At 55.4% G+C, this 41,082-nt stretch carries 61 protein-coding genes (1 of these 61 cut by a window edge); 14 read left to right on the forward strand and 47 right to left on the reverse strand.

From position 1 onward, the window contains the following. From AC2D8P_RS11815 to AC2D8P_RS11855, 9 genes are all read left to right on the forward strand, one after another. A protein-coding gene (locus AC2D8P_RS11815) for a putative bifunctional diguanylate cyclase/phosphodiesterase (RefSeq protein ID WP_484702935.1) crosses the window boundary here: on the forward strand, positions 1-671 show its 3' portion. It extends 868 nt beyond the left edge of the window; only the last 671 of its 1,539 coding nucleotides appear in the window; its start codon lies off the left edge, out of view; the stop codon is at positions 669-671. 111 nt (positions 672-782) lie between these two features. Then, complete coding sequence (gene yidC / locus AC2D8P_RS11820; protein WP_484702936.1) at positions 783-2,612, forward strand: membrane protein insertase YidC; 1,830 nt, start codon at positions 783-785, stop codon at positions 2,610-2,612. After that, the gene (locus AC2D8P_RS11825; RefSeq protein WP_484702938.1) at positions 2,612-3,376 is read left to right on the forward strand and encodes an MOSC domain-containing protein; all 765 of its coding nucleotides are present in this window, start codon (positions 2,612-2,614) and stop codon (positions 3,374-3,376) included. Before yidC ends, AC2D8P_RS11825 begins: the two co-directional genes overlap by 1 nt. Next, a complete protein-coding gene (yihA, locus tag AC2D8P_RS11830) occupies positions 3,373-4,026 on the forward strand; it encodes a ribosome biogenesis GTP-binding protein YihA/YsxC (protein WP_484702939.1) in 654 nt (217 codons plus the stop codon). The genes AC2D8P_RS11825 and yihA overlap by 4 nt, the downstream gene beginning before the upstream one ends. Positions 4,027-4,087: 61 nt before the next feature. Next, on the forward strand, positions 4,088-4,951 hold the full coding sequence (argB, locus tag AC2D8P_RS11835) for an acetylglutamate kinase (RefSeq protein ID WP_484702940.1): 864 nt from the start codon (positions 4,088-4,090) through the stop codon (positions 4,949-4,951). Positions 4,952-5,037: 86 nt separating this feature from the next. Further along, positions 5,038-5,349 carry a hypothetical protein gene (locus AC2D8P_RS11840; protein WP_484702942.1) on the forward strand — a complete coding sequence of 104 codons (312 nt, stop codon included), beginning with the start codon at positions 5,038-5,040 and terminating at the stop codon, positions 5,347-5,349. Positions 5,350-5,393: 44 nt separating this feature from the next. Beyond that, positions 5,394-6,188, forward strand: coding sequence for a sterol desaturase family protein (locus AC2D8P_RS11845; protein WP_484702944.1), 795 nt, complete (start codon positions 5,394-5,396; stop codon positions 6,186-6,188). Continuing rightward, positions 6,185-6,835: a ferredoxin gene (locus AC2D8P_RS11850; protein WP_484703006.1), complete on the forward strand. Its 651-nt coding sequence runs from the start codon at positions 6,185-6,187 to the stop codon at positions 6,833-6,835. Before AC2D8P_RS11845 ends, AC2D8P_RS11850 begins: the two co-directional genes overlap by 4 nt. Then, complete coding sequence (locus AC2D8P_RS11855) at positions 6,832-7,335, forward strand: SixA phosphatase family protein (RefSeq protein ID WP_484702945.1); 504 nt, start codon at positions 6,832-6,834, stop codon at positions 7,333-7,335. The genes AC2D8P_RS11850 and AC2D8P_RS11855 overlap by 4 nt, the downstream gene beginning before the upstream one ends. A 45-nt stretch (positions 7,336-7,380) precedes the next feature. On the opposite strand, the gene AC2D8P_RS11860 is transcribed toward AC2D8P_RS11855, so the two are convergent. From AC2D8P_RS11860 to AC2D8P_RS11910, 11 genes are all read right to left on the reverse strand, one after another. Then, positions 7,381-8,172, reverse strand: coding sequence for an amino acid ABC transporter ATP-binding protein (locus AC2D8P_RS11860; RefSeq protein ID WP_484702946.1), 792 nt, complete (start codon positions 8,170-8,172; stop codon positions 7,381-7,383). 11 nt (positions 8,173-8,183) lie between these two features. Then, complete coding sequence (locus AC2D8P_RS11865; protein WP_484702947.1) at positions 8,184-9,491, reverse strand: amino acid ABC transporter permease; 1,308 nt, start codon at positions 9,489-9,491, stop codon at positions 8,184-8,186. A 1-nt stretch (position 9,492) separates the two neighbouring features. Further along, complete coding sequence (locus AC2D8P_RS11870) at positions 9,493-10,752, reverse strand: amino acid ABC transporter permease (protein WP_484702949.1); 1,260 nt, start codon at positions 10,750-10,752, stop codon at positions 9,493-9,495. 124 nt (positions 10,753-10,876) lie between these two features. Next, the gene (locus AC2D8P_RS11875) at positions 10,877-11,896 is read right to left on the reverse strand and encodes an amino acid ABC transporter substrate-binding protein (protein WP_484702950.1); all 1,020 of its coding nucleotides are present in this window, start codon (positions 11,894-11,896) and stop codon (positions 10,877-10,879) included. A 237-nt stretch (positions 11,897-12,133) separates the two neighbouring features. After that, positions 12,134-12,841 (reverse strand): ATP12 family chaperone protein, encoded by a 708-nt coding sequence (locus AC2D8P_RS11880; protein WP_484702951.1) that lies wholly within the window; start codon positions 12,839-12,841, stop codon positions 12,134-12,136. A gap of 5 nt (positions 12,842-12,846) precedes the next feature. Continuing rightward, entirely contained in the window at positions 12,847-13,521 is a 675-nt protein-coding gene (locus tag AC2D8P_RS11885) for an HAD-IA family hydrolase (RefSeq protein ID WP_484702952.1), read from the reverse strand. Continuing rightward, complete coding sequence (locus tag AC2D8P_RS11890; RefSeq protein WP_484702954.1) at positions 13,518-14,564, reverse strand: RluA family pseudouridine synthase; 1,047 nt, start codon at positions 14,562-14,564, stop codon at positions 13,518-13,520. The genes AC2D8P_RS11885 and AC2D8P_RS11890 overlap by 4 nt, the downstream gene beginning before the upstream one ends. After that, positions 14,561-14,938 carry a fluoride efflux transporter CrcB gene (gene crcB / locus AC2D8P_RS11895; RefSeq protein WP_484702955.1) on the reverse strand — a complete coding sequence of 126 codons (378 nt, stop codon included), beginning with the start codon at positions 14,936-14,938 and terminating at the stop codon, positions 14,561-14,563. Before crcB ends, AC2D8P_RS11890 begins: the two co-directional genes overlap by 4 nt. A 31-nt stretch (positions 14,939-14,969) precedes the next feature. Beyond that, positions 14,970-16,283: a replication-associated recombination protein A gene (locus AC2D8P_RS11900; RefSeq protein WP_484702957.1), complete on the reverse strand. Its 1,314-nt coding sequence runs from the start codon at positions 16,281-16,283 to the stop codon at positions 14,970-14,972. Positions 16,284-16,330: 47 nt separating this feature from the next. After that, a complete protein-coding gene (locus AC2D8P_RS11905) occupies positions 16,331-16,918 on the reverse strand; it encodes an acyl-homoserine-lactone synthase (RefSeq protein ID WP_484702959.1) in 588 nt (195 codons plus the stop codon). A gap of 43 nt (positions 16,919-16,961) precedes the next feature. Further along, positions 16,962-17,573, reverse strand: a complete 612-nt coding sequence (locus AC2D8P_RS11910; protein ID WP_484702961.1) for a helix-turn-helix transcriptional regulator — start codon at positions 17,571-17,573, stop codon at positions 16,962-16,964. 82 nt (positions 17,574-17,655) lie between these two features. On the opposite strand from AC2D8P_RS11910, the gene AC2D8P_RS11915 reads away from it, so the two are divergent. Then, positions 17,656-17,829: a hypothetical protein gene (locus AC2D8P_RS11915; RefSeq protein ID WP_484702962.1), complete on the forward strand. Its 174-nt coding sequence runs from the start codon at positions 17,656-17,658 to the stop codon at positions 17,827-17,829. Between the two features lie 82 nt (positions 17,830-17,911). Here AC2D8P_RS11915 and rplQ read toward each other — a convergent pair whose 3' ends face one another. The 24 genes from rplQ to AC2D8P_RS12035 form a co-directional block, all read right to left on the reverse strand. Beyond that, the gene (gene rplQ, locus AC2D8P_RS11920; protein ID WP_484702963.1) at positions 17,912-18,337 is read right to left on the reverse strand and encodes a 50S ribosomal protein L17; all 426 of its coding nucleotides are present in this window, start codon (positions 18,335-18,337) and stop codon (positions 17,912-17,914) included. 180 nt (positions 18,338-18,517) lie between these two features. Further along, the gene (locus tag AC2D8P_RS11925; protein ID WP_484702964.1) at positions 18,518-19,534 is read right to left on the reverse strand and encodes a DNA-directed RNA polymerase subunit alpha; all 1,017 of its coding nucleotides are present in this window, start codon (positions 19,532-19,534) and stop codon (positions 18,518-18,520) included. Positions 19,535-19,648: 114 nt separating this feature from the next. Then, positions 19,649-20,038: a 30S ribosomal protein S11 gene (gene rpsK, locus AC2D8P_RS11930; protein WP_484702965.1), complete on the reverse strand. Its 390-nt coding sequence runs from the start codon at positions 20,036-20,038 to the stop codon at positions 19,649-19,651. 13 nt (positions 20,039-20,051) lie between these two features. Further along, positions 20,052-20,420, reverse strand: coding sequence for a 30S ribosomal protein S13 (gene rpsM, locus AC2D8P_RS11935; RefSeq protein ID WP_484702966.1), 369 nt, complete (start codon positions 20,418-20,420; stop codon positions 20,052-20,054). A 193-nt stretch (positions 20,421-20,613) separates the two neighbouring features. Beyond that, positions 20,614-21,258 (reverse strand): adenylate kinase, encoded by a 645-nt coding sequence (locus tag AC2D8P_RS11940; protein WP_484702967.1) that lies wholly within the window; start codon positions 21,256-21,258, stop codon positions 20,614-20,616. Further along, positions 21,255-22,616, reverse strand: a complete 1,362-nt coding sequence (secY, locus tag AC2D8P_RS11945; RefSeq protein ID WP_484702969.1) for a preprotein translocase subunit SecY — start codon at positions 22,614-22,616, stop codon at positions 21,255-21,257. Before secY ends, AC2D8P_RS11940 begins: the two co-directional genes overlap by 4 nt. A gap of 107 nt (positions 22,617-22,723) precedes the next feature. Further along, positions 22,724-23,197 carry a 50S ribosomal protein L15 gene (gene rplO, locus AC2D8P_RS11950; RefSeq protein WP_484702970.1) on the reverse strand — a complete coding sequence of 158 codons (474 nt, stop codon included), beginning with the start codon at positions 23,195-23,197 and terminating at the stop codon, positions 22,724-22,726. A gap of 200 nt (positions 23,198-23,397) precedes the next feature. After that, positions 23,398-23,835: a GFA family protein gene (locus tag AC2D8P_RS11955; protein ID WP_484702972.1), complete on the reverse strand. Its 438-nt coding sequence runs from the start codon at positions 23,833-23,835 to the stop codon at positions 23,398-23,400. Positions 23,836-24,447: 612 nt separating this feature from the next. Then, the gene (gene rpmD / locus AC2D8P_RS11960; RefSeq protein ID WP_484702973.1) at positions 24,448-24,636 is read right to left on the reverse strand and encodes a 50S ribosomal protein L30; all 189 of its coding nucleotides are present in this window, start codon (positions 24,634-24,636) and stop codon (positions 24,448-24,450) included. 12 nt (positions 24,637-24,648) lie between these two features. Continuing rightward, positions 24,649-25,221 carry a 30S ribosomal protein S5 gene (gene rpsE / locus AC2D8P_RS11965; RefSeq protein WP_484702974.1) on the reverse strand — a complete coding sequence of 191 codons (573 nt, stop codon included), beginning with the start codon at positions 25,219-25,221 and terminating at the stop codon, positions 24,649-24,651. A gap of 101 nt (positions 25,222-25,322) precedes the next feature. Beyond that, on the reverse strand, positions 25,323-25,682 hold the full coding sequence (gene rplR, locus AC2D8P_RS11970) for a 50S ribosomal protein L18 (protein WP_484702976.1): 360 nt from the start codon (positions 25,680-25,682) through the stop codon (positions 25,323-25,325). An 11-nt stretch (positions 25,683-25,693) separates the two neighbouring features. Beyond that, entirely contained in the window at positions 25,694-26,227 is a 534-nt protein-coding gene (rplF, locus tag AC2D8P_RS11975) for a 50S ribosomal protein L6 (RefSeq protein ID WP_484702977.1), read from the reverse strand. Positions 26,228-26,237: 10 nt separating this feature from the next. Next, positions 26,238-26,630 carry a 30S ribosomal protein S8 gene (gene rpsH, locus AC2D8P_RS11980; protein WP_484702978.1) on the reverse strand — a complete coding sequence of 131 codons (393 nt, stop codon included), beginning with the start codon at positions 26,628-26,630 and terminating at the stop codon, positions 26,238-26,240. A 14-nt stretch (positions 26,631-26,644) separates the two neighbouring features. Continuing rightward, entirely contained in the window at positions 26,645-26,950 is a 306-nt protein-coding gene (rpsN, locus tag AC2D8P_RS11985) for a 30S ribosomal protein S14 (RefSeq protein ID WP_484702979.1), read from the reverse strand. A gap of 18 nt (positions 26,951-26,968) precedes the next feature. Continuing rightward, on the reverse strand, positions 26,969-27,529 hold the full coding sequence (gene rplE / locus AC2D8P_RS11990) for a 50S ribosomal protein L5 (RefSeq protein ID WP_484702981.1): 561 nt from the start codon (positions 27,527-27,529) through the stop codon (positions 26,969-26,971). Continuing rightward, a complete protein-coding gene (rplX, locus tag AC2D8P_RS11995; RefSeq protein ID WP_484702982.1) occupies positions 27,529-27,834 on the reverse strand; it encodes a 50S ribosomal protein L24 in 306 nt (101 codons plus the stop codon). Before rplX ends, rplE begins: the two co-directional genes overlap by 1 nt. A gap of 1 nt (position 27,835) precedes the next feature. Continuing rightward, positions 27,836-28,204, reverse strand: coding sequence for a 50S ribosomal protein L14 (rplN, locus tag AC2D8P_RS12000; RefSeq protein WP_007427594.1), 369 nt, complete (start codon positions 28,202-28,204; stop codon positions 27,836-27,838). 79 nt (positions 28,205-28,283) lie between these two features. Further along, a complete protein-coding gene (gene rpsQ / locus AC2D8P_RS12005; RefSeq protein WP_484702983.1) occupies positions 28,284-28,514 on the reverse strand; it encodes a 30S ribosomal protein S17 in 231 nt (76 codons plus the stop codon). 14 nt (positions 28,515-28,528) lie between these two features. Then, positions 28,529-28,729, reverse strand: coding sequence for a 50S ribosomal protein L29 (gene rpmC, locus AC2D8P_RS12010; RefSeq protein ID WP_484702985.1), 201 nt, complete (start codon positions 28,727-28,729; stop codon positions 28,529-28,531). A 287-nt stretch (positions 28,730-29,016) separates the two neighbouring features. Then, positions 29,017-29,223, reverse strand: coding sequence for a cold-shock protein (locus tag AC2D8P_RS12015; protein ID WP_484702986.1), 207 nt, complete (start codon positions 29,221-29,223; stop codon positions 29,017-29,019). Between the two features lie 202 nt (positions 29,224-29,425). Continuing rightward, complete coding sequence (locus tag AC2D8P_RS12020; protein ID WP_484702987.1) at positions 29,426-29,848, reverse strand: ester cyclase; 423 nt, start codon at positions 29,846-29,848, stop codon at positions 29,426-29,428. 42 nt (positions 29,849-29,890) lie between these two features. After that, entirely contained in the window at positions 29,891-30,505 is a 615-nt protein-coding gene (locus AC2D8P_RS12025; protein WP_484702988.1) for a 2OG-Fe(II) oxygenase family protein, read from the reverse strand. Positions 30,506-30,677: 172 nt separating this feature from the next. Beyond that, positions 30,678-31,013, reverse strand: a complete 336-nt coding sequence (locus tag AC2D8P_RS12030; RefSeq protein ID WP_484702989.1) for an antibiotic biosynthesis monooxygenase family protein — start codon at positions 31,011-31,013, stop codon at positions 30,678-30,680. 120 nt (positions 31,014-31,133) lie between these two features. Further along, a complete protein-coding gene (locus AC2D8P_RS12035; RefSeq protein ID WP_484702990.1) occupies positions 31,134-31,592 on the reverse strand; it encodes a LysR substrate-binding domain-containing protein in 459 nt (152 codons plus the stop codon). A 19-nt stretch (positions 31,593-31,611) separates the two neighbouring features. Here AC2D8P_RS12035 and AC2D8P_RS12040 point away from each other — a divergent pair, with 19 nt between their 5' ends. Next, positions 31,612-31,947, forward strand: a complete 336-nt coding sequence (locus tag AC2D8P_RS12040; RefSeq protein ID WP_484702991.1) for a cupin domain-containing protein — start codon at positions 31,612-31,614, stop codon at positions 31,945-31,947. Beyond that, positions 31,947-32,360, forward strand: a complete 414-nt coding sequence (locus tag AC2D8P_RS12045; protein WP_484702992.1) for a cupin domain-containing protein — start codon at positions 31,947-31,949, stop codon at positions 32,358-32,360. Before AC2D8P_RS12040 ends, AC2D8P_RS12045 begins: the two co-directional genes overlap by 1 nt. Positions 32,361-32,502: 142 nt before the next feature. Here AC2D8P_RS12045 and AC2D8P_RS12050 read toward each other — a convergent pair whose 3' ends face one another. The 6 genes from AC2D8P_RS12050 to rplB form a co-directional block, all read right to left on the reverse strand. Then, positions 32,503-32,928 (reverse strand): bleomycin resistance protein, encoded by a 426-nt coding sequence (locus AC2D8P_RS12050; RefSeq protein ID WP_484702993.1) that lies wholly within the window; start codon positions 32,926-32,928, stop codon positions 32,503-32,505. A gap of 144 nt (positions 32,929-33,072) precedes the next feature. Next, positions 33,073-33,486: a 50S ribosomal protein L16 gene (rplP, locus tag AC2D8P_RS12055; RefSeq protein ID WP_484702994.1), complete on the reverse strand. Its 414-nt coding sequence runs from the start codon at positions 33,484-33,486 to the stop codon at positions 33,073-33,075. Between the two features lie 12 nt (positions 33,487-33,498). Continuing rightward, a complete protein-coding gene (gene rpsC, locus AC2D8P_RS12060) occupies positions 33,499-34,206 on the reverse strand; it encodes a 30S ribosomal protein S3 (protein WP_484702995.1) in 708 nt (235 codons plus the stop codon). Beyond that, on the reverse strand, positions 34,206-34,586 hold the full coding sequence (gene rplV / locus AC2D8P_RS12065; RefSeq protein ID WP_484702996.1) for a 50S ribosomal protein L22: 381 nt from the start codon (positions 34,584-34,586) through the stop codon (positions 34,206-34,208). Before rplV ends, rpsC begins: the two co-directional genes overlap by 1 nt. Before the next feature lie 5 nt (positions 34,587-34,591). Then, complete coding sequence (rpsS, locus tag AC2D8P_RS12070) at positions 34,592-34,870, reverse strand: 30S ribosomal protein S19 (RefSeq protein ID WP_484702997.1); 279 nt, start codon at positions 34,868-34,870, stop codon at positions 34,592-34,594. A gap of 3 nt (positions 34,871-34,873) precedes the next feature. Continuing rightward, on the reverse strand, positions 34,874-35,716 hold the full coding sequence (gene rplB / locus AC2D8P_RS12075; protein WP_484702998.1) for a 50S ribosomal protein L2: 843 nt from the start codon (positions 35,714-35,716) through the stop codon (positions 34,874-34,876). Positions 35,717-36,141: 425 nt separating this feature from the next. On the opposite strand from rplB, the gene AC2D8P_RS12080 reads away from it, so the two are divergent. Then, positions 36,142-37,053 carry a glutaminase gene (locus AC2D8P_RS12080; protein ID WP_484702999.1) on the forward strand — a complete coding sequence of 304 codons (912 nt, stop codon included), beginning with the start codon at positions 36,142-36,144 and terminating at the stop codon, positions 37,051-37,053. A 6-nt stretch (positions 37,054-37,059) separates the two neighbouring features. Here the strand turns inward: AC2D8P_RS12080 and AC2D8P_RS12085 are convergent, their stop codons facing one another. After that, positions 37,060-38,316, reverse strand: a complete 1,257-nt coding sequence (locus tag AC2D8P_RS12085; RefSeq protein WP_484703000.1) for a DMT family transporter — start codon at positions 38,314-38,316, stop codon at positions 37,060-37,062. Between the two features lie 129 nt (positions 38,317-38,445). Here AC2D8P_RS12085 and AC2D8P_RS12090 point away from each other — a divergent pair, with 129 nt between their 5' ends. Then, positions 38,446-38,856: a hypothetical protein gene (locus AC2D8P_RS12090; RefSeq protein WP_484703001.1), complete on the forward strand. Its 411-nt coding sequence runs from the start codon at positions 38,446-38,448 to the stop codon at positions 38,854-38,856. 65 nt (positions 38,857-38,921) lie between these two features. Here AC2D8P_RS12090 and AC2D8P_RS12095 read toward each other — a convergent pair whose 3' ends face one another. The 5 genes from AC2D8P_RS12095 to AC2D8P_RS12115 form a co-directional block, all read right to left on the reverse strand. Further along, the gene (locus tag AC2D8P_RS12095; RefSeq protein WP_484703002.1) at positions 38,922-39,218 is read right to left on the reverse strand and encodes a 50S ribosomal protein L23; all 297 of its coding nucleotides are present in this window, start codon (positions 39,216-39,218) and stop codon (positions 38,922-38,924) included. Then, positions 39,215-39,832 (reverse strand): 50S ribosomal protein L4, encoded by a 618-nt coding sequence (gene rplD, locus AC2D8P_RS12100; RefSeq protein ID WP_484703003.1) that lies wholly within the window; start codon positions 39,830-39,832, stop codon positions 39,215-39,217. Before rplD ends, AC2D8P_RS12095 begins: the two co-directional genes overlap by 4 nt. Continuing rightward, positions 39,829-40,554: a 50S ribosomal protein L3 gene (gene rplC / locus AC2D8P_RS12105; protein WP_484703004.1), complete on the reverse strand. Its 726-nt coding sequence runs from the start codon at positions 40,552-40,554 to the stop codon at positions 39,829-39,831. Before rplC ends, rplD begins: the two co-directional genes overlap by 4 nt. Before the next feature lie 14 nt (positions 40,555-40,568). Then, entirely contained in the window at positions 40,569-40,883 is a 315-nt protein-coding gene (gene rpsJ / locus AC2D8P_RS12110; RefSeq protein WP_484703005.1) for a 30S ribosomal protein S10, read from the reverse strand. Positions 40,884-40,961: 78 nt separating this feature from the next. Further along, positions 40,962-41,082, reverse strand: a 121-nt coding sequence (locus tag AC2D8P_RS12115; protein ID WP_484703008.1) for an EF-Tu C-terminal domain-related protein, incomplete at its 5' end; no start/stop codon positions are given.

Raw genomic sequence — 41,082 nt, forward strand, 5'->3', positions numbered from 1 at the left:
CGCCCGCCGAATTTCTGCCCCTGATCGAAGACACCGGCATGTCGGAAAAACTCTCTGAGGTCATCTTGTTCAGCGCGCTGACCAGCTTGTCATCCTGGGACAAGGCCGAACTTGGAGTGCCCACGGTCTCCGTGAACTTTTCGCTGAGCGAGCTGCAAAACCCCAAACTTTTGGATCGCATTCGCCGAAATCTGGGCCGCTTTTCCTTGCCGGCGCATAGGCTCTCGATCGAAATCCTTGAAACGGTTGTGGCGCGGTCTGACATCGAAATTGTCGCCCGCAATATCCGAATGCTCTCTGACCTTGGTTGCCGGATCGAGCTGGATGATTTTGGAACGGGGCAATCGTCAATTGCAAGTATTCAGCGCTTTTCCGTGAACCGGTTAAAGGTCGATCGCTCTTTCATCCGCAATATCTGCGATGATCCCGCACAACAAAGATTGGTTGGTGCGATTGTGACAATGACCGACCAACTGAACATCGATTGTCTGGTCGAAGGGGTGGAAACAGCAGATCAACATAAACTGGTCGACCAACTGGGATGTGAATTTGCGCAAGGCTTTCACTTTGCCAGGCCCCTGCCGCCCGAAGATGTTCCCGAATGGTTGCTGCGATATCGCTCTCATCTCGGTACAGAGGTACTGGAAGAGGCAAGATCGCAACAATCGTGATAGCGCGCTGCAACTGAATTCTGCCTGTTTTTGCTAGCGAGTGTTGACATTTCCTGCCCCAGTCTGTTCAACCCCCAAAACCTTTACAGATGGACAGGTGGGCGCCCTCTCATGGACGATCAGAATAAGAACCTTCTTCTCGCTATTTTGCTGTCAACCATCGTCATGGTGATCTGGCTGGCACTGTTTCCGCCGCAAAATCCAGAAGACCTGGCCGACGCTGCATCTGGAACGGATTCCAGTCAAACCGACGGGCTGACACCGGCCGCTGCTGAAACCGGCGCAGACGTGGTTACTGAACCCGTCACCAACACGCCCGCCACTGTGTCCATCACAGATGCGCCGCGCATTGCCATCGACACCCCGCGCCTGACCGGTTCCATTGCCCTGTTGGGTGGCCGGATCGACGATCTGTCACTGAAAGATTACCGGGTCGCTGTCGGGTCGCAGGAAATCGTTACTTTGCTAAAGCCCGAAGATCAGGATCAGGCCTATTATTCCACCTATGGCTGGGCCCCTGGTGGCGACCTGCAATTGACCGACGTCCCCGGGGCCAACACCCTGTGGCAGGTTGAGGGCAGCGATACACTGACCACGGCATCCCCGGTCAATCTGGTCTGGAACAGTCCGCGCGGCCTGACCTTCCGCCGTCAGATATCCGTAGACGCGGATTTCATGTTTACCGTCACCCAATCGGTTGAAAACAATAGCGAAGGGTCCGTGCGGATGGCCCCTTACGGGCTCTTGGTCCGCCATGGCGAGCCGCAAGATCTGAAAGGTTTCTTCATCATTCACGAAGGCGCCATTCGCATGGCCGATGGGGAACTGACCGAAAATGACTATGGCAACCTTGCCGATCTTCCCGTCGTCCCGCGCGAGGCCTCTCAAGCCTCCGTCACTGATGTTACAGAAAATGGCTGGATCGGCTTTACCGACCACTATTGGATGACAACGCTGATCCCAGAAGCGGGTCAGGCGTTTACGGCCAAGGAACTCTACCGCGCGAATGCTGATCTTTACCTGACAGAGGCGCGCCTGCCCACCACCACCGTCGCCCCGGGCGCCACTGCTTCTGTCACGACCGAACTATTTGCGGGTGCCAAGGAATGGGAAGCCATTCGCGAATATGAGAACGAAGGCGGTGTTGCGGGTTTCTTGAATTCGATCGACTGGGGCTGGTTCTTCTTCCTGACCAAACCGATGTTCTGGCTTTTGCACACGCTCAACCAGATGATCGGCAATATGGGCTGGTCGATCATCGCCCTAACCATCGTGATCAAGGCCGCGGTGCTGCCGCTGGCCTATAAATCCTACGCTTCTATGGCCAAGATGAAAGAGCTGCAGCCAGAGATGGAGGCGCTGAAGGAACGCTGCGGCGATGATCGCCAGAAAATGCAGCAAGAGATGATGAAGCTCTACAAGGATAAAAAGGTGAATCCGGCCGCAGGCTGTTTGCCGATCCTGTTGCAGATCCCGATCTTCTTCTCTCTCTACAAGGTGATCTTTGTCACCATCGAATTGCGTCACGCCGAATGGATCGGCTGGATCAAAGACCTGTCCGCGCCTGATCCCAGCTCGTTGTTTAACCTGTTTGGGATTTTTCCCTGGGCGTCACCGGAACCCGGATCGCTGTTTGCGCTGGTCTTTATCGGGATCATGCCGATCGTTTTGGGTGTGTCGATGTGGCTTCAGCAAAAGCTGAACCCCGCCCCAACCGATGCCACGCAGAAAATGATCTTTGCCTGGATGCCTTGGGTGTTCATGTTCATGCTGGGCAGCTTTGCCAGTGGCCTGGTGCTGTACTGGATCGCCAACAACACCATCACGTTCCTGCAGCAATATGCGATCATGCGCAGCCACGGGTATCACCCGGATGTGTTCGGCAATATCAGATCCAGTTTCAAGCGCGAAAAAGACGCCAGCAAACCGGATAAGAAGTAATGTCCCCCCGCATTAGCGCACTTTTTCGACATCCGATCAAAGGATTGGGTGTCGAAGCGTTGGAAAGCGTCACTTTGCACCCCGGGCAAACCATGCCCGGGGATCGCGAATGGGCGCTGGCACAGCAGGGTGCGAAAATAGACAGAAACGCGCCGGATTGGACCCGCTGCATGGCCTTCATCCGCGGGGCCAAAGCGCCGACGCTGATGGCGGTCTCTACGGCGCGAGAGGCGGATGGACAGATGCGCCTGTCGCACCCGGCCCGGCCGGATCTTGTCTTTGACCCGATGACAGAGGCTGGAGAGGCCGCGCTGATTGAATGGCTGTTGCCGCTCTACCCAGACAACCGCCCCTTACCGGACTATCTGGTCCATCTGCCTGATCGCGGCATGACTGACAGCAGCACCCAGACCGTGACCCTGATGTCAGATGCCAGCCTGAAGGACCTATCCAATTCGATAGGGCATCCGCTGGACCGCCGCAGGTTTCGTGGCAACTTGTGGATCGATGACCTCACCGCCTGGCAGGAACTGGATCTGATCGGACAGGAAATAACGTTCGGCCCCCTGACCGGCCGCATCCTCAAGCCGGTGGAACGCTGCCGCGCGCCCAGTGGGAACCCCGAAACCGGGGTTGAGGATGTTGACGTTCTGGGGCATTTGAACACCGCCTTTGGCCATCCCAATTTTGGCGTCTTTGTTGAAATCACCAAGGGCGGCACAGTGACCGTCGGCGACAAGATGACAATCGGAGTCCCTTCATGACATCGCTACCCTTCCCGATCGCCGAACAACCGGATGCCGCCACCGCAGAACGCGGTAGAAAGCTCTTTGCCGGGCAAACCGATTTTCTGAAAGGCGTGGTTGCCATGTCTGGCCTGCCTGACGCAGACCGGCCAGAGATTTGTTTTGCCGGTCGGTCGAATGTCGGTAAATCCAGCCTGCTGAACGCCCTGACGGGGCGCAAGGGGTTGGCGCGGGCCTCTAACACACCGGGCCGCACACAAGAGATCAACTTTTTCACCCTGAGCGATAGCCATTATCTGGTGGACTTGCCGGGATATGGCTATGCCAACGCCCCGCTGGCGGTGGTCGAAAAATGGCAGCGCCTGCTAAAATCCTATCTGTCGGGCCGTCAAAGCCTGCGCCGCGCCTTTGTCCTGATTGACAGCCGCCATGGCGCCAAAGCCGTAGATGAAGAGATCATGACGCTTCTGGATCGCGCTGCAGTGACCTTTCAGGTGGTGATGACCAAGGCCGATAAGGTCAAGGAAGCGGACCGGCAAAAGGCGCTGGATGTCACCCGTGCCGCGCTGGCCAAACACCCTGCTGCCTATCCCGAGATGATCGTCACCTCCTCTGAAAAAGGCGACGGGCTGGAAACATTGCGCAGCATCATCGCCACGATTGATTGAGAATGCTCTTGCCCTTCGCCGCCCTATCAGGAAAATGGCTGATGACAGGGACACAGAAGATATGAAGAAGCAAATCATGAACCGCGACTGGATCGCCACCGCCCGTACACTTTCCCAGGCTCTGCCGTATCTGCAACGCTACACAGATGCGATTGTCGTCATCAAATTCGGTGGCAACGCGATGGGCGATGACGAGGCTATGGATACCTTTGCCCGCGATATCGTTCTGATGCGCCAGGTGGGGGTGAACCCGGTCGTTGTTCATGGCGGCGGCCCGATGATCAATGAATTGCTGGGTAAGCTGGATATCAAATCCGAATTCGTCAATGGCAAACGGGTCACGGATAAGGCCACAGTCGAAGTCGTGGAAATGGTGCTGGCGGGTCGGGTCAACAAGCGCATTGTTCAGGCCATCAACCGTCAGGGTGGCCGTGCGGTTGGGCTGTCTGGCAAGGATGCGGACCTGATCATCTGTGAACAGACCAATCCTGATCTGGGCTTTGTTGGAACCCCGACCGAGGTTAACCCATCGGTTTTAAAAACATTGTTTGAATCCAACATTATACCGGTGATTGCCCCGCTCGGTTCAGGGCGAAATGGCGAAACTTTCAACATCAATGGCGACACCGCAGCCGGTGCCATCGCTGCGGCGCTGAAAGCTGATCGCCTGCTGCTTTTGACCGATGTTCCGGGGGTTAAGGATGCCAATGGTGATTTGGTGACAGCCCTGTCCACCGAAAACATCCGACAGATGACAGAGGATGGTGTGATCGCCGGCGGTATGATCCCGAAAACTGAAACCTGCGTTCAGGCGATCGAGGGCGGCGTACGCGCTGCCGTCATTCTGGACGGGCGCGCACCCAATGCCTGCCTATTGGAATTGTTCACCGACCACGGTGCAGGGTCAATTATTCGGGCCGGGTGAAATCCTGCTGACACTCAGCTGTCAGCAGGGGTGATGTATCAATGTTTGTAACGGCACTTTCGCCGTCACAACAAACGGAGATTCACATGACCCCCACTTTGGAAAAAGTCACCTTTCGCACCAATGTTGGTATTGATGAGACCGCGTTTCTGGCCGCTGCTGCACAGGTCACAAGCTGGGCCGCTGCGCAACCCGGTTTTCAATATCGCACATTGGTCAAGGAAGACGACGCTTGGATCGATCTGGTGTTTTGGGACAATGAAGATGAGGCCAAATCCGCCGGGCAGGCCTTTATGGCAGCAGAGGAAACAAAACCATTTGCCAACATGATTGATATGGCCAGCGTGACCATGACGCATTTGCCGCAGCTTCATACCTCCTGCAGCATGCAGATATGATTTCACGCGTTGACCCGCCAGACGGATGGTGATGTGATCCCACCATGGAACACGAAGCCACCATTCGTCTAAGCATTTTCCTGGGCCTCTTTGCCCTCTTTGCATTGGCAGAGGCCCAGGTACCACGTCGCAGGCGCGCCTATGGCCGCGTACGGCGCTGGGGCACCAATTGGGGCATGACCATCCTGAACACCCTGACATTGCGTGTCATGGCGGTGGGGATGCCTCTGCTGGCCGTCGGCGCCGCAATTGATGCAGGACAAATGGGTTGGGGCCTGCTGAACCTGATATCCTTGCCCGGGTGGTTCAAGGTCCTGATTGCGATCCTGATCTTCGACTTTGCCATATGGGCCCAACATCTGATCACCCATAAGATCCCGATCTTGTGGCGCTTGCACCGGGTGCATCACGCGGATCGGGATATCGACGTCACCACCGCAATTCGCTTTCATCCTGTCGAAATCGCGCTATCCATGCTGCTGAAAATCGGGTTGGTTTATCTTATCGGTCCTTCGGCACTTGCAATTGTCATGTTTGAAATCATCCTGAACGGTACAGCCATGTTCAATCACGCCAATTTGCGTCTGCCGTTGGGTCTGGACCGTGTACTGCGCCTGGTTTTGGTGACGCCTGACATGCACCGGGTGCATCACTCCATCCATCGGCACGAGCATGACAGCAACTATGGCTTTGCCCTATCGATTTGGGACCGCCTGTTTGGCACCTACATCCCCCAACCCGCGGATGGTCATCAGGACATGGTGATTGGCCTGCAATGGCAGGACGATCGACCAACAAAACTTGGGTGGAGCTTATGGCTACCATTCCGCCGCAAATGACCGTCGCGATACTGTCGCAATACAGTCGCGAAACCGCATTGGAAGTTTTCGGTGTCGTAACGCCCCGGCCCGGCGATCCGGTTCCCGCAGATTGCCAATCTGTTATCCTTTTCGGCCCTCATGAACCGGGCTTTTGGGACGTGTTTTCAGCATCACCTGAGTATCAAGATGACGGCCCTGATCCGCTGGACCGCTGGTCCAAAAGGATCATCGGCGCGCTTGCTCAAAATCTGGGTGGCACCCCCCTTTTCCCGTCAGACGGCCCGCCCTACCCCCCGTTTTTTCGCTGGGCGCAGCAATCCGGGCGATCTTGGCAATCCCCGGTCACGTTGCTGGTTCACGATACAGCAGGTCTGTGGGTGTCGTTCAGGGGCGCGATTGCACTACCCACACCTGTCATTCAAGCTGAGACACCACCTGTACCTTGTAGTAGCTGTGACAAGCCATGTATCACTGCTTGCCCCGTCAATGCCCTGACACCTGACGGCTATGACCTTGATCGGTGTCACAGTTATCTGGATACGCCAGATGGGCAGGATTGCATGACCAAGGGCTGCGCGGTCAGACGGGCTTGCCCCGTGTCCCAACGCTATGGCAGGGTAGAGGCGCAATCTGCATTTCATATGAAGAGTTTCCACCCAGAATGACATTACGCCTGATCCTGTTACGCCATGCGAAATCCAGCTGGGATAATTTTCAGATTACTGATCACGACCGTCCACTGAATGACCGGGGCCGAAAAAGTGCTGACGCAATCGGGAAGTGGTTGCAGCAGCAAAATCACGTTCCGAATGTGGTCCTGTGTTCTACGGCGAAACGCACTGTCGAAACCTGGAAATTGGTCGAGCCGCATCTTAATCCCACGCCTGATCTGGAATTAAACTCCGCCCTCTACCATGCGTCCCCTGCGGCGATGATGCGCGCCATTGCACGGCGGGTGGAAGGCTGCGTTATGGTGATCGGGCACAATCCCGGCATCGCGGAACTGGCTGAACGCCTTGTGGCAAATCCCCCTGATCACCCATCATTTTTTCGGTTCCCAACAGCCTCCACCTGCGTGATTGAATTTGGGGCAAACAATTGGGCTGAGGCGCTTGACCAAAGAGGAGCCGCCAAAGACTTCATCGTCCCCCGAGACCTGATATAAAAAAGCCCCGGAAAACCGGGGCTTTCAATAATTTTGGTGCAGAAATCAGTGCCCCAGGATTTGGCTGAGGAACAGTTTTGTCCGTTCGCTCTTTGGATTGTTAAAGAACTCTTCCGGTTCGTTCTGTTCAACAATCTGGCCCTGATCCATAAAGATCACGCGGTTGGCAACCTGACGGGCAAAGCCCATCTCGTGGGTCACACACAGCATGGTCATACCCTCTTCTGCCAGTTCGATCATAGTGTCGAGCACCTCTTTGATCATCTCCGGGTCCAACGCCGATGTCGGTTCGTCAAACAGCATGATCCGCGGGCGCATGCACAAAGACCGGGCAATCGCCACACGCTGCTGCTGACCGCCGGAAAGCTGACCTGGATACTTGTCGGCCTGTTCGGGGATTTTCACCTTTTCCAGGAAATGCATCGCCGTTTCTTCGGCCTCTTTACGGGGCGTCTTGCGCACCCAGATTGGGGCCAGCGTGCAGTTTTCCAGAATGGTCAGATGCGGGAACAGATTGAAGTGCTGAAAGCACATGCCAACCTCCGACCGGATCTTGTCGATGTTCTTCAGGTCAGAAGACAATTCAGTTCCATCCACAACGATGCTGCCTTGTTGGTGTTCTTCCAGCCGGTTGATGCAGCGGATCAGGGTCGACTTGCCGGAACCGGACGGTCCGGCAATAACAATCCGTTCCCCCTGATTTACGGTCAGATTGATATCACGCAACACGTGGAACGCACCGTACCATTTGTTCATGTTGGTGATTTGGATGGCGACTTCGTCGCTGACCTGCATTTTAGAGCGGTCAATTTCACGATCAGATTTAAGCTCAGACATGGTTGAACTCCTTAATGATGACCAGTCTGAAGCTTACGCTCCAGATACATGGAATAACGGGACATGGCGAAACAGAAGACAAAGAACATAAACGCGATGAAGCCATACAGCTCCCACACGATGCCGTTCCAGTTCTGGTCCGCACGGACTGAGGTGCTGAGACCCAACGGGTCAAGAAGCCCGATGATGGACACCAGCGTTGTATCCTTGAACACCCCGATGAAGGTCGACACGATCCCCGGAATGGAGATTTTCAATGCCTGCGGCATGATGATCAGCCGTTGTGCCTGCCAGTAGTTCAGGCCAAGGCTATCGCCGCCCTCATATTGACCTTTTGGCAGCGCGGCCAGACCACCCCGGATCACCTCTGCCATATAGGCCGAGGCGAACAAAGTCACCATGATGAACACTCGCAGGATGATGTCAAAATTCGTGCCAGGTGGCATGAAAATATTCAACAACGTCGATGCGACGAACAACAGGGTGATCAGTGGGACACCGCGAATGAACTCGATAAAGCCCACACACAGCGCCTTGACGATCATCAGATCTGATTTCCGCCCCAAAGCCAACACGATGCCCAACGGCAATGAACAGGCGATGGCAACAACACCGATGGTAATCGACAGCATCATGCCCCCGAATGCACGGCTTTCAACAGCTTGAATTCCAATTGGGATCACACTGCCGATCGCCCCCATTATCACCCCGGACAAGACCAGCCACCAAACAAGCGCCGCAATGACACCGGCGATGATGCCAAACAGGCTGCCTGCAGCAGTGTTCACAGCCTTGAACACAAAATACCCGATGACAAATCCCAACGCGGCGCCAATGGGCGACCAAATCAGACCGCCCCAAAGCAACCAAGGCATCATGAACGGATAGATCATGCTGAACCAAATCAGCTTTGCAGGTACTTTTTCTGCAAATAAGACCGGAGCCAGAGCAACACCCAACAGAATGAAGGCCAAGATCGGCCGCCAATAGAGCTCTGGTGGATAGAAACCAAAGATCAACTGCACCCAGCGATCCCGGATCACACCCCAACACGCCCCTGCAAAGTGACCTTCGCGGCCAAGTTCATGCAGGATCCCCCGACATTCGCTCAACGAGGTCGCGTTCCAGGTCGGAGAGTACATCCACGGCAGCAATGAGGATAGAACCAGATATATCAGGCCAACTGAAAACAGCGTCAGACCTGTGTTAAACGGGCTGGAAAACAAGTTTTCCTTGGCCCAGCCGACAGCACCAACCGTGGAAGCGGGGGGTGCCTTTTCCGGCAACATTTCCGCACGGACAAATCCAATATCAGACATCTTACCGCTCCACCAATTTTACACGATTGTTGTACCAGTTCATCACCATCGAGATGCTCAGAGAGATCGTCAGGTAAATCAGCATTCCCAACATAACCGTTTCCAATTCCTTACCGGTCTGGTTCAGGGTGATACCCATTAGCGTTCCGGTCAGGTCCATATATCCCACCGCAATCGCAAGCGAAGAGTTCTTGGTCAGGTTCAAGTAGTGAGAAATCAGCGGCGGAATGATCACGCGCATTGCTTGTGGCAACACCACGAGGCTCATGATCCGGTTCGGACGCAAACCCAGAGCCCCGGCGGCCTCTGTCTGACCTTTCGAGATCGCCAGAATGCCTGCACGAACGTTTTCTGCAATGAAGGCCGCCGTGTAGAGTGACAACGCCAACCACAGCGCAATCAACGAATTGCGCAAATGTGTGCCGCCAGCAAAGTTAAACCCTTTCAGTGCGGGATATCCTAAGTGAAAACCCAAAACGGCCAGAAGGACGATCAGCGGCCCAGCAACAACACCTAATCTTTTGTGCCACGTTGTTGGACGATCCCCGGTCTTTTCTTGGATTTCATCTGCACGCATCTTGATCTTTTTGGACACAAACAAGCCCGCGCCCAGAACGATCAGAATTGCGATCAGATCCAGACTGATCTCAAACGCGCCGCCGAATACCGAAATGTCACCCAGCCCTCGGCTGAACAGCGGTTCAGGGATGTATACGCCACGATTGGTCAAAGCAACGGTGTCTAAAAGATTCATCGTGGCTTCGGGATTTTCACCCCGGAAGTCGCGCGGCGATGGCAATGTTTCGATCAGGACCGCCATCACGAACACGATCCACAACAGGACCGGAACGTTGCGGAACATTTCTACATAAATGGTCATGAGGCGTGCGATCAACCAGTTCTTGGACAGCCGCAAAACGCCTATAATCACGCCCAAAATCGTCGCTGTAATACATCCAAGCACGGCCACAACCAGCGTGTTCAAGAGGCCGATAAAAGCCGCGCGAATATGCGGGCTTTGCGAATTATACTCCAGCAGGCGCTGGTTAATGTCATACCCGGCCGGTTCCCACAGGAACTTAAAACTGGGTTCTTTTCCCAGGCTGGCAAGGTTTGCCGCCGTGTTGCTGATCAGCCAGCCAATCAGCATGAGAAATCCGATCATCGCGACAACCTGAATGGTCATCGACCGGTACCGGGTGTCGTAGATCAGCTGTGATAGCCGAAACGACGCCTTCGGAGGGTCAGTAATTGTAGACATTGATGCTTCCCCGTTGTCCTGACCTATTGAATACGGCGTGTATGTCACGCTCTGAGCGGCTCAGGATCATACTTCTAATAACGCAGAAGGGCGCGGTATAACCGCGCCCTTAGCAAGATCGATATTAACGGAACGGCGGAGCGTAAAGCAGGCCGCCATCGGTCCACTGTGCGTTCAAACCACGGTCCAGTTTAACCGGAGAAGAATGGCCGATGTTTTTCTCGAAAATTTCGCCATAGTTACCAGCGACAGAAATCGCCTTAACAGCCCAGTCAGCATTAAGGCCAATCATTTCGCCTAGATTACCTTCGGTGCCCATCAGGCGGTTGATTTCCGGGTTGTCGCCAGGGGCAGAAGCATGTTCGGCAACATTGGCAGATGTCACACCCAGTTCTTCGGCAGCAACCAGCGCATTCAGAGTCCAGCGCGCAATGTCACCCCATTCGTTGTCGCCATGGCGGACCAGCGGGCCCAGCGGCTCTTTGGAAACGATTTCCGGCAAGATGACATGATCATCTGGGTTCTCAAAGGTCGCACGAGATGCCGCCAGACCAGATGCGTCCGTCGTATACACGTCGCAAGCACCTGCCGAATATTGCTGCAGTGCTTCGGCGTTGGTTTCGATCGGCACCGGCTCATAGCTGATGTTGTTGGCACGGAAGAAATCCGCCAGGTTCAGCTCTGTGGTGGTGCCGGTTTGAATGCAAATGGTCGCACCATCCAGCTCTTTGGCAGAGCTTACGCCCAGCTCCTTGGGAACAAGGAAGCCTTGGCCGTCATAGTAGTTTACGCCGATGAATTCGAACTTCAGATCGACATCGCGGCTAAAGGTCCACGTGGTGTTTCGTGCAAGAACATCAATTTCGCCCGATGCCAATGCGGTAAAACGTGTTTTACCTGTGGTCGGAACGAATTGGACTGCACTTGGGTCATCCAACACTGCCGCAGCAACGGCGCGACAATAGCTGACGTCAAAACCTTGCCATTCACCATTTGCGTCCGGTGCAGAGAAGCCAACCAGACCTGGTGTGACGCCGCAATTCAGCTGACCGCGTGCTTTTACGTCATCGGCAGTACCTGCAAAAGCGCCGCCAGCGACAATACCGGCGACGGTCAGTGCGCCGAGAAATACGGATTTTTTCATTTTTACCTCTTCCTGATGTGCCACGTGAGTGTGTGGCATATTTTATTCTGCCCATCGCCGTAACAACGGACATAAACACATCGGGGTTGCCCCCTAGTGGAGGTGATTTTGGTCAATTATCCCTGTAAAGGTCAAGTGCTGAGAACAAATAGCTTAATCCGATCTCAATTTAAGACCTTGATTTTGCAAGTGACGCAGGGGCAATCAGGTGCGTTGCGTACTAAAATGTCACCAATACTAGACCAAAAGATCAAATATTTCAGAGGCGAGCTCAAATTGGCGTCTTTTGTGTTCGGCCAGCTCTTCTGCCTCCTCATCGACGCCCCATTGTTCCTGTTGCCAACACTCATCGACCCGTGACAGCGCCCACGCCTCAGTCGCGGTGAGGTGTGATTTTACAACCGCAAAGGCAAGAATCAGTGATCCGGACGTGCTGACAAGATCGTGGAAGGCCGAAAGCTCGAAGGGTGTCATCGCTTGGACGTGTGCGATCAATCTGTCCAAACTCGTGGCAGGCTGTGATTGAAACATCACGCCCTGAACCGGCACCAACGGTGCGTTCAATGATTCGGCTGACCACACAATCAGCGGGTCCCACGCCTGGGCTTGTCGCGCAACCAATTCCTCAGGCTCCGCCGCGCGATAACAAATCAGATCCGAGGTACCATATTCAGAAAGCATCGATGCGACTTCATCAAACTGAACGGCAACTTTGTCGATCGCAGCATTGGCCAGACGGGTAAATGGCATTGAAACCGGATCAATTGATTCGACCTGTGCGTCCCACTCTGCCGCGATTCTGGATGCAAACCGTCGGGTGGGCACGATCAGCGCTGCCTTGGCAGGGGTCTTAACTGCGCGGCCATCCAGATGCACGGTAAAGCCCTCTTCGGCCGCAACGACCTGTGCCTCTTTCCAAAATCGTTTTGGTGCCCAATCCGACATCACGCTTAGCCTTTGTGTGTTTCGATAACATCCAAAAGTTCGCCGAAATCCTCGACAACCGTATGCGCCCCGGCTTTGCGCAACCTGTCAGGCGCGTGATACCCCCAAGAGACACCCACTGCCGTATAACCGGCGGCACGCGCCATCGAGATATCGTATTCGGTATCGCCGACCATAATGGCCCGCCCCCCGTCAATGCCTGTCTCTTTTGACGCTTGGTCCAACATTGACGGGTGAGGTTTCGACGGATGATCGTCCGCCACCTGCAGGGTTAAAAAATATCCATGGAGCGCATGTTGATCGATCAGGTGGTCCAGCCCACGACGTGATTTCCCGGTGGCCACGCCCAGCAGCGTTGAAGGCATGGTTTTGAGATGATCCAGCGCCTCTCTTGCCCCTGCAAATAACGGCGACAGGGTCTCCGCCCCTTCGGATCGCAAACTCATGTATCCGGATTTGTAACCTTCAACCAATTCCGCCTGTGTGGCCGCGCTATGTTCCGGGGCCAGTTGCGCGATCGCTTCTGGCAATGAGAGGCCGACAATTTCCAGAACCTGTTCTCGTTTGGGGGTGGTTAGCCCCACCCTTTGGAACCCACGTTCCATCGCGGCATAGATATGTGCCTGACTGTCGACCAATGTCCCGTCGACATCAAAAACCACAAGGTTCAGCTCACTCATCGAAGGTCCTCAAACGGATCCTCTGCGGCCAAATCGTCGGTCCAGCCCAGCGTGTCCCAGCTTTGCGCCATGTGATCGGGCAAAGGGGCGTGAATGGTTACAGGCTTGCGCGTCACCGGGTGTTCAAACGCCATGGTGCGGGCATGCAGGTGGAGTTTCTGGGAAATAATCCCACCCAATTGAGCGCCCCATCCATCCCCAAGATTTTCCTGACCTGATCCCCCGTATTTGCCGTCCCCGGCAATCGGATGCCCGATCTCGGCCATATGCGCGCGCAGCTGGTGGGTTCGCCCGGTAATCGGCTCCATCGCCACCCACGCCGCCCGGCTGGCAACTCGGTAGAGTGTTGCGTATTGGGTGATCGCACGCTTGGCGCCCGGCGTCGCATCAACATCGCGCGGGTGGACGCAGTGCATCTTTTCGCCTTGCCCATGCAGCCCATGGCCTGGTGCTTTTACCAACCCGTATTTGATCTCCCCCAAATACGGGGTCGGAACGCCGGCCACCAAGGCCCAGTAAATCTTGCGGGTTTCCTTGTGCCTCATCGCGGCTGTCAGCGCCTGTGCCATCTGACGTGTGCGCGCCAAAAGCAGTACACCTGACGTGTCCTTGTCTAAACGATGAACCAGGCGCGGTTTCTCTTCAAACCCGAATTTCAGAGCCTCAGCCAGCCCATCCACATGACGAGGCTGGTTGCTGCCACCCTGTGTTGGCAAACCCGGCGGCTTGTTCAACGCGATAATGTGATCGTCGCGATAGATGACGCAAGACTGGATCAGCTTTGTATCCGCGTCCGTGATTTTGGTGGATTGTGGCTTGGGGGGCTGAAAGCCGGGATCAGGCAATGGCGGCACACGCACGCTTTGCCCCTCCGTCAAACGGGTCGCGGGTTTGACCCGCCCACCATCAACGCGGATCTCACCTTTTCGGCACATCTTTTCAATCCGCCCTTGGGTCACATGGGGAAAGTGCCGCCTGAACCAGCGATCCAGTCGCTGATCTGTATCGTCGGGCTGAACTGTTAAAGACTGAACGCCGCTCATGCTGTCACCATGCGTGTCATCAGAACGCCCAATGCGATTGCGGATAACGTCAGCACAATTGACGCCAATACATACCCTGTGGCCAGCCCGGTTTGCCCGCGTTCATACAAGGTCAACGCATCCAATGAAAACGCCGAAAATGTTGTGAACCCTCCCAATAAACCAGTCATCAGAAAGGGGGCAAAACGGGTGCCGAATTTCTGCGCCATCACCACGACCAGAACACCCATTAAGAAGGACCCAACCACATTTACGATCAATGTTCCCCACGGAAACCCGTGCCCCAACAGCCGCACGGCAGCGATCCCGGTCAAATACCGGCCAGAGGCACCGATTGCGCCCCCCATAGCAACTTGTAGCAATGTTCCAAACATGGGCGCTGTCTTTCGTGATTAGGGCTTGGAGTCAACCACTCTGACGCTTGGCGCGCAGTTTGACGAAATAATCCAGCCGCTTCTTCAATTCGCGTTCAAACCCGCGCTCTGGGGGCTGATAGTAAACGCCGCGCTTCATCCCTTCGGGAAAGTAATTCTGCCCCGAAAACCCGTCTTCTGCATCATGGTCATAAGCATATCCGGCGCCATAGCCTTGTTCCTTCATCATTGATGTAGGGGCATTCAGGATGTGTTTTGGCGGGGGTTCCGATCCGGTTTGCCGGGCGGCACGCCGCGCGGCCTTGATCCCCACATAGACGGCGTTGGATTTCGGTGCCAGCGCCAGATACACCGCCGCATTGGCCAGTGCCAGTTCCCCCTCTGGGCTGCCCAGCCGTTCATAGGTCTGCCAGGCATTCAAACACACGGTATTTGCTTGCGGATCAGCCAGACTGATATCCTCTGTCGACATCATGGTCAGACGACGCGCCAGATAGCGCGGGTCCTCGCCCCCTTCCAGCATCCGCGCCAGCCAGTACAAGGCCGCATCCGGGTCTGAGCCGCGAATGGATTTGTGTAGGGCAGAGATCAGGTTGAAATGCTCATCACCCGATTTGTCATATTTCGTGGCACGTCGCATCAGCCGTTTGGCCAATGCCTCGGTGTCAATCTTACCGTCAACTTTCCAGGCGGCGACCTGTTCGATCAGGTTTAACAGCGCGCGCCCATCGCCATCGGACATTTCCAACAACGCCTCGCGGGCCGGCCCATCAAGGGGCAGTGCCTTGTCCAATTCTCGTTCGGCCCTTTGGGCCAGCCGTTCCAAATCCCCCAGATCAAGCCGTTCCAGCACCAGAACCTGCGCGCGTGACAGCAGTGCAGAATTCAGTTCAAAGGATGGGTTTTCCGTCGTGGCCCCCACCAACAGGATGGTGCCATCCTCCATATGCGGCAAAAATCCGTCTTGTTGCGCTTTGTTAAAGCGGTGGATTTCGTCCACGAACAACAGCGTCCCCTGCCCGTTGGCGCGCCGAAACTTTGCGGCTTCAAACACTTTCTTCAGATCTGCCACGCCGGTGAAAATTGCACTGATTTGGACAAAGGCCATGTCGGTTTCGTCCGCCAGCAACCGGGCAATCGTGGTCTTCCCGACACCAGGAGGGCCCCACAATATCAGGGAGGATAGGCTGCCAGATTGCAGCATCACCCCCAATGGGGCCTCGGGGCCCAATACCTGATCCTGACCGATCACATCCGACAATGCGCGCGGGCGCAAACGGTCGGCCAAGGGCCGCGGTGCGGAACCAGATTTATCAGATTTGGAAGTATCAAAGAGATCAGCCATAGCGCAGTTTTACGCCGAGAGCCGGGCAGGGAAAAGCGGAATGCGTCTCAGTGCATTTTATCAGACAGATCGATAGATACACATTGATAATCGCCATCGTCGATAAACAGCTTCGGACCGATCGCTTCGGCGGTTAACCCGCACCGCCCGAACCAGCGCGGCCAGTTCGCAGCCGTCAACGTAACCAGATGCGTCGCGCCCAGCTCTCGTGCGGCCTTCAACATGGCGCCCACCATATAGGCATGTACTCTGCGGCGGATGCGTTGAGGCACGGATTGGGAAACGAAAACGCGGGTCACTTCCCACGTATTCTCATGCACCGGCGCCTCTTCAAAAAGCAAACTTTCAGGAATGGAATCCAACAGCCCTTTTTGCGCATCACGAATCATGTAGCTGTAGACGCCACAACGTGCTGTGGTCGGGGTCAGGCGAATGCCTGCATAGACTTCACCCAGATTATGGATGGCAATCCAGCGGCTGGCAGGGGTGTCATACTGATCATATTCCAGAACATCGGCCTCTGGCAGATCCCAGTTTTTCAGGTCGATGAATGACTGTTTCCGCGCACGGAACAGATTCACGAGCAAATCGCCGTGATTATGCATGTTCTCAAACGACAGTGTCGTTGTTTCCATTGCAGCCCCCAAGCCACGTATTATTCTTCATTACGCTCCGAAGTCAGAGCAGGCGATAATCCTTGGCCCTTTGAATGGCCTCTGCCGTTGTGCGTGCCATCAAATTGTGCCGGGCGGCGGTCAGGCGCGCCTTTAATGCACTCTCAGAGATCCCGAGTTTCGCGGCCGCGGCCGCATGGCGATCTCCATGGGCGATACAACGTAGTGCTTCTACTTGAGCTTTGGTCAAACTCTCCGGCGGTTCTGTGATATCGTGCAGTCGCCGAACAATTACCGTGGCCTGCTCTATCTCCTGGTCGTCAAACTCTCTGTCCTCACGAGCGAAGCTCGCTATCGTCTTGGATTTCACCGGTCCGACAGAAATCGTCAGCCCGAAGCGCAACCCAAATGTCGCTGCCTCTTCCAGAAGTCCGAATGGGTCAGGAATTGTCAGATCACGCCAACGACAAGCCCCTTCGGTACTGAAACCCCAGGCAATTGTGGGGTCTCGCAGGGCGTAGCCCTGCTCTGTGTAGTGGTCCAGCCAGTCCTGACAATACGTCGAGAACTGCATCAACGGCGCCGCATAACGAATATGCACCCCGATGAAGTAGCCCGCTGGCGCGATCATCGAAAGCTTCTTGAGTTCGTAATCGATACCTAGCAAACCGGACATGTCCTTTTAGACAGGTTGTTATATTTTCCGTCAACCGTAAATTGATAAATGTAATTGATTCGACAAGTGTGTGAGTAACAACGTGAAACAGATTGATGCTGAACTGTACGCAAAAGTGATGTCCCTGCCCCTTGGGATTCGTCTTGATTTATTGGAGTTCTTTGGTGCACAGCCTGTTATTATGGAACCCCAAGGCCATAGCTTAAAAGAATTTTACGCGCCGGTCGAGCCGGATAAAAAACGCACCCTGCACTGACTGCGACATCAAAATCACACCTTAGAAAACAAAAAACCCCGCCAAAAGCGGGGTTTCGTTTGATTCTAAGCTGCGGGTTGCCTTATTCGGCGTCGGCTGCAGCCTCTTCTGTGGCCAGACGAGCCTTGTCTGAGGCGCCTTTTGCGTCCAGATCGCGGTCGACAAATTCGATGATTGCCATCGGAGCCATGTCGCCATAGCGGAAACCGGCCTTCAGGACGCGGACGTAACCACCCTGACGCTCAGCGTAGCGGGGGCCCAGTACTTCAAACAGCTTGGCGACGTGCTGGTCCTGCTTCAGGCGGCTTGCGGCCTGACGGCGGGCGTGCAGGTCGCCACGCTTGCCAAGGGTGATCAGCTTTTCAATCACGCGCTTCAGCTCTTTGGCTTTGGGCAGGGTGGTCTTGATTTGTTCATGTTCGATCAGCGACCCGGCCATGTTGGCAAAGAGCGCCTTGCGGTGCTCGTGGGTGCGGTTCAGGCGACGGTAGCCTCTTGCGTGACGCATGTTTCTTACTCCAATTGCCCGTCGAGGGGCGGTTTTGCTTTGTCCGAGAACCGATGCGTGTCAGTTCCTCACCTTGGGGCGGAATTGCCCTGATTTTCCACTGTCTGCGTTACGTCGGTATTACGTCGGTATCGCAACGGTGCATTTTGGGCCGGGCGAACATCTCACCCGGCCGAATTCTTAGAACGCGTCTTCGAATTTCTTGGCCAGATCTTCGATGTTTTCTGGCGGCCATTCCTCGACATCCATGCCCAGGTGCAGCCCCATGCCAGACAGAACCTCTTTGATCTCGTTCAGCGACTTGCGGCCGAAGTTCGGCGTGCGCAGCATCTCTGCCTCGGTTTTCTGGATCAGATCGCCGATGTAGACGATGTTGTCGTTCTTCAGGCAGTTCGCCGAACGGACAGACAGTTCCAACTCGTCCACTTTCTTCAAAAGCAGTGGGTTGAATTCCAGTCCATCGTCCTCTTCCTGACGACCGGCAGCTTCGGGTTCGTCAAAGTTGACGAAGATCGACAGCTGGTCTTGCAGGATGCGGGCGGCATAGGCAACCGCGTCGTCCGGCGTGATGGAACCATCAGTGTCCAGTTTCAGGGTCAGCTTGTCATAGTCCAGAACCTGACCTTCACGGGTCGGCTGAACGTCATAGCTGACTTTGCGTACCGGGGAGTAGATCGCATCGATCGGGATCAGGCCGATCGGGGCATCTTCGGGCTTGTTCTTATCTGCAGAGACATAGCCTTTGCCGGTGTTGACGGTCAGTTCCATGAACACGCTGGCGCCCTCATCCAAGTGGCAGATCACGTGATCCTTGTTCAGGATCTCGATGCCAGCAGATTCAGAGATGTCACCCGCGGTGACAACGGCCGGACCGTTTGCAGAAATGGACAGGCGCTTGGGGCCTTCAACTTCCATGCGGATGGCGACGCCCTTCAGGTTCAGGACGATGTCAGTCACGTCCTCACGGACGCCTGCAACGGACGAAAACTCATGCAGAACGTTATCGATCTGGACGCTGGTGATAGCAGCCCCTTGCAGGGAGCTCATCAGGATGCGGCGCAGCGCATTGCCCAGGGTCAGACCAAAGCCGCGTTCCAGCGGTTCAGCGATGACGGTCGCCTGACGCGCGGGATCATTGCCCGGCTTTACGTCCAGCTGGGTCGGTTTGATCAGTTCTTGCCAATTTTTGTGGATCATGTGTGTCGCCTCCATACCTGTCTTCAGGCCATGTCCGAGCCAGAAGACGCCCGAGGTTCAAAATGACGGACTCGGGCCTTGCGACATCGCAGGGCCCGAGCGGGTAAAACATAATTAGACGCGGCGGCGCTTTGGTGGGCGGCAACCGTTGTGCGGGATCGGGGTCACGTCACGGATCGCCGTGATGTTGAAACCGACAGCAGCCAACGCGCGCAGCGCGCTTTCACGGCCTGAACCCGGACCCTGCACTTCGACTTCCAGCGTTTTCACGCCGTGCTCTTGTGCCTTGCGACCAGCATCTTCAGCAGCCATCTGAGCCGCATAAGGAGTCGATTTACGCGATCCTTTAAAGCCCATTGTGCCGGCTGAGGACCATGCGATTGCATTGCCCTGAACGTCAGAGATCAGTATCTTGGTGTTGTTGAACGAGCTGTTCACATGCGCAACACCAGTGGCGATGTTTTTGCGCTCTTTGCGCTTTGTACGAGTTTTATCGCGTGCCATTGATCAGCTCCCCTTACTTCTTCTTGCCGGCGATTGCTTTCGCCGGGCCTTTGCGCGTGCGCGCATTGGTGTGGGTACGCTGACCGCGGACGGGCAGGTTACGACGATGGCGCAGGCCACGGTAGCAACCAAGGTCCATCAGACGCTTGATGTTCATCTGAACTTCACGACGCAGGTCACCTTCGACAGAGAAGTTGGCGTCGATATGTTCGCGGATGGCCAGAACCTCTGCATCAGACAGTTCGTTCACACGACGAGCTGCGTCGATGTTCACGGATTCGCAGATGGTTTTGGCAGATGCAGGTCCGATACCGGTGATATAAGTCAACGCGATCGGCACCCGTTTATGTGTCGGGATGTTTACGCCGGCGATACGTGCCACGTGTCTTTTCCTTTCGTTGCGGTTCCGTAATTCCGGAACCTTTTTTCACAACGTAAGCCCGAGGCGATATCGCTCCGGGCCGCAGCTGAATTTCAATGTCTGGACCTGCTTGCGCATCGATTCGCGATCAGGTCCGATTCCCGTTTGGGAGGGCTGTCAAGTATGAGGTTTTTCCTGCCCCGTCAAGGGGGTGTCAGGCAACCATGATCGCGTTGATGGCACCGGCGACTTCGTCAATCTCGCCCAGCCCGTCAATGTCGCTGAGTTTACCCTTTGCGTGGTAATAACCGATCAGCGGAGAGGTCTTTTTATAGTACTCCATCAGACGGGTGCGCAGGCTGTCCTCATTGTCGTCGGCGCGACGTTTGAATTCGGTGCCACCACAGTGGCCGCATTTTCCATCCGCTGGGATCGGTTTGGAGATATCATTGTATCCCTCACCGCAATTGCCACAGGTGGAGCGCGCCGTGATCCGGCTGACCAGCGCGTCATCATCGACACGCATTTCAATAACAGCGCCCAGATCCTGACCGACCTCTGCCAGCAGATCAGATAACGCATCTGCCTGGCCCAGCGTGCGCGGGAAGCCATCAAAGATAAAGCCGCCCCTCTGGTCGCCTTCCAGCTTTTCCCGGATCAATCCAATAACGATCTCATCTGTGACCAGTTGGCCGGCATCCATTATGGCGGCAACTTTCTGGCCCATCTCGGTGCCGGAGGTTCGTGCATCGCGCAGCATGTCCCCGGTGGAGAGCTGGATCATGTTCCGATCTTCCACCAATTTACGTGCTTGTGTGCCTTTGCCCGCGCCCGGCGGTCCGAGAAGAATGATATTCATCGTCTGGATGGTCCCTTCCTGTTCCGTTTCTTACCCTTGCCGCGCAATTGGGACTTTTCAATCAGCCCTTCATATTGGTGCGCCAGCAGGTGGCTCTGAACTTGTTGGATCGTGTCCATGGTGACCGACACAACAATCAGAACCGATGTGCCGCCAAAATAGAAAGGAATGGCCAATTGTGAACGCAAAATCTCTGGAAGGAGACAAACTGCCGCAAGGTAGGCAGAGCCCAGCACCAGAATCCGGGTCACGACATAGTCCAGATACTCTGCCGTGCGTTTACCGGGACGAATACCGGGGATAAATCCATTCTGATTCTTCAGATTTTCCGCCACATCGTCGGTCTTGAATGACACGTTGAATGTATAGAAAAAGGTGAAGAACACGATCATAAAGGTAAAGAAGGCCAGATAGGCCGGCTGACCTGGGCCGAAATAGGCCAGGATCGTCGACATGATCGGGCCGGTTTGGCTGCCCGAGAAGGTCGAGATCGTGGTCGGCAGCAACAGCAGCGAGGAGGCAAAAATTGCCGGGATCACGCCGGCCGGGTTGACCTTGACGGGCAAATGACTGGAACCGCCATCATAAACCTTCATCCCCACCTGACGGCGCGGGTACTGTATGTGGATCTTGCGCAGGCTGCGTTCCATGAAGACCACAAAACCAATCGTCACTATGATCATCAACAACACGCCAACAATCACGGCCGGGCTCAGCGCGCCAGAACGACCTTGTGACAGGAACTGTGCAAGTGCTGCCGGAATTTCCGCAACGATGCCGACAAAGATGATCAGCGAGATGCCATTGCCAATACCACGCGCGGTGATCTGCTCACCCAACCACATCAGGAACATGGTGCCACCCACCAGCGTGATCACGCAGGACAGGCGGAAGAAGAGACCGGGATCGGTGACCAACTCGCCTGCCTCCAGGCTGACGGCCAGACCCCAAGCCTGGAACGTGGCCAGTGCCACAGTACCAAAACGGGTGTATTGGTTGATTTTTTTACGGCCCTGTTCGCCCTCTTTCTTCAACTGTTCAAGTTTCGGCACCATGGATGTCAGCAACTGAATGATGATCGAGGCCGAAATATAGGGCATGATGCCAAGCGCAAAAATCCCCATCCGGCTGAGCGCACCACCGGTGAACATCGACAAAACGCCACCAATGCCAGAGGCCGCCTCGTCCATGAACTGGCGCAGGGCCACACCATCAATGCCCGGAACCGGGATATAGGTGCCGATCCGGTAAACGATCAACAGACCGAGTGTGAAAAGGATACGCTGCCTGAGCTCTGTTGCCTGTGTCAGGGCGCGCCAGCTTGTATTTGCTGCCATTTGTTCTACGGCGGATGCCATTCGGTGGCCTCTCTGTCAGTAAAAACGCCGCCAGACCGTTTTCCGGGTCGGCGGCGCTTGGGAAAACTTGGTAATATGTAAGCGGCTCGTCCGCCGCTCACAAGCGCTTATTCAGCAGCTGCCGCCTTTGTGACTGTCAGAGAGCCGCCGGCTTTCTCAACAGCTTCGACAGCAGACTTGGATGCGCCGGTTACCTCGATGGTGGCTTTGGCGGAAAATTCGCCCTTGGCCAGAACCCGAACACCGTCCAGTTTGCGGCGAACGATACCGGTTTCAACCAGCACATCTTCGGTGATTGGGTTGTTCGCGTCCAGTTTTTTGGCGTCGATGAACTTCTGGATCAGGCCCAGGTTCACAACAGCGAATGCCTTGCGGTTCGGCTTGTTAAAGCCACGCTTTGGCAGACGCATATAAAGCGGCATTTGCCCGCCTTCGTAGCCATTCAGGGAAACACCGGAACGGGAATTCTGACCTTTGATACCACGGCCAGCAGTTTTACCTTTGCCAGAGCCGGGGCCACGGCCAACGCGTTTTTTGGTTTTGGTTGCGCCGGGATTATCGCGCAGTTCATGCAGTTTCATGTTCGCTCTCCTATGCCGGAAATGACCCACGAGCGTGACGGGCCAAACGCGGCGTTACTAATGTGAATCGGGCCCACACAGGACCACCGGGCGCGTATAGACGGGTTGGGGTGCAGGATCAAGAGGGAAGAGATCATGCAGACATAGGTTTGGGGGCGCAGCACAACACATGCACAGCGCCGTAAAGTGGACTGCTTCTGCTACGACCCTTCCGGCCAGACAAAACTGGGTTGCAAACCCTCATGCACCGGGCGGCCATCATCGGGGCGCGGCACACCGGTCGCCGGGTCATAAAAGGCGTGATAGGTCGCAGCAGGAAAATCGCCATCGTATCCCATCAAGTTCGGCACGATCACCCGAATGCGGTTTTGCTTGTCATCCAGCATGATCGGCGTGCCGCATTCGGCACAGGTACAAAGCTCCAGCGGGCCATCAGGGTTCTTGGCGTTGAACGGCTGACGGTTCAGCGCGGCCTCATCGCTGACGGCCACATCGCCATGATTGAAAAACGCCACATGGGTCGTGTGCTGGCCGGTCACGGCCTTGCAGACCGAACAATGGCAGGTGTGATTATCAATCGGATCATGAGCGCAATTGGTATGAATGTGGTCGCAGCCACCAGAATGGTTCCAGGACATAACTATCCCCCTATGTAAATTTGATTGCTGTCAAAGCAGATTGGCAGTCAGTTACTGGGAAACCGGACACCGCTTATGGGGGGAATATAGCACAGTTTGAAAATCAAATCGATTGTGCGAAAGTGACTGAATTATTTAGCTAACATGAGGGATATTAGTGAGAATATTTTCAACAGTTTTGGTTACAATGTTTGCTTCCAATGTTGCGTCGGCTGAATGCCCCACGGACACTCCAGACGTGAACAGGGTTCAAACAATCTCTGGAGATCAACGCGTTAACACAAACTGGCTAGAAAACAATTTGTCGGGCCGTCAAGTCAGATACAATGGTGGAACAGAATACTACTATTCGGACGGTAGTTATAAGTATCAAAGTGGAAGTCAATTTTGGGAAGCCCCAAGTTATCGGTTCTACAATAATGGTTTTCGTTGCATAGATTACCCAAGTCCCAGATTTGACTATTACGTAGTAAACGACGGTAAACTCATACTTATTAATGGTGTTGGAGAGAGAAACGTCGGACGTATTTACAAATAAAAACACCCCGGCCAATCGACCGGGGCGTCTAAATTCTTATCGTAGGGTGGGGTTTCACCCCATTACCTGAACGCTTAGTCGCGCTCTTCGACGATTTCCACCATGTGCGAGATCTTGTTGATCATGCCGCGCACGGATGGGGTGTCTTCCAGTTCACGCACGCGGTGCATCTTGTTCAGGCCAAGACCGATCAGGGTCGCGCGTTGTTCGGCGGGACGGCGGATCGGGGAACCGATTTGTTTGACGACGATGGTTTTTGCCATGGGTCCAGTTCCTTATGCTTCTGCGGCTTCTGGGGCAGCAGCCGGGGCGGCATCCTTTTGCAGGATGTCGGCGACTTTCTTGCCACGACGCTGTGCAACAGAGCGCGGGCTGGCTTCTTTGCCCAGACCGTCCAGAGTTGCGCGGATCATGTTGTACGGGTTCGAGCTGCCGATGGATTTGGATACAACATCCTTCACACCCAGCATTTCGAACACGGCACGCATCGGACCACCAGCAATGATACCAGTACCTTCTGGTGCGGTGCGCATGACCACTTTACCGGCGCCATGACGGCCCTCGATATCATGGTGCAGCGTGCGGCCCTCTTTCAAAGGTACACGAACCATTTGACGCTTGGCTTGCTCGGTTGCCTTGCGGATCGCCTCTGGCACCTCTTTGGCTTTACCTTTGCCAAAGCCAACACGGCCTTTTTGGTCGCCAACAACAACCAGAGCGGCGAAGCCAAAGCGCTTACCACCTTTTACGGTTTTAGATACGCGGTTGATTGCAACCAGACGATCTGCAAATTCCGGTGTTTCCTCGCGGTCGCGACGGTTACCCCGGCGGTTATCACGTTCTGCCATTTGGCATTCCTTTTCTTCTGGCGTTTGACGCCGTTATGTCCGATCCAAGTGGGCAAGAACCCCCGGATCATCGGGGTGGCATTACTGCCACCCACAGAGTTTTAGAACTTCAGTCCACCTTCACGCGCGGCGTCGGCCAGAGCCTTCACCTTGCCGTGGAAGAGGAAGCCACCACGATCGAAGTAGCAATCCTCGACGCCTGCCTTTTTGGCACGCTCTGCGATTGCTGCACCAACTTTTGCGGCCGCTTCGACGTTGTTCTTGCCAACCACGCCCAGATCCTTCTCCAGCGAGGAGGCGGAGGCGAGTGTGGTGCCCTGAACGTCGTCGATCAGCTGAACGCTGATGTTCTTGTTCGAGCGGTGAACGGACAGACGAACGCGACCCGCATTCACTTTCCGCAGTTTGTTCCGAACGCGCAGGCGGCGCTTCAGAAACAGGGTTCTTTTGCTGTTTGCCATCTTTTGCGTCCTTACTTCTTCTTACCTTCTTTGATGAAGATATACTCGCCCTTGTAACGGATGCCTTTGCCTTTATAGGGCTCGGGCTTACGCCATTCGCGAATGTTCGCAGCCACCTGGCCAACCACTTGCTCGTCGATACCCTCGACGATAATCTCGGTCGGTTTCGGTGCGGTTACAGTCACGCCTGCAGGGGCGGTGTATTCCACATCGTGGGACAAGCCCAGGTTCAGCTTCAAAACGTTGCCCTGCATCTGAGCGCGGTAACCCACACCCTGAATTTCGAGCTCTTTCTTGAAACCTTGGGTTACACCAGTCACCAGGTTGGAAATCACCGTCCGTGACATACCCCATTGCTGACGTGCCCGTTTGGACATGCCACGAGGTGTGACGGAAACGATGTTGTCTTCCACAGAAATGGTGACATCGTCGGTTGCGGTGAAGTTGCGGGTCCCCTTGGGGCCTTTCACTTCGATGGTCTGGCCGGACACAGAGGCAGTAACGCCGCTGGGCAGCTCGACCGGTTTTTTACCAATACGAGACATCCAGACCTCCTTAGAACACCTGGCAGAGCACTTCGCCGCCAACATTGGCTGCGCGTGCTGCTGCGTCCGACATAACGCCTTTCGGTGTCGAAACGATAGAAACACCCAGGCCCTGACGAACCTGCGGAATCTCGCTTGACGCCGAATAGACGCGACGACCCGGCTTGGAAACCCGCTTCAGTTCGCGGATCACAGGGGCGCCATCGAAATATTTCAGGCTGATTTCAATTGCCGGATGGCCAGAGGCATCCGTTGTTGCTTCGTAACCGCGGATGTAGCCTTCGTCGGCCAGAACATCCAGAACCCAGGCGCGAAGTTTCGACGCAGGGGTGGTTGTGGTTGACTTTCCGCGCATCTGAGCATTGCGGATGCGGGTCAGCATATCACCGAGAGGATCATTCATTTTTCAATCTCCCCTTACCAGCTGGATTTGACCAGGCCCGGGGCCTGACCGCTGGAGCCAAGCTCACGCAGGGCGATCCGCGACACTTTCAGCTTACGATAGTAAGCGTGCGGACGACCGGTCAGCTGGCAACGGTTGTGGATACGAGTGGCAGAGCTGTTGCGCGGCAGTTTCGCCAGTTTCAGGCGGGCCTTGAAACGCTCTTCCATCGGCTTGGATTCGTCATTTGCGATTTCTTTCAACGCGGCACGTTTGGCGGCATATTTTTCCACCAGCTTTGCGCGTTTGATTTCGCGTTCGATCATTGCTTTTTTAGCCATGTCTTACTTCCTTCCCGCTCAAGCTCTGAAGGGCATGTTGAAAGCTTTCAACAGGCTCTTGGCTTCCGCGTCGGTATTCGCGGTGGTGGTGATCACAATGTCCATACCCAGCATGTCATCAACTTTATCAAAGTCGATTTCCGGGAAGACGATGTGCTCTTTCAGACCCATGGCATAGTTGCCACGGCCGTCGAATGCCGTTGCCTTTACGCCGCGGAAGTCGCGGACGCGGGGCAGAGCCACGGTGATCAGACGATCCAGAAACTCATACATCTGGTCGCCGCGCAGGGTCACCTTGGTGCCCAGCGGCATGTCTTCACGAACGCGGAAACCAGCGATGGATTTCTTTGCTTTGGTGATGACAGCGTGCTGGCCAGCAATCAGGGTCAGCGCCTCTTGGGCAGCTTTTACCTTTTTGGTGTCCTTGACAGCTTCACCGATACCCATGTTCAGGACGATTTTGTCCAGACGCGGGATCTGCATGTCATTCTTGTAACCAAACTCTTCTTTCATGGCAGCACGGATGCTGTCCTTGAACAAAGCTTTCAGGCGCGGGGTGTAGGTTGCATCGTCAAGCATCAGACAGCCTCCCCAGTGGTTTTTGCAAAACGAACCTTTTTGCCGTCTTCCTCGCGGAAGCCAACGCGGGTTGCCTTACCATTGCTATCCAGCAGAGCCAGGTTCGACAGATCAATCGGCATTGCGGTCGGAACGCGACCACCTTGCGATGTCTGGGTCTGGCGGGTGTGGCGGATTGAGATGTTCAAACCATCAACAATTGCCTTGCCGGCCTTCGGGTTCACAGAGGAAATCTCGCCCTCTTTGCCCTTGTCCTTACCGGCCAGAACGACGACTTTGTCGCCTTTTTTCAGTTTAGCAGCCATCTTACAGCACCTCCGGGGCGAGCGAGATGATTTTCATGAAGTTCTTGGCACGCAGTTCGCGAACAACCGGCCCGAAGATACGGGTACCGACCGGCTCACCTGCATTGTTCAGGATAACGGCGGCGTTACGGTCAAAGCGGATTGCTGTGCCGTCTTCACGACGGACTTCTTTGGCGGTGCGAACGACGACGGCCTTACGGACGTCACCCTTCTTTACGCGACCGCGCGGGATGGCTTCCTTGACGGAGACGACGATAATGTCACCGACAGATGCGTATTTACGCTTGGAACCACCCAGGACCTTGATGCACTGCACCCGGCGAGCGCCGGAGTTGTCAGCAACATCCAGATTGGTCTGCATCTGGATCATGTGGTTTCTCCCGACCTGTGGGACCGCTTAGCTTGGCATTGGTCCCAGGGTTTCGATTAAACCGGAAAATTCCGAAGGCTCAGGCCTGCAAAACTTCCCAGCGTTTGGTTTTCGACTTTGGCAAACACTCTTGAATGCGAACAGCGTCGCCTTTCTTGAACGTGTTATTCTCATCGTGAGCCCGGTATTTCTTGGACTTACGGATGGTCTTTTTCAGAACCGGGTGTGTGAAACGGCGTTCGACCGAAACAGTGACGGTTTGTGCGTTGGCGTCCGAGGTTACGGTGCCTTGCAGAATACGTTTGGGCATCTTTCTGGCTCCTCTTACTCGGCTGCTTCTGCAGCTTTTTGGTTCAGAACAGTTTTTACACGGGCAACGTCACGGCGGACGGTGCGGATACGTGCGGTGTTTTCAAGTTGACCGGTGGCCTGTTGGAAGCGCAGGTTGAAGGCTTCTTTCTTCAGGTTCACCAATTCCTCGCGGAGCTGGTCCGGAGTCTTGTCATTCAGTTCAGTGGCGTTCATCGCCTATTTCCTTCTCAAAACACCAGCAGGCCCCTGACGTTATACAGGGTCACCCGTGACCTGGTGGATGAATTACAAACACGCGCGAATCCCGGACTTGTCCGGTTTTCACGAGATTGGGGGTCTATAGGGGGTTTGGATATGGGGGGCAAGAGGGAAGTTTTCTCATATAGGAGTTTGTCCGAGAGGCCATACAGGGTTACTTTGGTACTGCCGTTGAAATACCCCTAAACGCAAAACGCGGCCCCTTTTGGGACCGCGCCATAGCAATTCAATCGCTGTAAGGCTTAGGCCAGAACGATATTCGTCGCAGATTCGCGGCCGTCACGGCCTGCTTCTACGTCGAATGTGACTTTCTGGTTGTCTGCCAGGCCAGTCAGGCCGGAACGCTCAACAGCTGAGATGTGTACAAACACGTCTTTGCTGCCGCCGTCGGGCGCGATGAAACCAAAACCTTTAGTTGTGTTGAACCATTTTACGGTGCCAGTGGCCATATCCGTAGTCTCCATAATTAATTTGTTGCCCGCATTATTGCGACAACCCGGCGTGGTCGGTCTGGATCGAAAGACTGAACGCCGATAATCGGGAGACAGTGGTCGAAAAAGAAAAACGTATGCGCGCCCCGTATCGCGGAGTTTGGCACAATAAGCAAGGTCTTTCGATACGACGCCGGATCCGGCCCGAATGTGGCGCGCCTTACACTAATCCTAAATCCCGCGCGATGGTGGCGCTGTCATAGTAATCGCGTCCCTCAACAACCATCCCGCCCTTGACCCGCATGACTGAACAGTATCGCACATGATAGCGTTTGCCGGTCGGTTCAAAATCACCAAGGCTGGAATGCAGAACGCCCGTATGCGTGCCGGTGTTGTGAAACTCTACAATGGCCCACTCTTCGCAATCGCTGACGATCACCCGGTCGACGATACATTCGCCATCCGGGAAGGCTTTGCGCCAGCGGTGGTAGTCTTCTTTATAAGCCTCTTTGCCGGTCTGAGATTCGCGCCGCGCGACATCTTCGAACCGGCAGTCCTCGGAAATCACCGCCGCCCCGCGATCTGGATCCCGCATGCCCCAGCTTTCATGGAACTGGCGCACAACTCTTTCGGCTTCTTTCATGTCTGATTCTCCCCTGTTCACAGGACCATACACAACTAGTACTCACTCCCACCGATAATTAAAGCTCACCGAAATCCGGTCCTCTTCGGACATATTCATCGGCACTTCGTGGCGCAGCCAGCTTTCCCACAACAGCACATCACCGACGGTTGGTTTGGCATAGACAAAGGTCTGGAGTTCCCGCCGCACGCCCTTCTTGCGCACGGGGGCGGCCATCATCCGGGCGGATCGTGGATCCTCCAGCTTCAGCGCGCTGGCGCCATCGGGCATCGACACATAGGTGGTGCCGCTGATCACTGAATGCGGGTGGATGTGGCTGGCATGCATCCCGCCCTCTGGCAGGATATTGATCCAGATATCCTCTAGCTTCAGTGCCCGCCCATCCAGATCAAATTCCAGATCCTCGGCAAAGGCAGCAACGTGTTGATCCAACACCGCCACCAGATCGGCAAAGATCGGAAAACGCCACGGCAGATCGGTCAGCGACGCATAGGACGTGTAGCCGGGATAGGCATTGTCTTCGCACCACGCCTGCCCGGCCTCGTCATCTTCTGCAATAGAAAAGCAGGATGCGGCAAGTTCATCATAATCCACGCCTTGGCTTTTCAGAGAGGCGCGATAGAGGCGGGTCACAAAGAGGGATTCGATCTGGGTCATAGGCCGGGTTTAGCGCATGGCCACAGATTGGGCGAGAGGGCAATCCAAACAGACGCTCGCGACGACGGACGGACGGGGGAAGATAGCACAAAGGAATACTGGCTTCCTTTCGCCCCAAATACCTCAGGGTGAATGCGGCCCTTGCCGCAGAGGGGCCGCGTGCCTGTTTGTGCTATCGCCCTTCCGGGCCGTCATAGTGGCGTTCCACTTTGGCAACCCGCAAGGTGTAATACTCATACCAACGTTCTTTGCCCAATTTCTGGGCCAGCGCATGTTTTGCGACCTCTTTCCACGCCGAAAGGGAAGCCTCATCTTCCCAATAACTGACTGTGATGCCCAGACCTTCGGCATCACGTGTGGTCTCCACGCCGATATAACCGGGTTGACCAGCCGCCATTTCCACCATCAGGTCGGCCATCGCGCCATAGCCCTCATCAACCGCTGTTCGCTGGGCCGTGAAAATCACGGCATAATAGGGCGGATCGGGAAGTGGGGCGAAACGGGTCATGGTGAATATTTATGACACAGCATCGTTAATTGCGAGGCAGGAAATTCCACTTGGTGGGTTTTTTACGCTCTCCGGCCCACAAGTCGCGCCGCATTTCCAGATCATTGTAGAGAAATGACATCAGGGACGCACTTTGGCAGAGTTTCGCAGATCTGGGTGGGTCAGAACCCACAATTCCATGTCCAAGCTCGGGATCGTGTCTGAAACCCGGATCAGGCGATCGTCCTGATCCCCGGCATAACAAGGCATCATCGTACCCCCCATCCCGGTCGCCGTTGCATTGACCACGGCATTAGCCCGCAGGCATTGAAACACCGCCCGCTTCATGCCCTCTTCGCGGGTTGCCCTGACCGTTGGCACCAACCATCCCACCGCCTGATCAATCATATAGAAATCATGCTTTCCCAAGGGGATATCGGGATGTTGGTTCATATAGTCTTCGGTTGAATAGAGCGCAAAACGAAACGGGCTGACATTTCTGCCAAAGGCACTATCTGGTGCCTTCTTGGTGGCGCGGATGGCGATTTCAGCCTCGCGAAGCCCCAAATTGGCATGATCATAGCTTGAACTAACGTCCACCTGTATTTGCGGGTGTAGTTTGCGAAAGTTGGAAATGATGACCGAGGCGCTGGAGGGCGTCGCCAATACAGACGTCGTGGTCAGCCACTGCGTGTTCCCCCCTAACTTCACCCTGCCCCGGCATTGGCGTCCCGGAGAAGAGTTCATCTATGTGATAAGTGGCACAACAACGCTTTGGCTGGAGGGCCATGATGCCAAAACAGTGACGGCGGGCGAAGCTGTCAAAGTGCCCTATAAAGTGGTACATACAGCCTCTACCGGCGACGAACCTGTCACTTTGATCGCGTTTCGCGTCCATGAAGAAGGTCTACCAGAACGCGTTCTGGTCGAAGATGAAATCAAAGGAGCCGCCTGATGTTTACGCTAAAGAAAACAACCGCCACCATTTTCACCCTATGTCTGGCATCGGCCAGCTGGGCACATGATGAAACGACAGCAGCCGACCTCACCAAACCCGAAATCGAAGCACTGTCAAAAACCACGCTGGCAGGTGTCGAGGGAACCGAGGTCATCGTGAGCCGTGTCTCACTGCCGCCCAACATGACCCTGCCCCTGCATTGGCACCCGGGCGAAGAGTTCATCTATGTGATCGAGGGTTCGGGCATCTTGCATCTGGACGGACAGCCCGATCAACCTTTCAGCGCAGGTCAGACCGTGCATGTCCCGCTTGGGCACGTCCACACGGCCACATCGGGGCCGGATGGGGGCGTTGTGATCGTCTTTCGGGTTCACGAAGTTGGGAAACCGGGGCGCGTGCTGGTCGAATAGGTCACTGCACCACCAAAAAACAAAACCCCCGCCGATTGCTCGGCGGGGGGTGTCTTTAGGGTGGCAGCCTGCCCATCGCTTATCGATCTTCACGGGCGATGTCGTCCGCCCGCTATCGATTTCAAATATCACACGGCCCAGTTTAATCTTGGATTGGCCGTGAACCCAGATCTTGAAAGAACCGAAGCAGATAGCCGTCGGGATCTGCAACGACAAACTGCCTGTTACCCAATTCTTCGGTGCCGACGCGATACCATTTATCTTCGACAGGTAGGAACAGAGCATGCTCAACTCTGGCAAGTGCCTCGACGAGAGGTGCTATGGACGGGACTTCAATCTGAACATTCAGCCCCTTTCCAAAGGGATAGTTGGTGGGCAGATGCCCGTCGTCGAAGGTGCGACCTTCTCCTATCTGGTCGATCATCAGTTCCGCACCTCCCAGACGTAGATAACAAAACCCTTCTTCCGGGCGCTCATAAGCACACTCAAATCCAAGGACATCGCAATAAAACGATTTCGACTTACGCCAGTCAGAAACGGCAAACTCTGGGACCAATACGTTGCTCAACTTGCACCCTTTCGAATAAACCAGCGATATAGTTGACCTACAATTGCAATGTCAGCAATGGCTTCCAGGTTGATTTGACGCAAAAACCCCCGCCGATTTCTCGACGGGGGTTTTTGATCTCTCAGCTGGGGTTGCCCCCTACCCTTACCAGTCTTCGCGCTCGACGATACGGGTTTTGACCGGCAGTTTCATCGCTGCCAGGCGCAGGGCCTCGCGGGCGATGGAATCTGCAACGCCATCAATTTCAAACATCACACGGCCTGGTTTGACCTTGCATGCCCAAAAATCGACAGAGCCTTTACCCTTACCCATCCGCACTTCGGTCGGCTTGGAGGTCACTGGAGTGTCCGGGAAAATCCGGATCCAGACACGACCTTGCCGTTTCATGTGACGGGTCATTGCACGACGCGCAGCCTCGATCTGACGTGCGGTTACACGCTCTGGCTCGGTTGCTTTCAGACCGTAAGAGCCGAAGTTCAGATCAGAGCCGCCTTTGGCCTCGCCCTTGATCCGTCCTTTGAACATCTTGCGGAATTTTGTACGCTTTGGTTGAAGCATGTCTATTCCCCCTTAGCGACGACCGCCAGCACCGCGAGGTGCAGGGCCATCCTGGAGTTCCTGTGCCTTACGGTCACGCGCAGCCGGGTCATGCTCCATGATCTCACCTTTGAAGATCCAGACCTTGATCCCGATAATACCGTAGGCTGTCAGGCCTTCAGCATGTGCGTAATCGATGTCAGCACGCAGAGTGTGCAGCGGAACGCGTCCTTCGCGGTACCATTCGGTACGTGCGATTTCAGCACCACCCAGACGACCGGCAACATTCACACGAATGCCTTCGGCGCCCATGCGCATTGCGTTCTGCACGGCCCGTTTCATGGCACGACGGAAAGAAACCCGGCGTTCCAGCTGTTGGGCGATGCTTTCAGCAACCAGTGCGGCGTCCAGCTCCGGCTTACGAACCTCAACAATGTTCAGGTGCAGTTCGCTGTCGGTGATGTTGGCGATTTTCTTGCGCAGACCTTCAATGTCAGCGCCTTTCTTGCCAATGATCACGCCCGGACGTGCAGTGTGGATCGTGACGCGGCACTTTTTGTGCGGACGTTCGATGATCACACGGCTGATGCCGGCTTGTTTGCACTCATCCTTGATGAAGTCGCGGATTTTGATGTCTTCCAACAGAAGATTACCATAATCCTTGGTATCGGCGTACCAGCGGCTGTCCCAGGTGCGGTTGACCTGAAGGCGCATGCCGATTGGATTGACTTTGTTACCCATTAGGCTTGCTCCTCTACCTGACGAACCGTGATTGTCAGCTCTGAGAATGGTTTCTTCAGAGCCCCAAACCGACCACGTGCACGTGGGCGACCACGCTTCATGACCAGGTTCTTGCCGACATAAGCTTCTGCAACGATCAGCTCATCGACATCCAGGTTGTGGTTGTTTTCGGCGTTTGCAATCGCGGACTGAAGGCATTTCTTCACGTCCTGAGCGATCCGGCGTTTGGAGAAAGTCAGATCGGACAGAGCCTTTTCAACTTTCTTACCACGGATCATTGCAGCAACCAGGTTCAGCTTTTGCGGCGAGGTGCGAAGCATACGGGTTTTGGCCATTGCTTCGTTGTCAGCCACGCGGCGAGCGTTTTTCTCTTTACCCATGACCGTTATCTCCGCTTCGCTTTTTTATCCGCGGCGTGACCGTAATAGGTCCGTGTCGGGGAATATTCGCCAAACTTCTGGCCAATCATGTCCTCGGATACGTTTACCGGGATATGTTTGCGGCCGTTATAAACACCAAAGGTCAAACCCACGAACTGGGGCAAAATGGTGGAACGGCGCGACCAGATCTTGATCACATCATTACGGCCGGAGTCCCGTGCTGCCTCTGCCTTTTTAAGGACATAGGAATCAACAAAGGGGCCTTTCCATACAGAGCGAGACATATCTTAGCGCCCTTTCTTCTTGGCGTGACGCGAGCGGATGATCAGCTTCTGCGACGCCTTGTTCTTGTTGCGGGTACGTGCACCTTTGGTCGGTTTGCCCCATGGGGTTACCGGGTGACGACCACCAGAGGTCCGGCCCTCACCACCACCATGGGGGTGATCGATCGGGTTCATAACAACACCACGCACGGATGGGCGGATGCCCTTGTGACGGTTACGACCTGCTTTACCGAAGTTCTGGTTCGAGTTGTCGGGGTTGGACACGGCACCAACGGTGGCCATGCATTCCTGACGCACCATGCGCAGTTCGCCCGAAGACAGGCGGATCTGTGCATAACCACCATCACGACCAACAAACTGAGCGTAAGTGCCGGCTGCACGAGCGATCTGGCCGCCTTTGCCTGCTTTCAGTTCGATGTTGTGAATGATGGTCCCGATCGGCAGACCGGTAAAGGGCATCGCGTTGCCCGGCTTGATGTCGGCCTTTTGGCTGGCCACAATCTGATCACCAACACCCAGACGCTGCGGGGCCAGGATATAGGCCTGCTCGCCGTCTTCGTATTTGATCAGAGCAATGAACGCAGTCCGGTTGGGATCGTATTCGATCCGCTCTACGGTTGCGGTCACGTCGAATTTGTTGCGTTTGAAATCAACAATCCGGTAGAGACGTTTCGCCCCACCACCACGGCGGCGCTGTGTAATCCGTCCGGTATTGTTCCGACCGCCCTTTTTCGTCAAACCCTCTGTCAAGGATTTGACTGGACGTCCTTTCCAAAGCTCCGAACGGTCAATCAGCACCAGCCCGCGCTGGCCCGGCGTCGTCGGTTTGTACGACTTGAGTGCCATGCTTTCTGTCTTCCGTTTACTAGCTGACGGGCGCCCGATTGGCTGTCCCGCCTATGTTGTAGCCCCCCGAAGGTGGCCTGTTTGTAGGGCCCCGAAGGTCCCCAAATTCCAAATATCATAAGCCCCGGAACGAATCCGAGGCCTGCGACTGGCTTCGTTTAAGTGAGCGCGCCCCTCTGGTCAAGGGAAATCCAATAAAATAAAGGCGTGGCGCACCACCGCCTGACCCGCAAAATCTAACCTAAAAACAGACGTCGGTATTGCGTCGGTATCGCGACTGCAACACGTCGGTGGGTTTTGAGATAGGATGGCAGATGTGAACAATTGTGCTCTGACAGAGTGGGCGGGGCGGGGCCGGCCTTCAGCCTTGAATTCGCGCCGGGCTTGGCCAAAGATTGGAGCTGTTCGGGCGCCGAGAGGATAGAATGACAGTCAACCAACACATACTCGATGACATTCACGCCCAGATCATGGCCGAAGATGACTGGGGCACGCCCGCGCAGTACATCCCTGATCTGGCGCGTGTCGCGCCGGCGCAATTCGCCATGTCCGTCTGTCTGGCCGATGGGCGAAACTTTAGCGCGGGCGCTGCGGATGTGCCCTTTTCGATCCAGAGCATTTCCAAGGTCTTCGTTCTGGCCGCGGCCTTGGGCCGGTTGGGCGATCAGATCTGGACGCGTGTGGGGCGCGAACCATCAGGCACATCGTTTGATTCCGTCGTGCTGCTGGAACGCGAACAGGGCCGTCCGCGCAATCCCTTTGTCAACGCAGGTGCAATTGTCACCACTGATGCGCTGCTGTCGGGGCGCGAACCCAAACAGGCGCTGGCCGAAATAGTGGGGCTGGTTCGCGACATGGCCGGCACGGATGAGATTTACATCAATCAACAGGTCGCCGCCAACGAACAGGTAACCGGCGCCCGCAACAAGGCGCTGGCGCATTATCTGGCCTCCCATGGCAATCTGCGAAACGCGCCTGATCTGACCTTGGGCACCTATTTCCACCAATGCGCCATCGAAATGACAACCGATCAGCTGGCGCGGCTGGGCCGATCCTTTGCCCGGCTCGGTGACGCAACCATGCCCCTGCCCCTAAACCATTCCAAACGCATCAATTCGCTGATGATGATGTGCGGTCATTACGATGGATCTGGAGAATTCGCCTATCAGGTTGGTTTGCCCGGCAAAAGTGGTGTGGGCGGCGGCATTCTGGTGATCGCGCCGGGTGTGGCATCAATCGCTATCTGGTCACCGGGGTTGAACCGATACGGAAATTCGCACGCCGGAACACGGGCGGCGGCGATGCTGGCACGGGCAACGGGCTGGTCGGTGTTTTGACACCCACTAACGTTTTGACAAGAACCGCGCCTGTGTCAGGCCAACGCCCGACAGGATAATAGCCGCACCAATATAGGTGCTGGGTTGCAGGGTTTCGCCCAGCAAAGCGACCCCCAAAAGTACCGCCCAGAGCGGGACTATATAGGCCACGAGGCTCATGAAAATGGGGCCTGCGGATCGGATCAACACAACGCGCAGCAAGAAGGCCAACCCTGTGGGCAGAAGCCCAGCGTAAAGAATGGCCCATGTCGCCCGGGCGCCGGTGATCTGTGGCATCCCCTCCAACATCAGGGCGATCGGCATCAGAACCAGCGTTCCCGCGGTCAGCATCCCGGTGGTGAACACCATTGGCGGGATCGGTGGCGCGCGGCGGATCAAGATCGCCCCGATCGAATAGCACAGCGATGCCCCGACGCAGGCCATTCTGGCAAGCAGCGACCCGCCCGCGCTGTCCGCCGCCATGGCACCGGGCAGGATCAGGACCAAAAGACCGACAAAGCCAATAACAACACCCGCAATCCGGCGTGGACCGATTTGTTCTTCCGGAACAAAGAGATATGCCAAAGCAAGAACAAAGAGCGGCGAAGAGCCCATTGCAACACCGGCAAAGGCCGACGGAACCTGCTGAATCCCCCAGGTTAACAGGCTGAAAGGCATCGCAAAATTCAAGATACCCAAGGCCAGTATGAAGCCCAAAGTCCTTGGATCACGGATCGCCAGATCGCCGGGGCGGGTGACGATAACAACCGCCAACAACGCCAGTGCACCAATGCCAATACGGCCCGCCGCAACGGTGAAGGGCCCGTAATTTTCCAACGCCACAGCCATCGACATGAACGCCCCGCCCCAGACAAAGCTGAGGAAGAACAAAAGCGCCCAACCGCTGAGGCCCGGGGCGTTTGGTGTGGTGGTGGTCATAATGCCGTTATGGGGGGTTTGGGGGGCAACCACCAGCACAGAAACGTTACCGCCAAAATCAACGTCGGTATTGCGTCGGTATTTTAACGGTATTGCGACGGTGCAGTTGGCGAGGGGATCGCGGACGTTAACGATTACGGTTTTTTGGGGGGAGTTGTGGGGGGAAATCCCACCCGACGCGGAATGGAGTGCCGAGGTCAGTTGGGATGCAGGTGCCGGGGTGAACCCCGGCCTACGGGATGTCGCGGGGCGAAGCGCCCCCCGCCCCATCGCCGGCCCGTCGCACCAGAGGCGCGCCACCATGACATCGCACGCCGTTGGCGTGACGAGCGGTCCGGTGGTCACGCGGTAGCCCTTGGGCCGCTATTCACGCGGTGTTGTCATTCAGATGTAGGGTGGGCATTCTGCCCACCAGTGTTGTGGTGGTTTTTGGTGGGGTGAAACCCCACCCTACGCAATTGGGAGGTTTTGTGCATGGGAATCGAATTTTACTTTCAAAGCTATTGGGCGAACCAAACTTCGGATGTAACGGTGGGAAATGTATTAAATATTTTTGGGAACCCACAAACAGGCACAAGTGGCATTTCATTTATTCCCTTGAAGTATGATGAACAGAACTCCTGCCATCTCTCGATTGACGAAGAAAACGGGTTTGTCAGCGGAATATATATTTTCAAACCCTGTTCACACCCAGCACTCATGGATAGCATCTACCATTTCTTGCTCACCGGGCCATTCGTGCTGTTTGCCCCAGGTTGCTCAGCTCCTGTAATAGGACGTACGGATGTTGCTGAACGTTTACCGGACGATATGATCGGCTCTCTTGGCAAACCAGTCTTCGTCAGCAAACCAAGCGAAATTATCTCTTCACTATTTGCCGAATAGAAACCGACAAAACCAAAAAACCCCGCCTCTCAGCGGGGTTTCTTAATCTCTCGAAAACCTAGATCTTACAGTCCGGTCGACACGTCGATTGTGTTGCCTTCTTCGAGCGTCACATAGGCTTTTTTCACGTCTTTGCGCTTGCCCAGCTGGCCGCGGAAGCGTTTGACTTTGCCTTTGGTGATCGTGGTGTTGACCGCTTTCACCTTGACGCCAAAGAGGCTTTCAACAGCTTCTTTGATCTGTGGCTTGTTCGCGTCGATGGCGACCTCGAAAACAACCGCACCATTTTCAGATGCCATGGTCGATTTCTCGGTGATCACCGGTTTGCGAACGACGTCGTAATGTTCTGCTTTAGCGCTCATTTCAGACGAGCCTCCAGTGCTTCGACACCTGCTTTGGTGATCACCAGAGTGTCACGCTTCAGGATGTCATAGACGTTTGCACCCATCGTCGGCAGGATATCCAGACCTTCGATATTGCGGGCAGCTTTGGCAAAGCCTTCGTTGACGGCAGCGCCATCAATGATCAGCGCGCGTTTCCAGCCCAGGTTTGCAACCTGTTTGGCCAGAGCGGCGGTCTTGCCTTCAGCTTCTGCGGCCTCGATCACAACCAGTTCGCCGGCTTTCGCTTTGGCGGACAGGGCGTGTTTCAGACCCAGAGCGCGGAATTTCTTCGGCAGATCGTGGGCGTGGCTGCGCGGGGTCGGGCCCTTATACACACCACCTTTGCGGAAGATCGGCGCATTGCGGGAACCGTGACGAGCGCCACCGGTGCCTTTTTGGCGATAGATCTTCTTGGTGGAATAGCTGGTTTCCGACCGTGTTTTCACCTTGTGGGTGCCAGCCTGCGCCTTGTTGCGCTGCCAACGGACCACACGGTGCAGAATGTCCGCACGTGGTTCCAGGCCGAAGATTTCTTCGCCCAGATCAACGGAACCGGCATTGCCGCCGTCAAGATTGATCACGTCAAGTTTCATTCTTCCGCACCTCCTTCAGAGGTTTCTTCTACTGCTGCTTCAGCCGCTGCAGATTTCAGCGCAGCCGGGAAAGCAACACCTTCTGGCAGAGCCTTTTTCACAGCGTCTTTGACAGTGACCCAGCCGCCTTTGGAACCTGGAACAGCGCCTTTGACCATGATCAGACCACGATCTGCGTCGGTTTTAACAACCTGCAGGTTCTGTGTGGTGACCTTGGCAGCACCCATGTGGCCGGCCATTTTCTTGCCTTTGAACACCTTGCCCGGATCCTGACACTGACCGGTGGAGCCGTGCGAACGGTGGCTGATCGACACACCGTGCGTGGCGCGCAGACCACCAAAGTTGTGGCGTTTCATGGCACCAGCAAAACCTTTACCGATCGATGTGCCGGAAACGTCAACAAATTGACCTTCGACATAATGCTCGGCAGAGATTTCTTCGCCAACGGCGATCAGGTTTTCCTCGGACACACGGAATTCTGTGACCTTCCGCTTGGGTGCTACATTGGCCGCAGCAAAGTGGCCGCGCATCGCTTGCGATGTGCGTTTTGCTTTGGCAGTGCCTGCCCCCAGCTGAACAGCTGTGTATCCATCTTTATCCGCAGTACGTTGTGCAACGACCTGCAGGGCGTCAAGCTGAAGTACGGTCACAGGAATCTGCTTCCCGTCCTCCATGAAAAGCCGGGTCATGCCGACTTTTTTCGCGATTACACCAGAGCGCATCGTCGATACCCTCCTTAAACCTTGATCTCGACGTCAACACCGGCAGCCAGGTCGAGCTTCATCAGCGCGTCCACGGTTTGTGGTGTTGGGTCGACGATGTCCAGCAGGCGCTTATGCGTGCGGATCTCGAACTGGTCCCGAGATTTCTTGTTCACGTGAGGACCACGCAGAACGGTGAATTTCTCGATCTTGTTGGGCAGCGGGATAGGACCGCGAACCTGAGCACCAGTGCGTTTGGCGGTGGAAACGATTTCCTGAGTGCTGGCGTCCAGTACACGGTAATCGAAGGCCTTCAGCCGGATGCGAATGTTTTGGCTTTGAACTGCCATTTTATTTGCCTTTCGCGTTGAGAGGTAGACCGGGAGGTATTTCCCGGCCTACTTCGAACAGGGTGGCCACGAGTAGAATTACTCGTGGATTTTGGAGACGACGCCGGAACCGACGGTGCGTCCGCCTTCGCGGATGGCGAAGCGCAGTTTTTCTTCCATGGCGATCGGGGCGATCAGTTCGACGTCGAACTTCAGGTTG

Source organism: Roseovarius sp. YIN77 (genome assembly GCF_057219155.1).

What these genes read in the sequence shown, in the direction of transcription:
- yidC (WP_484702936.1), top strand. Translation starts at nt 783, where the DNA reads ATGGACGATCAGAATAAGAACCTTCTTCTCGCTATTTTGCTGTCAACC.
- AC2D8P_RS11825 (WP_484702938.1), top strand. Translation starts at nt 2,612, where the DNA reads ATGTCCCCCCGCATTAGCGCACTTTTTCGACATCCGATCAAAGGATTG.
- yihA (WP_484702939.1), top strand. Translation starts at nt 3,373, where the DNA reads ATGACATCGCTACCCTTCCCGATCGCCGAACAACCGGATGCCGCCACC.
- argB (WP_484702940.1), top strand. Translation starts at nt 4,088, where the DNA reads ATGAAGAAGCAAATCATGAACCGCGACTGGATCGCCACCGCCCGTACA.
- AC2D8P_RS11840 (WP_484702942.1), top strand. Translation starts at nt 5,038, where the DNA reads ATGACCCCCACTTTGGAAAAAGTCACCTTTCGCACCAATGTTGGTATT.
- AC2D8P_RS11845 (WP_484702944.1), top strand. Translation starts at nt 5,394, where the DNA reads ATGGAACACGAAGCCACCATTCGTCTAAGCATTTTCCTGGGCCTCTTT.
- AC2D8P_RS11850 (WP_484703006.1), top strand. Translation starts at nt 6,185, where the DNA reads ATGACCGTCGCGATACTGTCGCAATACAGTCGCGAAACCGCATTGGAA.
- AC2D8P_RS11855 (WP_484702945.1), top strand. Translation starts at nt 6,832, where the DNA reads ATGACATTACGCCTGATCCTGTTACGCCATGCGAAATCCAGCTGGGAT.
- AC2D8P_RS11860 (WP_484702946.1), bottom strand. Translation starts at nt 8,172, where the DNA reads ATGTCTGAGCTTAAATCTGATCGTGAAATTGACCGCTCTAAAATGCAG.
- AC2D8P_RS11865 (WP_484702947.1), bottom strand. Translation starts at nt 9,491, where the DNA reads ATGTCTGATATTGGATTTGTCCGTGCGGAAATGTTGCCGGAAAAGGCA.
- AC2D8P_RS11870 (WP_484702949.1), bottom strand. Translation starts at nt 10,752, where the DNA reads ATGTCTACAATTACTGACCCTCCGAAGGCGTCGTTTCGGCTATCACAG.
- AC2D8P_RS11875 (WP_484702950.1), bottom strand. Translation starts at nt 11,896, where the DNA reads ATGAAAAAATCCGTATTTCTCGGCGCACTGACCGTCGCCGGTATTGTC.
- AC2D8P_RS11880 (WP_484702951.1), bottom strand. Translation starts at nt 12,841, where the DNA reads ATGTCGGATTGGGCACCAAAACGATTTTGGAAAGAGGCACAGGTCGTT.
- AC2D8P_RS11885 (WP_484702952.1), bottom strand. Translation starts at nt 13,521, where the DNA reads ATGAGTGAGCTGAACCTTGTGGTTTTTGATGTCGACGGGACATTGGTC.
- AC2D8P_RS11890 (WP_484702954.1), bottom strand. Translation starts at nt 14,564, where the DNA reads ATGAGCGGCGTTCAGTCTTTAACAGTTCAGCCCGACGATACAGATCAG.
- crcB (WP_484702955.1), bottom strand. Translation starts at nt 14,938, where the DNA reads ATGTTTGGAACATTGCTACAAGTTGCTATGGGGGGCGCAATCGGTGCC.
- AC2D8P_RS11900 (WP_484702957.1), bottom strand. Translation starts at nt 16,283, where the DNA reads ATGGCTGATCTCTTTGATACTTCCAAATCTGATAAATCTGGTTCCGCA.
- AC2D8P_RS11905 (WP_484702959.1), bottom strand. Translation starts at nt 16,918, where the DNA reads ATGGAAACAACGACACTGTCGTTTGAGAACATGCATAATCACGGCGAT.
- AC2D8P_RS11910 (WP_484702961.1), bottom strand. Translation starts at nt 17,573, where the DNA reads ATGTCCGGTTTGCTAGGTATCGATTACGAACTCAAGAAGCTTTCGATG.
- rplQ (WP_484702963.1), bottom strand. Translation starts at nt 18,337, where the DNA reads ATGCGTCACGCAAGAGGCTACCGTCGCCTGAACCGCACCCACGAGCAC.
- AC2D8P_RS11925 (WP_484702964.1), bottom strand. Translation starts at nt 19,534, where the DNA reads ATGATCCACAAAAATTGGCAAGAACTGATCAAACCGACCCAGCTGGAC.
- rpsK (WP_484702965.1), bottom strand. Translation starts at nt 20,038, where the DNA reads ATGGCACGCGATAAAACTCGTACAAAGCGCAAAGAGCGCAAAAACATC.
- AC2D8P_RS11940 (WP_484702967.1), bottom strand. Translation starts at nt 21,258, where the DNA reads ATGAATATCATTCTTCTCGGACCGCCGGGCGCGGGCAAAGGCACACAA.
- secY (WP_484702969.1), bottom strand. Translation starts at nt 22,616, where the DNA reads ATGGCATCCGCCGTAGAACAAATGGCAGCAAATACAAGCTGGCGCGCC.
- rplO (WP_484702970.1), bottom strand. Translation starts at nt 23,197, where the DNA reads ATGAAACTGCATGAACTGCGCGATAATCCCGGCGCAACCAAAACCAAA.
- AC2D8P_RS11955 (WP_484702972.1), bottom strand. Translation starts at nt 23,835, where the DNA reads ATGTCCTGGAACCATTCTGGTGGCTGCGACCACATTCATACCAATTGC.
- rpmD (WP_484702973.1), bottom strand. Translation starts at nt 24,636, where the DNA reads ATGGCAAAAACCATCGTCGTCAAACAAATCGGTTCCCCGATCCGCCGT.
- rpsE (WP_484702974.1), bottom strand. Translation starts at nt 25,221, where the DNA reads ATGGCAGAACGTGATAACCGCCGGGGTAACCGTCGCGACCGCGAGGAA.
- rplR (WP_484702976.1), bottom strand. Translation starts at nt 25,682, where the DNA reads ATGGCAAACAGCAAAAGAACCCTGTTTCTGAAGCGCCGCCTGCGCGTT.
- rplF (WP_484702977.1), bottom strand. Translation starts at nt 26,227, where the DNA reads ATGTCTCGTATTGGTAAAAAACCGGTCGAGCTGCCCAGCGGCGTTACT.
- rpsH (WP_484702978.1), bottom strand. Translation starts at nt 26,630, where the DNA reads ATGAATGATCCTCTCGGTGATATGCTGACCCGCATCCGCAATGCTCAG.
- rpsN (WP_484702979.1), bottom strand. Translation starts at nt 26,950, where the DNA reads ATGGCTAAAAAAGCAATGATCGAACGCGAAATCAAACGCGCAAAGCTG.
- rplE (WP_484702981.1), bottom strand. Translation starts at nt 27,529, where the DNA reads ATGCTTGACGATGCAACCTACACCCCGCGCCTGAAAGCTTTGTTCAAG.
- rplX (WP_484702982.1), bottom strand. Translation starts at nt 27,834, where the DNA reads ATGGCTGCTAAACTGAAAAAAGGCGACAAAGTCGTCGTTCTGGCCGGT.
- rplN (WP_007427594.1), bottom strand. Translation starts at nt 28,204, where the DNA reads ATGATCCAGATGCAGACCAATCTGGATGTTGCTGACAACTCCGGCGCT.
- rpsQ (WP_484702983.1), bottom strand. Translation starts at nt 28,514, where the DNA reads ATGCCCAAACGTATTCTGCAAGGCACCGTAACCTCGGACGCCAACGCA.
- rpmC (WP_484702985.1), bottom strand. Translation starts at nt 28,729, where the DNA reads ATGAACGCCACTGAACTGAATGACAAGACTCCGGACCAGCTCCGCGAG.
- AC2D8P_RS12015 (WP_484702986.1), bottom strand. Translation starts at nt 29,223, where the DNA reads ATGGCCACTGGCACCGTAAAATGGTTCAACACAACTAAAGGTTTTGGT.
- AC2D8P_RS12020 (WP_484702987.1), bottom strand. Translation starts at nt 29,848, where the DNA reads ATGAAAGAAGCCGAAAGAGTTGTGCGCCAGTTCCATGAAAGCTGGGGC.
- AC2D8P_RS12025 (WP_484702988.1), bottom strand. Translation starts at nt 30,505, where the DNA reads ATGACCCAGATCGAATCCCTCTTTGTGACCCGCCTCTATCGCGCCTCT.
- AC2D8P_RS12030 (WP_484702989.1), bottom strand. Translation starts at nt 31,013, where the DNA reads ATGACCCGTTTCGCCCCACTTCCCGATCCGCCCTATTATGCCGTGATT.
- AC2D8P_RS12045 (WP_484702992.1), top strand. Translation starts at nt 31,947, where the DNA reads ATGTTTACGCTAAAGAAAACAACCGCCACCATTTTCACCCTATGTCTG.
- rplP (WP_484702994.1), bottom strand. Translation starts at nt 33,486, where the DNA reads ATGCTTCAACCAAAGCGTACAAAATTCCGCAAGATGTTCAAAGGACGG.
- rpsC (WP_484702995.1), bottom strand. Translation starts at nt 34,206, where the DNA reads ATGGGTAACAAAGTCAATCCAATCGGCATGCGCCTTCAGGTCAACCGC.
- rplV (WP_484702996.1), bottom strand. Translation starts at nt 34,586, where the DNA reads ATGGGTAAAGAGAAAAACGCTCGCCGCGTGGCTGACAACGAAGCAATG.
- rpsS (WP_484702997.1), bottom strand. Translation starts at nt 34,870, where the DNA reads ATGTCTCGCTCTGTATGGAAAGGCCCCTTTGTTGATTCCTATGTCCTT.
- rplB (WP_484702998.1), bottom strand. Translation starts at nt 35,716, where the DNA reads ATGGCACTCAAGTCGTACAAACCGACGACGCCGGGCCAGCGCGGGCTG.
- AC2D8P_RS12080 (WP_484702999.1), top strand. Translation starts at nt 36,142, where the DNA reads ATGACAGTCAACCAACACATACTCGATGACATTCACGCCCAGATCATG.
- AC2D8P_RS12090 (WP_484703001.1), top strand. Translation starts at nt 38,446, where the DNA reads ATGGGAATCGAATTTTACTTTCAAAGCTATTGGGCGAACCAAACTTCG.
- AC2D8P_RS12095 (WP_484703002.1), bottom strand. Translation starts at nt 39,218, where the DNA reads ATGAGCGCTAAAGCAGAACATTACGACGTCGTTCGCAAACCGGTGATC.
- rplD (WP_484703003.1), bottom strand. Translation starts at nt 39,832, where the DNA reads ATGAAACTTGACGTGATCAATCTTGACGGCGGCAATGCCGGTTCCGTT.
- rplC (WP_484703004.1), bottom strand. Translation starts at nt 40,554, where the DNA reads ATGCGCTCTGGTGTAATCGCGAAAAAAGTCGGCATGACCCGGCTTTTC.
- rpsJ (WP_484703005.1), bottom strand. Translation starts at nt 40,883, where the DNA reads ATGGCAGTTCAAAGCCAAAACATTCGCATCCGGCTGAAGGCCTTCGAT.